43 protein-coding genes are annotated in these 43,615 nt (G+C 72.0%); 12 read left to right on the top strand and 31 right to left on the bottom strand.

Annotation, left to right across the window (positions count from 1 at the left end):
* Nucleotides 1-148 precede the first annotated feature (148 nt).
* From trpA to hisI, 9 genes are all read right to left on the bottom strand, one after another.
* Nucleotides 149-964 carry a tryptophan synthase subunit alpha gene (trpA, locus tag ACFWR9_RS06855; protein WP_383836615.1) on the bottom strand — a complete coding sequence of 272 codons (816 nt, stop codon included), beginning with the start codon at nucleotides 962-964 and terminating at the stop codon, nucleotides 149-151.
* Nucleotides 961-2,247: a tryptophan synthase subunit beta gene (trpB, locus tag ACFWR9_RS06850; protein WP_383836612.1), complete on the bottom strand. Its 1,287-nt coding sequence runs from the start codon at nucleotides 2,245-2,247 to the stop codon at nucleotides 961-963. The genes trpA and trpB overlap by 4 nt, the downstream gene beginning before the upstream one ends.
* 113 nt (nucleotides 2,248-2,360) lie before the next feature.
* Complete coding sequence (gene trpM / locus ACFWR9_RS06845) at nucleotides 2,361-2,555, bottom strand: tryptophan biosynthesis modulator TrpM (RefSeq protein ID WP_383836609.1); 195 nt, start codon at nucleotides 2,553-2,555, stop codon at nucleotides 2,361-2,363.
* 21 nt (nucleotides 2,556-2,576) lie between these two features.
* Nucleotides 2,577-3,386, bottom strand: a complete 810-nt coding sequence (gene trpC, locus ACFWR9_RS06840; protein ID WP_383836606.1) for an indole-3-glycerol phosphate synthase TrpC — start codon at nucleotides 3,384-3,386, stop codon at nucleotides 2,577-2,579.
* Between the two features lie 121 nt (nucleotides 3,387-3,507).
* Complete coding sequence (locus ACFWR9_RS06835; RefSeq protein WP_383836603.1) at nucleotides 3,508-3,960, bottom strand: DUF2752 domain-containing protein; 453 nt, start codon at nucleotides 3,958-3,960, stop codon at nucleotides 3,508-3,510.
* 94 nt (nucleotides 3,961-4,054) lie between these two features.
* Nucleotides 4,055-4,306, bottom strand: a complete 252-nt coding sequence (locus ACFWR9_RS06830) for an HGxxPAAW family protein (RefSeq protein WP_383836600.1) — start codon at nucleotides 4,304-4,306, stop codon at nucleotides 4,055-4,057.
* Nucleotides 4,307-4,416: 110 nt separating this feature from the next.
* Complete coding sequence (locus ACFWR9_RS06825) at nucleotides 4,417-5,058, bottom strand: TIGR02234 family membrane protein (protein WP_383836597.1); 642 nt, start codon at nucleotides 5,056-5,058, stop codon at nucleotides 4,417-4,419.
* 84 nt (nucleotides 5,059-5,142) lie between these two features.
* Entirely contained in the window at nucleotides 5,143-6,642 is a 1,500-nt protein-coding gene (locus ACFWR9_RS06820) for an anthranilate synthase component I (protein ID WP_383836860.1), read from the bottom strand.
* 20 nt (nucleotides 6,643-6,662) lie between these two features.
* A complete protein-coding gene (hisI, locus tag ACFWR9_RS06815; protein WP_383836595.1) occupies nucleotides 6,663-7,145 on the bottom strand; it encodes a phosphoribosyl-AMP cyclohydrolase in 483 nt (160 codons plus the stop codon).
* Between the two features lie 81 nt (nucleotides 7,146-7,226).
* On the opposite strand from hisI, the gene ACFWR9_RS06810 reads away from it, so the two are divergent.
* Complete coding sequence (locus tag ACFWR9_RS06810; RefSeq protein WP_383836592.1) at nucleotides 7,227-7,862, top strand: TIGR03085 family metal-binding protein; 636 nt, start codon at nucleotides 7,227-7,229, stop codon at nucleotides 7,860-7,862.
* A gap of 9 nt (nucleotides 7,863-7,871) precedes the next feature.
* Here ACFWR9_RS06810 and ACFWR9_RS06805 read toward each other — a convergent pair whose 3' ends face one another.
* The 11 genes from ACFWR9_RS06805 to hisD all read right to left on the bottom strand — a co-directional run bounded on the left by ACFWR9_RS06805 (nucleotide 7,872) and on the right by hisD (nucleotide 15,551).
* On the bottom strand, nucleotides 7,872-9,089 hold the full coding sequence (locus tag ACFWR9_RS06805) for an MFS transporter (protein ID WP_383836857.1): 1,218 nt from the start codon (nucleotides 9,087-9,089) through the stop codon (nucleotides 7,872-7,874).
* 49 nt (nucleotides 9,090-9,138) lie between these two features.
* Nucleotides 9,139-9,513, bottom strand: coding sequence for a hypothetical protein (locus ACFWR9_RS06800; protein WP_383836589.1), 375 nt, complete (start codon nucleotides 9,511-9,513; stop codon nucleotides 9,139-9,141).
* Complete coding sequence (locus ACFWR9_RS06795) at nucleotides 9,510-9,728, bottom strand: hypothetical protein (RefSeq protein ID WP_125491024.1); 219 nt, start codon at nucleotides 9,726-9,728, stop codon at nucleotides 9,510-9,512. The genes ACFWR9_RS06800 and ACFWR9_RS06795 overlap by 4 nt, the downstream gene beginning before the upstream one ends.
* A 67-nt stretch (nucleotides 9,729-9,795) precedes the next feature.
* Nucleotides 9,796-10,551 carry an imidazole glycerol phosphate synthase subunit HisF gene (hisF, locus tag ACFWR9_RS06790; RefSeq protein WP_383836584.1) on the bottom strand — a complete coding sequence of 252 codons (756 nt, stop codon included), beginning with the start codon at nucleotides 10,549-10,551 and terminating at the stop codon, nucleotides 9,796-9,798.
* A gap of 16 nt (nucleotides 10,552-10,567) precedes the next feature.
* Nucleotides 10,568-10,963, bottom strand: a complete 396-nt coding sequence (locus tag ACFWR9_RS06785) for a RidA family protein (protein ID WP_376356464.1) — start codon at nucleotides 10,961-10,963, stop codon at nucleotides 10,568-10,570.
* A complete protein-coding gene (gene priA, locus ACFWR9_RS06780) occupies nucleotides 10,960-11,685 on the bottom strand; it encodes a bifunctional 1-(5-phosphoribosyl)-5-((5-phosphoribosylamino)methylideneamino)imidazole-4-carboxamide isomerase/phosphoribosylanthranilate isomerase PriA (RefSeq protein WP_383836853.1) in 726 nt (241 codons plus the stop codon). Before priA ends, ACFWR9_RS06785 begins: the two co-directional genes overlap by 4 nt.
* 17 nt (nucleotides 11,686-11,702) lie before the next feature.
* The gene (gene hisH, locus ACFWR9_RS06775) at nucleotides 11,703-12,353 is read right to left on the bottom strand and encodes an imidazole glycerol phosphate synthase subunit HisH (protein ID WP_383836581.1); all 651 of its coding nucleotides are present in this window, start codon (nucleotides 12,351-12,353) and stop codon (nucleotides 11,703-11,705) included.
* Nucleotides 12,344-12,508, bottom strand: coding sequence for a hypothetical protein (locus tag ACFWR9_RS06770; RefSeq protein ID WP_031031034.1), 165 nt, complete (start codon nucleotides 12,506-12,508; stop codon nucleotides 12,344-12,346). Before ACFWR9_RS06770 ends, hisH begins: the two co-directional genes overlap by 10 nt.
* A 3-nt stretch (nucleotides 12,509-12,511) precedes the next feature.
* Nucleotides 12,512-13,105 carry an imidazoleglycerol-phosphate dehydratase HisB gene (gene hisB, locus ACFWR9_RS06765; protein ID WP_383836578.1) on the bottom strand — a complete coding sequence of 198 codons (594 nt, stop codon included), beginning with the start codon at nucleotides 13,103-13,105 and terminating at the stop codon, nucleotides 12,512-12,514.
* Entirely contained in the window at nucleotides 13,102-14,211 is a 1,110-nt protein-coding gene (locus ACFWR9_RS06760) for a histidinol-phosphate transaminase (RefSeq protein ID WP_383836575.1), read from the bottom strand. Before ACFWR9_RS06760 ends, hisB begins: the two co-directional genes overlap by 4 nt.
* Nucleotides 14,208-15,551 (bottom strand): histidinol dehydrogenase, encoded by a 1,344-nt coding sequence (hisD, locus tag ACFWR9_RS06755; RefSeq protein WP_383836572.1) that lies wholly within the window; start codon nucleotides 15,549-15,551, stop codon nucleotides 14,208-14,210. The genes ACFWR9_RS06760 and hisD overlap by 4 nt, the downstream gene beginning before the upstream one ends.
* 201 nt (nucleotides 15,552-15,752) lie before the next feature.
* On the opposite strand from hisD, the gene ACFWR9_RS06750 reads away from it, so the two are divergent.
* The 4 genes from ACFWR9_RS06750 (at nucleotide 15,753) to ybaK (ending at nucleotide 19,829) form a co-directional block, all read left to right on the top strand.
* Nucleotides 15,753-17,330, top strand: coding sequence for an oxidoreductase (locus ACFWR9_RS06750; protein WP_383836569.1), 1,578 nt, complete (start codon nucleotides 15,753-15,755; stop codon nucleotides 17,328-17,330).
* Nucleotides 17,331-17,504: 174 nt separating this feature from the next.
* A complete protein-coding gene (locus ACFWR9_RS06745) occupies nucleotides 17,505-18,563 on the top strand; it encodes a hypothetical protein (RefSeq protein ID WP_383836850.1) in 1,059 nt (352 codons plus the stop codon).
* 11 nt (nucleotides 18,564-18,574) lie between these two features.
* On the top strand, nucleotides 18,575-19,315 hold the full coding sequence (locus ACFWR9_RS06740) for an LON peptidase substrate-binding domain-containing protein (protein ID WP_383836566.1): 741 nt from the start codon (nucleotides 18,575-18,577) through the stop codon (nucleotides 19,313-19,315).
* A 13-nt stretch (nucleotides 19,316-19,328) separates the two neighbouring features.
* Nucleotides 19,329-19,829: a Cys-tRNA(Pro) deacylase gene (ybaK, locus tag ACFWR9_RS06735; RefSeq protein ID WP_383836563.1), complete on the top strand. Its 501-nt coding sequence runs from the start codon at nucleotides 19,329-19,331 to the stop codon at nucleotides 19,827-19,829.
* Between the two features lie 156 nt (nucleotides 19,830-19,985).
* Here ybaK and ACFWR9_RS06730 read toward each other — a convergent pair whose 3' ends face one another.
* The 4 genes from ACFWR9_RS06730 to ACFWR9_RS06715 form a co-directional block, all read right to left on the bottom strand.
* Entirely contained in the window at nucleotides 19,986-20,672 is a 687-nt protein-coding gene (locus ACFWR9_RS06730) for an AAA family ATPase (protein ID WP_383836560.1), read from the bottom strand.
* 34 nt (nucleotides 20,673-20,706) lie between these two features.
* Nucleotides 20,707-21,522, bottom strand: coding sequence for an ABC transporter permease (locus ACFWR9_RS06725; RefSeq protein ID WP_383836847.1), 816 nt, complete (start codon nucleotides 21,520-21,522; stop codon nucleotides 20,707-20,709).
* A gap of 89 nt (nucleotides 21,523-21,611) precedes the next feature.
* Nucleotides 21,612-22,586: an ABC transporter ATP-binding protein gene (locus ACFWR9_RS06720; RefSeq protein ID WP_383836844.1), complete on the bottom strand. Its 975-nt coding sequence runs from the start codon at nucleotides 22,584-22,586 to the stop codon at nucleotides 21,612-21,614.
* A 133-nt stretch (nucleotides 22,587-22,719) separates the two neighbouring features.
* Entirely contained in the window at nucleotides 22,720-23,934 is a 1,215-nt protein-coding gene (locus ACFWR9_RS06715) for an NYN domain-containing protein (RefSeq protein WP_383836557.1), read from the bottom strand.
* Between the two features lie 224 nt (nucleotides 23,935-24,158).
* Between ACFWR9_RS06715 and ACFWR9_RS06710 the strand changes: the two genes are divergently transcribed.
* Nucleotides 24,159-24,326, top strand: coding sequence for a hypothetical protein (locus tag ACFWR9_RS06710; protein ID WP_383836554.1), 168 nt, complete (start codon nucleotides 24,159-24,161; stop codon nucleotides 24,324-24,326).
* A gap of 109 nt (nucleotides 24,327-24,435) precedes the next feature.
* Here the strand turns inward: ACFWR9_RS06710 and dnaE are convergent, their stop codons facing one another.
* The gene (gene dnaE / locus ACFWR9_RS06705) at nucleotides 24,436-27,975 is read right to left on the bottom strand and encodes a DNA polymerase III subunit alpha (RefSeq protein ID WP_383836551.1); all 3,540 of its coding nucleotides are present in this window, start codon (nucleotides 27,973-27,975) and stop codon (nucleotides 24,436-24,438) included.
* Between the two features lie 255 nt (nucleotides 27,976-28,230).
* On the opposite strand from dnaE, the gene ACFWR9_RS06700 reads away from it, so the two are divergent.
* The 4 genes from ACFWR9_RS06700 to ACFWR9_RS06685 all read left to right on the top strand — a co-directional run bounded on the left by ACFWR9_RS06700 (nucleotide 28,231) and on the right by ACFWR9_RS06685 (nucleotide 33,069).
* A complete protein-coding gene (locus tag ACFWR9_RS06700) occupies nucleotides 28,231-29,571 on the top strand; it encodes a DUF2252 domain-containing protein (RefSeq protein ID WP_383836548.1) in 1,341 nt (446 codons plus the stop codon).
* Nucleotides 29,572-29,640: 69 nt separating this feature from the next.
* Nucleotides 29,641-30,348 (top strand): hypothetical protein, encoded by a 708-nt coding sequence (locus tag ACFWR9_RS06695; RefSeq protein ID WP_383836545.1) that lies wholly within the window; start codon nucleotides 29,641-29,643, stop codon nucleotides 30,346-30,348.
* 87 nt (nucleotides 30,349-30,435) lie between these two features.
* Complete coding sequence (locus ACFWR9_RS06690) at nucleotides 30,436-31,236, top strand: DsbA family protein (protein WP_383836542.1); 801 nt, start codon at nucleotides 30,436-30,438, stop codon at nucleotides 31,234-31,236.
* 147 nt (nucleotides 31,237-31,383) lie between these two features.
* A complete protein-coding gene (locus ACFWR9_RS06685; RefSeq protein WP_383836539.1) occupies nucleotides 31,384-33,069 on the top strand; it encodes an alkaline phosphatase D family protein in 1,686 nt (561 codons plus the stop codon).
* On the opposite strand, the gene ACFWR9_RS06680 is transcribed toward ACFWR9_RS06685, so the two are convergent.
* Nucleotides 33,054-33,695, bottom strand: coding sequence for a dienelactone hydrolase family protein (locus ACFWR9_RS06680; RefSeq protein WP_383836841.1), 642 nt, complete (start codon nucleotides 33,693-33,695; stop codon nucleotides 33,054-33,056). The two genes, ACFWR9_RS06685 and ACFWR9_RS06680, sit on opposite strands and share 16 nt — an antisense overlap.
* Nucleotides 33,696-33,756: 61 nt before the next feature.
* Between ACFWR9_RS06680 and ACFWR9_RS06675 the strand changes: the two genes are divergently transcribed.
* On the top strand, nucleotides 33,757-34,881 hold the full coding sequence (locus ACFWR9_RS06675) for a mechanosensitive ion channel family protein (RefSeq protein WP_383836536.1): 1,125 nt from the start codon (nucleotides 33,757-33,759) through the stop codon (nucleotides 34,879-34,881).
* A 22-nt stretch (nucleotides 34,882-34,903) separates the two neighbouring features.
* Here the strand turns inward: ACFWR9_RS06675 and ACFWR9_RS06670 are convergent, their stop codons facing one another.
* The 5 genes from ACFWR9_RS06670 to ACFWR9_RS06650 form a co-directional block, all read right to left on the bottom strand.
* A complete protein-coding gene (locus tag ACFWR9_RS06670) occupies nucleotides 34,904-36,490 on the bottom strand; it encodes a Na+/H+ antiporter (RefSeq protein ID WP_383836533.1) in 1,587 nt (528 codons plus the stop codon).
* Between the two features lie 90 nt (nucleotides 36,491-36,580).
* The gene (locus ACFWR9_RS06665; RefSeq protein WP_383836530.1) at nucleotides 36,581-37,066 is read right to left on the bottom strand and encodes a GNAT family N-acetyltransferase; all 486 of its coding nucleotides are present in this window, start codon (nucleotides 37,064-37,066) and stop codon (nucleotides 36,581-36,583) included.
* Nucleotides 37,063-38,007: an RluA family pseudouridine synthase gene (locus ACFWR9_RS06660; RefSeq protein WP_383836527.1), complete on the bottom strand. Its 945-nt coding sequence runs from the start codon at nucleotides 38,005-38,007 to the stop codon at nucleotides 37,063-37,065. Before ACFWR9_RS06660 ends, ACFWR9_RS06665 begins: the two co-directional genes overlap by 4 nt.
* Nucleotides 38,008-38,084: 77 nt before the next feature.
* Nucleotides 38,085-38,696, bottom strand: a complete 612-nt coding sequence (gene lspA, locus ACFWR9_RS06655) for a signal peptidase II (protein WP_383836524.1) — start codon at nucleotides 38,694-38,696, stop codon at nucleotides 38,085-38,087.
* Between the two features lie 100 nt (nucleotides 38,697-38,796).
* Nucleotides 38,797-39,567 carry a TraR/DksA C4-type zinc finger protein gene (locus tag ACFWR9_RS06650; RefSeq protein WP_383836521.1) on the bottom strand — a complete coding sequence of 257 codons (771 nt, stop codon included), beginning with the start codon at nucleotides 39,565-39,567 and terminating at the stop codon, nucleotides 38,797-38,799.
* A 596-nt stretch (nucleotides 39,568-40,163) separates the two neighbouring features.
* Here ACFWR9_RS06650 and ileS point away from each other — a divergent pair.
* The gene (gene ileS, locus ACFWR9_RS06645; RefSeq protein ID WP_383836518.1) at nucleotides 40,164-43,343 is read left to right on the top strand and encodes an isoleucine--tRNA ligase; all 3,180 of its coding nucleotides are present in this window, start codon (nucleotides 40,164-40,166) and stop codon (nucleotides 43,341-43,343) included.
* Nucleotides 43,344-43,615 lie beyond the last annotated feature (272 nt).

The following is a 43,615-nucleotide window of genomic DNA, read 5'->3' as shown; positions in this document are numbered from 1 at the left end:
CGGTCTGCCCGGCCGGGGCGGGGGGTGTTGGTTTGTGTAGGTTGGTCCCACACACCCCCCCCCCCCCCCCCCGCCGGCGGGGGCCCCCCCCCCCCCCCCCCCGGTCCGAGGTCCACCCGTACGAGGGACCCTTGTCACGTGCCCGTCGTCACGCCTGGCCGCGCACGCCCTGCGCGAGGTCGGCGGCGAGGGCGCGGACGCCTTCCAGGCCGGCCGCGTCGTCGGGGGCGTCCAGCATGCGCTTGACGAACGCCGAGCCGACGATCACGCCGTCGGCGAAGCCGGCCACCTCGGCGGCCTGCGCGGCGTTGGAGACGCCCAGTCCGACGCAGACGGGGATGTCGGTGGTGGCGCGGGTGCGCCGCACCAGGTCCTCGGCCTGCGCGCCGACCGACTCACGGGTGCCGGTGACGCCCATGAGGGAGGCGGCGTAGACGAAGCCGCTGCCGGCCGCGGTGATCTCGGCGAGCCGCGCGTCCTTGCTGCTGGGCGCGACCACGAAGACGGTGGCGAGCCCGTGCTTCTCCGCGTGCTCCCTCCACAGCCCCGCCTCCTGGACCGGCAGGTCGGGCAGGATGCACCCGGCGCCGCCGGCTTCGGCCAGCTCGGCGGTGAACCGCTCGACGCCGTAGCGGTCGATGGGGTTCCAGTACGTCATGACGAGGATCGGCTTGCCGGTGGCCGCGTGGGCCTCCCGGACCGTGCGCATCACGTCGGCGATGCGGACGCCGCCCTTGAGGGCGATGTCGTCGGCGGTCTGGATGACCGGGCCGTCGAGCACCGGGTCGCTGTGCGGCAGACCCACCTCGACGACGTCGGCGCCGCCGTCGAGCGCGGCCTTGATCGCCTCGATGCCGCCGTCGACGGTCGGGAACCCGGCCGGGAGGTAGGCGATGAGGGCGGCGCGGCCCTCGGACCTGGCCGCGGCGAGGGTGTCGTTCAGCAGCTGTACGTTCCCGCTCACTTGGCGTCCCCCTCGATCTCCGCGGCGGTGCCGGCCTCGTCGGCGGCGACCTCGGCGTCGGTGTCGTACAGCCCGAAGTAGCGGGCGGCGGTGTCCATGTCCTTGTCGCCGCGGCCGGACAGGTTGACCACGATCAGCCCGTCCTTGCCCAGCTCCCTGCCGACCTCCAGGGCGCCGGCCAGCGCGTGGGCGCTCTCGATGGCCGGGATGATGCCCTCGGTGCGCGACAGCAGGCGCAGCGCCTGCATGGCGGCGTCGTCGGTGACCGCGCGGTACTCGCCGCGGCCGGAGTCCTTGAGGTAGGAGTGCTCGGGGCCGATGCCCGGGTAGTCCAGACCGGCCGAGATCGAGTACGGCTCGGTGATCTGGCCCTCGTCGTCCTGGAGGACGTAGGAGCGGGAGCCGTGCAGGATGCCGGGTTCGCCCGCGGTCAGGGTGGCCGCGTGCTCGCCGGTCTCCACGCCGTGCCCGGCGGGCTCGCAGCCGATGAGGCGGACGTCCGCGTCGGGGATGAAGGCGTGGAAGAGGCCGATGGCGTTGGAGCCGCCGCCGACGCAGGCGATCGCGGCGTCGGGGAGGCGTCCGGCCTGCTCAAGGAGCTGGCGGCGGGCCTCGACGCCGATGACGCGGTGGAAGTCGCGCACCATCGCCGGGAAGGGGTGCGGTCCGGCGACGGTGCCGAAGAGGTAGTGCGTCTGGTCGACGTTGGCGACCCAGTCGCGGAACGCCTCGTTGATGGCGTCCTTCAGGGTGCGGCTGCCGGACTTCACGGCGATGACCTCGGCGCCGAGCATGCGCATACGGGCCACGTTCAGGGCCTGGCGCTGGGTGTCGATCTCGCCCATGTAGATGGTGCAGTCGAGGCCGAAGAGGGCGCAGGCCGTCGCCGTCGCCACGCCGTGCTGGCCGGCGCCGGTCTCGGCGATCACGCGGGTCTTGCCCATGCGCTTGGTGAGCAGGGCCTGGCCCAGCACGTTGTTGATCTTGTGCGAGCCGGTGTGGTTCAGGTCCTCGCGCTTGAGGAAGACGCGGGCGCCTCCGGCGTGCTCGGCGAAGCGGGGTACTCCGGTGAGGGAGCTGGGGCGGCCGGTGTAGTGGACCAGCAGGTCGTCGAGTTCTCGGGCGAACTCGGGGTCGTGCTTGGCCTTGTCGTACTCGACGGCGACCTCGTCCACGGCGGCTACGAGGGCCTCCGGGATGAACTTGCCGCCGAACGCGCCGAAGTAGCCTTCGGTGGTGGGGACTTGACCCTCCGGGTCGGGGATGAAGAAGTTGCTGGGCATGCGGAAGCCTCACGGTGAGTGTCGTTTGGGACTAATCGCCGTGGGGGCGGGGTGTTTTCTGTCGGCTGCGGCCCGTGTGTGGCTGGTCGCGCCCACGCGACGGAGTCGCAGATTCAGTACAGCCCCGCGCCCCTAAAGAAGGGGCGTTGCCATCGCCGTCCGTTGACTTGGCCCGGCTCGTCTCCGATGACGTACCGCACGCGGCGGCCGTGGATCCGGCGCGCGGGGGCGCGGCAGCCGCGGGGGCGGCAGCCTCGCGCCAGGCGCGCGTACGGATCCCTGGCGGCCAGGGTGAGTGGGAGCGTCATCGTCGGTCAGCCTACCGGGGGTCAGCCCCGGCCGTGGCGCAATGCCGGGTGTTCGCCGGCGGCGACCAGGTCGGAGACCGCCGTCTTCGGGTCGCGGCCGGTGACCAGGGACTCGCCGACCAGGACGGCGTCGGCGCCCTCGTTGGCGTAGGCGATGAGGTCGTGCGGGCCGCGGACGCCGGACTCGGCGACCTTGACGATGTGCGCGGGGATCTCCGGGGCGACCCGTTCGAAGGTGCCGCGGTCGACCTCCAGAGTCTTCAGGTCGCGCGCGTTGACGCCGATGACCTTGGCGCCCGCGTCCACCGCGCGTTCGACCTCGTCCTCGTCGTGCACCTCGACGAGCGGGGTGAGGCCGATGGACTCGGCGCGCTCGATCAGGGACTCCAGCGCCGGCTGGTCGAGCGCCGCGACGATCAGCAGCACGAGGTCGGCGCCGTGCGCGCGGGCCTCCCACAGCTGGTACGAGGTGACGACGAAGTCCTTGCGCAGCACGGGGATGTCCACGCGGGCGCGGACCGAGTCCAGGTCGGCCAGTGAGCCGCCGAAGCGGCGCTCCTCGGTGAGGACGGAGATGACGGCCGCGCCGCCCGCCTCGTAGTCCGCGGCGAGTCCGGCCGGGTCGGCGATGGCCGCCAGCGCGCCCTTGGACGGGCTGGAGCGCTTGACCTCGCAGATGACCTTGACGCCGTCGCCGCGCAGGGCGGCCACACCGTCCTTGGCGGGACGGGCCTTGGCCGCGCGCTCCTTGAGCTCGTCGAGGCTGACGCGCGCCTGCCGCTCCGCGAGGTCGGCACGGACTCCGTCGATGATCTCGTCGAGCACACTCACGCGAGCGGCCCCCTTTCAGACGGCGAAACCGGTGGTCACTCCGATGGTATCCGGAGCGGAGCACGGGGCCCGAATCCGGCCGCCGCCGGTCCCTCCCCCATCCTGGACATTCATCGGATGATCAAGGGCGGAGCCAGCCACCGAACGACAGGTTCCGGACAACCGTGAAGACCAGCACCAACGTCCCCAGGGCCCACAGGTGGACCGGTCCCAGCTCGACCCGCAGCGGCCGGCCGCGGGCCGCGCGGATCACCCAGACGGTCCACAGGACGGCGAACCCCAGATAGCCCAGGACCGCCGGAGCGTTGGCGTGCAGCGCGGCGAGCAGGTCCCCGTGGACGAAGGCGTGAGCGCTGCGCAGGCCGCCGCAGCCGGGGCAGAGGACCCCCGTGAAGCGGAGCAGGGGACAGACGGGGTAGTGCCCGGGTTCGTTGGGGTCCACGGCGCCCACGTACGCGAAGGCCCCGGCGACCGCCGCGAGCACCGCGGCCGGGACGGCGAGGCGCGCGGCCCGGCCCTTCGGTACGGCGTTGGTCGGGGTCGGCTGTGCGGTCTCGGCGTCCACGCACCGCATTCTGCCTCCGGCGCTCTCCACGCGCACGTGAGGGGCGGTCCCGGCACCTGTGTGCCGCTCCGCCCCTCGGGTGGGTCCGTGACCGCCGTGCGGGTCAGCCCTTGGCGTCGGCCGGGGCGCGCTCGCCGGCGACCTGGTGCACGGGGTGGTTCTGCTTCGGCTGGCCGAGGCCCATCATGCGCATGATGTAGCCCACCACACCACCGAGGACGACGACCACGAGGCCGGCCCAGAAGCCCAGCGGCTGGTCCGCCACCATGAACATGCCCGCGATGCAGAAACCGATGAAGGCGATGATGACACCGGTCCAGGCGGCCGGGGTGTGACCGTGGCTGCTGCCCGCCATTGCTTGCTCCTCGTTGCTGTGTGCCATGTCTGAGCAGGACGCTCGTACCCATTGTCCCGCACGGCCGCACGCGCGGTGAGCGGGGGTGCTCCGGCGGGGGAAGGGCCGCGTCAGGCGCTGGTGGGGTCCTCGCCGCGGTCGATGGCCTTCCAGAGGTCCTCGGGGCGGTCCGGGTCCACGGTCTGCGGCTTGCGGCGCGGGCGCGGGGTGCCGTCGCGCTCGTAGCGGCCGGACATCGCGGGCCACTGGCGGCCGTAGCGCAGCGCGAGCAGCCCCGCGAGCAGCAGCAGGGCGCCGCCCACGGCCGCGACGTACGGCCACGCGGTGTGCGAGAGGACGTCCACGGTGGCCGAGGTGTCGCCGGCGGCCTTCGCGGCCTGGTCGTCCAGCGCGGAGCTGTCGGAGGCGCCGGCCAGGGCGGCCGCGACGGTGCCCGCGCCGCTCAGCGCGAGCAGGCCGGCCACCGCGAAGCGGCCCGCGCGGCGGACGGCGAACACGGCGACGAGCGCGGCGAGGCCCACTATGGCGAGCGCCGCGGGGACGCCCGTGACGTCGCTGCCCGTGGCGGTCAGGGGGAACGCGCCGCCGGCCACCGTCGCGGTGCCCTCCGCCCACTCCTGCCGGGTGGCGAGCAGGGCGACGGCGGCGCCGAGTGCACCGCACAGCAGGGCGACGGCGAGGCTCCGCCGGCCGGCCCGGGCGGGTCCTGCGGCTGGGGTACGGGGGTGAGGAACGGCTGTCACGTACTCCACTATCACCCGAACCCCGGGCGAACCGTCACCCGGGGTTCGGATTGGCCGGCGTGAGAATCGCCCCACCACTCCGGCCGGTTGGCCCTATTGCGCCAGCCGGTTGGCCGTGTGTACGGCGCGCAGCACCGCCGCCGCCTTGTTGCGGCACTCGGTGTCCTCGGCGACGGGGTCGGAGTCGGCGACGATGCCGGCGCCCGCCTGGACGTAGGCGGTGCCGTCGCGCAGCAGCGCCGTGCGGATGGCGATGGCGGTGTCGGAGTCGCCCGCGAAGTCGAGGTAGCCGACGCAGCCGCCGTACACGCCGCGCCGGGAGGGTTCGAGTTCGTCGATGATCTGGAGGGCGCGCGGCTTGGGGGCGCCGGAGAGGGTGCCGGCCGGGAAGCAGGCGGTGAGGACGTCGAAGGCGGTGCGGCCCGGGGCGACGCGTCCGGTGACCGTCGAGACGATGTGCATGACGTGCGAGTACCGCTCGACGGACATGAAGTCGACGACCTCGACGGAGCCGGGTTCGCAGACCCGGCCGAGGTCGTTGCGGCCGAGGTCGACCAGCATCAGGTGCTCGGCGCGCTCCTTGGGGTCGGCGAGCAGTTCGTCGGCGAGGACCTGGTCCTCCTGCGGGGTGGCGCCGCGGGGCCGGGTGCCGGCGATGGGGTGCACCATGGCCCGCCCGTCCTCGACCTTGACCAGGGCCTCGGGCGACGATCCGACGACGTCGAAGCCGTCGAGGCGGAGCAGGTACATGTACGGGGAGGGGTTGGTGGCCCGCAGCACCCGGTACACGTCCAGCGCGCTCGCCGTGCACGGCGTCTCGAACCGCTGGGAGGGGACGACCTGGAAGGCCTCCCCCGCGCGGATGCGCTCCTTGATGTCCTCGACGGCCTCCCGGAAGTCGGGGCCACCCCACAGGGCGGTGTACTCGGGCAGCTCTGACGGCGGCAGGGCGGCCGGGGGCTGGGCGACCGCGCGCGTGAGGTCGGCCTCCATGACGTCCAGGCGGGCGATCGCGTCGGCGTAGGCCTCGTCGACGCCGGTCTCCAGGTCGTTGTGGTTGATCGCGTTGGCGATCAGCAGGACCGAGCCCTCCCAGTGGTCCATGACGGCGAGGTCGCTGGTGAGCAGCATGGTCAGCTCGGGGAGCTTCAGGTCGTCCCGCTCCCCCGGGCCGACCTTCTCCAGACGGCGGACGATGTCGTAGCCGAGGTAGCCGACCATGCCGCCGGTGAAGGGCGGCAGGCCCAGGTCGTGGGCGAGGTCGCGGGGGGTGTGCAGGGCCTCGACGGTGGCGCGCAGGGCGGTGAGGGGATCGCCGTCGGTGGGGACGCCGACGGGCGGGGTGCCCTGCCAGTGGGTCTCGCCGTCCCGCTCGGTGAGGGTGGCGGCGCTGCGGACGCCGATGAAGGAGTAACGGGACCATTGGAACGCCGCGCGGCCGTTCTCCGCGGACTCCAGCAGGAAGGTGTTGGGGCGCTCGGCGGCGAGCTTGCGGTACAGCGCCACGGGGGTGTCGCCGTCGGCGAGGAGCTTGCGGCTCACCGGGATCACCCGGCGGTCGGCGGCCAGCTTGCGGAAGGTCGGGAGGTCCATGTCGTCCATGGCGGCAGACCCTACTGACCCGCGCCGGGCGCGTCGGCACCCGCGCCGTCCGTGCCCTCGGCGGCCTCGGCGCCCTCGGCGCCCTCGGCGGCCTCGGCGCCCTCGGCGCCCTCGGCGCCCTCGGCGCCCTCGGCGAGGAGCACATCGGCGTCGAAGCAGGTGCGGGCGCCGGTGTGGCAGGCGGCGCCGACCTGGTCGACCTTGACCAGGACTGTGTCGGCGTCGCAGTCCAGGGCGACGGACTTCACCCACTGGAAGTGCCCGGAGGTGTCGCCCTTGATCCAGTACTCCTGCCTGCTGCGCGACCAGTAGGTGCAGCGTCCCGTGGTCAGCGTGCGGTGCAGTGCCTCGTCGTCCATCCAGCCGAGCATCAGCACCTCTCCGGTGTCGTACTGCTGGGCGATGGCGGGCAGGAGGCCGTCGGCGCTGCGCTTGAGGCGGGCCGCGATCTCCGGGGCGAGCGGGCTGGGCGGCCGGGGGGAGCTGCTGGTCATGCGCCCATTGTGCCGCGCGGGCCGGACACACCCCGGCGCCGTCCATTGGGCGGACCCGGCCGGGCGCCGTAGGCTGGCCGCATGTCGACTTTCGCCAAGCGTGAACGACTTCTGCTCGCGGACCTGTTGGAGACGGCGGGCCCGGACGCACCGACCCTGTGCGAGGGCTGGCGGACCCGCGACCTCGCCGCGCACGTGGTGGTGCGCGAGCGCCGGCCGGACGCCGCCGGGGGCACCCTGATCAAGCAGCTGGCGTCCCGGCTCGACCGGGTGATGGAGGAGTACGGCGAGAAGCCGTACGAGGAGCTGCTCCAGCTGATCCGTACCGGCCCGCCCCGGTTCTCGCCGTTCCAGCTCAAGCAGGTGGACGAGGCGGCGAACACGGTGGAGTTCTACGTCCACACCGAGGACGTCCGCCGGGCCCGGCCCGACTGGTCCCCGCGCGAGCTGGACCCGGTCTTCCAGGACGCCCTGTGGTCCCGCCTGGAGCGCGCCGCCCGGCTGATGGGCCGGGGCATCCCGACGGGCCTCGTCCTGCGCCGCCCGAACGGCCAGACGACCGTCGCCCACCGGGGCACACCGGTGGTGACGGCCACTGGCGAGCCGTCCGAGCTGCTGCTGTTCGCGTACGGCCGGCAGGACGCCGCCGACGTGGAACTGGAGGGCGAGAAGGCCGCGATCGCCAGGCTGCGGGAGACGAAGCAGCTCGGGCTCTGAGTCCGCCGCTCACTTCGGCAGTTCGGCCCGCCGCAGGCCCGGCGCGCACAGGGCGACGACCCCGCCGAGCGCGCAGACCACCGCGCTGACGACGAAGACCGGACCGGTGCCCCAGACGCCGATGGCGGCGGCGGACAGCGGCATGCTCAGGGGCGCGATCCCCAGGCTGACGATCCCGGCCACCGCCGTGACGCGCCCCAGGTAGGCGGTGTCGGTCTGGGTCTGCAGCAGGGCTCCGCACACGGCGCCGCTGAGCCCCGTGAGCAGCCCCACGAGGACCGCGGTGCCGACGGCCACGGGGAGGCCGGGCGCGTACGCCAGGGCGGCGATGGCGGCGGCGCCGGGGATGATGGCTCCGGCGGCGACCAGACCGGCGTGCGGGACGCGTCCGCGCACGGTCAGCAGCAGCGCCGCCGCGCCGGCCCCCGCTCCGAAGCCGCCGAGCACCCAGCCCATGCCGGAGGCGCCCCAGCCGCGTTCGTCCGCGAGCAGGGTGAGGCCGACGTTGAGCGGACCGACGAAGCCTAGGTCGCCAAGGGCGATGGTGATCATCAGCGGGCCGAGGACGCGGTGCCGGCGGACGTGGCGGAGGCCGGCCCGCAGGTCGCGCCAGGCGGTGGTGTCCGTGGCGGCGGTGGCCTCATCGGGGGGCAGCTCGCGGACCCGTACGGAGATCAGCAGCGGCACGGACACGGCGATCAGCAGCCCCGCGCACGCGAAGGCGGCGGCCGAACCGCCCACCGCCACGCCGAGCCCGCCGAGCGGGGCGCCCACGACGGCGGCGAAACGGATGCCGAGGCCGCGCATGCCCTGGACGCGGGCGAGCTGGTCCTTGGTGGTGATCCGCGCGGGGAGCGCGCCGACGGCGGGCAGGAACACGGCGTCGACGGTGCCGAAGACGACGGCGAGCAGCGCGAGCAGCCACAGCCCGGGGTCGGTCACGAAGAGCACGGCGGCCACCGCGAGGACCGTGCCGCACCGTACGGCGTCACTGCCGATGACGACCCTGCGCGGCCCGAACCGGTCGGCGACCACGCCGCCGCCCAGCATCAGCAGCGCACGCGGCACCGCGCTCACGGCGGTGACGATCCCGGCCTGCGCGGCAGTGCCGTTCTGCACGGCGGCCCAGGACAAGGCCAGGTAGAACACCATGTCGCCGACCATGGAGGCCGTGTAGGCGGCCACCCAGCGCAGGACGTTGGGGTCGCGGTGGGCGGGGCGTTCCATGGCGAGGGACGCCCCGCGAGCGGGTATGTCCGTGCGGTCGGTCACCGGTTCATTCAGCCCAGTCGCGGAGCAGGCGGGCGGTTTCGGGGAGGTCGGCCTCGTCGCTTCGGATGTCGGCGACGAGCTTGGCCCAGTCGCCGGGCCTTGGATCGAGCGGCGTCCCCGAGGCCTCCATGTACGCGCGGATGCAGCCGATACCGATCGACGCGTTGTAGTCCGTGAACGGCCTGAGTCTCAGCGCGGTGTGCAGGAACGTCGCAGCTCGGCTCGGGATCTCCTCGTAATAAGGCTCTCCCGCCACCCGCTCGTACCTGTGCCTCTCGGCCATGCAGTACAGCGCGCCCCAGTCCCGGATGGGCGTGTTCGGCGGTGAGACCTCCACCTGGACGCAGAGGACCCACCCTGCGTCGACGTAGAGCGTCACCGGAGTCCCACCGGGAAGCGCTCCTCGAAGTCGGCCATGATCTCGCGGGCGTACTTCGAGGCGCCCTCCACGAACCGCTGCTTCTGCCGTCGGCGCACCACGTCCTCGGTCAGTATGTCGTGCGCCAGCCGCTTGATCGCGACGCCCTGCTCCTTGGCCTCCGCGCGCAGCTCGGCCAGCTCTTCCTCGGTGAACTCAATCGTGATCCCAGGCATATGAGCACGTTAGCCAACCTGGAACCATGATCACTACCGCGCTCACTACCAAGAGCGACACCTCGAACTAGCGAACGGGGTGTCCCGCCTCGCGCAGCGTGCCCTTGACCTGGCCGATTCGCAGGTCGCCGAAGTGGAAGACGGACGCCGCCAGTACCGCGTCCGCGCCCGCCGCCACGGCGGGCGGGAAGTCGGTGAGGCGGCCCGCGCCGCCGGAGGCGATCACCGGGACGGTCACGTGGCGCCGGACCGCCTCGATCATCTCCAGGTCGTAGCCGTCCTTCGTGCCGTCCGCGTCCATCGAGTTGAGCAGGATCTCCCCCGCGCCCAGCTCCGCGGCCCGGTGCGCCCACTCCACCGCGTCGATGCCGGTGCCGCGCCGACCGCCGTGGGTGGTCACCTCGAAGGTGCCCGCCTCGGTGCGCCGCGCGTCCACGGACAGCACGAGGACCTGACGGCCGAACCGCTCGGCGATCTCGCGGATCAGGTCGGGCCGGGCGATGGCGGCCGTGTTCACGCCCACCTTGTCCGCGCCGGCCCGCAGCAGCTTGTCGACGTCCTCGGTGGTACGCACGCCGCCGCCGACGGTCAGCGGGATGAACACCTGCTCGGCGGTGCGCCGCACCACGTCGTAGGTCGTCTCGCGGTTGCCCGACGAGGCGGTGATGTCCAGGAACGTCAGCTCGTCGGCGCCCTCGGCGTCGTACACCTTGGCCATCTCGACGGGGTCGCCCGCGTCGCGCAGGTTCTGGAAGTTGACGCCCTTGACGACCCGGCCGTCGTCCACGTCCAGGCAGGGGATGACTCGGACCGCCAGGGTCATGAATCCACGGCTCCTCTTACTGTCCTCTGAATGCTTCCACTTCCACCGACACCAGGACCCGCGAGTCGATGAAGCCCTCCACGACCAGCAGGGTCGTCACCGGGCGTACGGCGTCGAACAGCTCTTTGTGGGCGCGGCCCACCGCATCGACATCGCGTGAATGTGCCAGGCACACACGCGTCCGGATCACGGACTCGATGCCGAGCCCGAACTCACCGATCGCCTCGACCGCGGTGGCGAAGGCCACCTTGGTCTGTTCGTACGGGTCGCCGTCGCCGTACAGCACGTCGCCCTTGAAGGCGGTCGTTCCGGCCACGATGACATGATCACCCGCCGCCACGGCCCGTGCGAAACCGAAGGACTCTTCCCAGGGACTTCCGCTCTGCACACGCCGTACGGCTTCGGATGTCATGACGCCACAGCCTCCAAGGCTTCTTCCAGGGTGAACGCCTTCGCGTACAGGGCCTTCCCTACGATGGCCCCCTCGACACCGGCCGGGACGAGACCGGCGATGGCGCGCAGGTCGCCCAGGGAGGAGACGCCGCCGGAGGCGACGACCGGGCGGTCGGTGGCCGCGCAGACGTTCTTCAGGAGTTCCAGGTTGGGGCCCTGGAGGGTGCCGTCCTTGGCAATGTCGGTGACGACGTACCGGGCGCAGCCCTCCTTGTCGAGGCGGGCCAGCGTCTCGTAGAGGTCGCCGCCGTCGCGAGTCCAGCCGCGGCCGCGGAGCGTGGTGCCGCGTACGTCGAGACCGACGGCGATCTTGTCGCCGTGCTCCGCGATGATCCCGGCGACCCACTCGGGGGTCTCCAGGGCGGCCGTGCCCAGGTTCACCCGCGTGCAGCCGGTGGCGAGCGCGGCGGCGAGGGTGTCGTCGTCGCGGATGCCGCCGGACAGCTCGACCTTGATGTCCATGGCCTGCGCGACCTCGGCGATCAGCGCACGGTTGTCCCCGGTGCCGAACGCGGCGTCCAGGTCGACGAGGTGCAGCCACTCGGCGCCGGAGCGCTGCCAGGCGAGGGCGGCCTCCAGCGGGGAGCCGTAGGAGGTCTCGGTGCCGGACTCGCCGTGCACGAGGCGGACGGCCTGGCCGTCGCGGACGTCGACGGCGGGGAGGAGTTCGAGCTTGCTCATCTCTACCGGGCTCATCTCTACAGGGTCTCGATCCAGTTGGTGAGGAGCTGGGCTCCCGCGTCACCGGACTTCTCGGGGTGGAACTGCGTGGCCCACAGGGCGCCGTTCTCCACCGCGGCCACGAAGGGCTTGCCGTGCGTGGACCAGGTGACCTTGGGCGGGGCGATCAGCGCGTTGAGCGACTCCTGGGTCCAGTCGTGGACGGCGTAGGAGTGCACGAAGTAGAAGCGGGCGTCCGCGTCCAGGCCGGCGAAGAGCTGGGAGTCGGCCGGCGCGTCGACGGTGTTCCAGCCCATGTGGGGCACGATGTCGGCCTGGAGCGGGCCGACCGTGCCGGGCCACTCGTCCAGGCCCTCGGCTTCCACGCCGTGCTCGATGCCGCGCGCGAACAGGATCTGCATGCCCACGCAGATGCCCATCACCGGGCGGCCGCCCGACAGCCTGCGGTCGACGACCCAGTCGCCGCGGACCGCCTTGAGGCCGTCCATGCAGGCGGCGAAGGCGCCGACGCCGGGGACCAGCAGCCCGTCGGCGTTCATGGCCTTGTCGTAGTCACGGGTGATCTCGACGTCGGCTCCCGCGCGCGCGAGGGCGCGCTCGGCGGAACGGATGTTGCCGAAGCCGTAGTCGAAGACGACGACCCGCTTGGCGGGGGAGGTCAATTCCACACCTCCAGGCGCAGGACGCCCGCGAACAGACACATCGCGGCACCGATGGAGAGCAGCACGATCAGGCCCTTGGGCATCTGCTGCTTGGCGAAGGAGTAGATGCCGCCGAGGAAGAACAGGCCGACGACGATCAGTGCGGTGGACGTACCGTTCATGGGTTACAGCGCGCCCTTCGTGGAAGGCAGGATGCCGGCCGCGCGCGTATCGCGCTCCGAGGCGTAGCGCAGGGCCCGGGCCAGCGCCTTGAACTGGCACTCCACGATGTGGTGCGCGTTGCGCCCGTACGGCACGTGTACGTGCAGCGCGACCTGGGCCTGGGCGACGAAGGACTCCAGGATGTGCCGGGTCATCGTGGTGTCGTACTCGCCGATCATCGGCGCCATCTTCTCGGGCTCGGTGTGCACGAGGTAGGGGCGGCCGGACAGGTCGACGGTGACCTGGGCGAGGGACTCGTCCAGCGGGACCGTGCAGTTTCCGAAGCGGTAGATGCCCACCTTGTCGCCGAGGGCCTGCTTGAAGGCGGCGCCCAGCGCGAGGGCGGTGTCCTCGATGGTGTGGTGGGAGTCGATGTGCAGGTCGCCGTCGGTCTTCACGGTCAGGTCGAACAGACCGTGCCGGCCGAGCTGGTCGAGCATGTGGTCGTAGAAGCCGACGCCGGTGGCGATGTCGGTCTTCCCGGTGCCGTCGAGGTCGATCTCGACGAGGACCGATGTCTCCTTGGTCGTACGCTCCACGCGTCCCACGCGGCTCATGTGTTCTGCTCCTTCTTGACTTCACGTACCGCGTCGAGGAACGCGTCGTTCTCCTCCGGGGTTCCGGCGGTGACCCGCAGCCACCCCGGTACGCCGTTGTCCCGGACCAGCACGCCCCGGTCGAGGATCTCCCGCCAGGCCTCGTGGGAGTCCGCGAACCGCCCGAACTGGACGAAGTTCGCGTCGGACTCGGTCACCTCGTAGCCGATGGCGCGCAGTTCGGCGACCAGCCGGTCCCGCTCGGTCTTCAGCTGCTCGACGTACTTCAGCAGCGTGTCCGTGTGCTCCAGGGCGGCCAGCGCGGTCGCCTGGGTCACGGCCGAGAGGTGGTACGGCAGTCGTACGAGCTGTACGGCGTCGACGACGGCCGGGTGCGCGGCGAGGTAGCCGAGGCGCAGGCCCGCCGCGCCGAACGCCTTCGACATGGTGCGGGAGACCACGAGGCGCGGCCGGCCGTCCAGCAGCGGCAGCAGCGAGGCGCCGTGGCTGAACTCGACGTAGGCCTCGTCCACGACGACCATCGAGGGCTTCGCCGCCTGGGCTGCCTCGTACAGGGCGAGGACGGTCTCGGCCGGGACGGCGTTGCCGGTGGGGTTGTTGGGGGTGGTGATGAAGACGACGTCCGGGCGGTGCTCGGCGAGGGCGCGCTCGGCGGCGGGCACGTCGATGGTGAAGTCCTCGTGGCGCGGACCGGAGATCCAGCCCGTGCCGGTGCCGCGCGCGATGAGGCCGTGCATCGAGTACGAGGGCTCGAAGCCGATCGCGGTGCGGCCCGGGCCGCCGAAGGTCTGGAGCAGCTGCTGGATGACCTCGTTGGACCCGTTGGCCGCCCAGACGTTGCCCGTGTCCAGCGGGTGGCCGGAGGTCTTCGTCAGGTACTCGGCGAGCCTGGTGCGCAGCTCGACCGCGTCCCGGTCCGGGTAGCGGTTGAGGTCGCGGGCGGCCTCGCGGACCCGCTCGGTGATCCGCTCGACCAGCGCCTCGGGCAGCGGGTAGGGGTTCTCGTTGGTGTTCAGCCGTACGGGCACGTCCAGTTGGGGCGCGCCGTAGGGGGACTTGCCGCGCAGCTCGTCCCGTACGGGGAGATCGTCGATTCCGAACGTCACTTGCTTTCCGGGACCTTCCACTCGAACCTCGCCTTGATCGCCGCCCCGTGCGCGGGCAGGTCCTCGGCCTCCGCGAGCGTCACCACGTGGTGCGCGACCTCGGCGAGCGCGTCGCGCGTGTAGTCGACGATGTGGATGCCGCGCAGGAAGGACTGCACGGACAGGCCCGAGGAGTGGCAGGCGCAGCCGCCGGTGGGCAGGACGTGGTTGGACCCGGCCGCGTAGTCACCGAGGGAGACGGGCGCCCAGGGGCCGACGAAGACGGCGCCCGCGTTCTTCACCCGGTCGGCGAGGGCGGCGGCGTCGGCGGTCTGGATCTCCAGGTGCTCGGCGCCGTAGGCGTCCACGACGCGCAGGCCCTCGTCCATGCCGTCGACCAGGACGATCGCGGACTGGCGGCCCTTCAGCGCCGGGACGATCCGGTCCTCGATGTGCTTGGTGGCCTCGACCTGCGGCTGGAGTTCCTTCTCGACCGCGTCCGCGAGGTCGACGGAGTCGGTGACCAGGACGGCGGCGGCCAGCGGGTCGTGCTCGGCCTGGCTGATCAGGTCGGAGGCGACGTGCACCGGGTCGGCGGTGGCGTCGGCGAGGACCGCGATCTCGGTCGGGCCGGCCTCGGCGTCGATGCCGATCTTTCCGGTGAAGTAGCGCTTGGCCGCGGCGACCCAGATGTTGCCGGGGCCGGTGACCATGTTGGCGGGCGGGCAGGACTCGGTGCCGTACGCGAACATCGCGACGGCGGTGGCGCCGCCCGCCGCGTACACCTCGTCGACGCCGAGCAGGGCGCAGGCGGCGAGGATGGTGGGGTGCGGGAGACCGTCGGCTGGGTCATTCTCAAAAGCGGAGGCCTGGGCCGGGGAGGCGAGCGCGATCGACTCGACGCCGGCCTCCTGCGCGGGCACCACGTTCATGATCACGGACGACGGGTAGACCGACCGGCCGCCGGGCGCGTACAGCCCGACCCGTTCGACCGGCACCCACTTCTCGGTGACCGAGCCGCCGGGCACGACCTGCGTGGTGTGGGTGGTGCGGCGCTGCTCGCGGTGGACGAGACGGGCGCGGCGGATGGACTCCTCCAGGGCCGCGCGCACGGCCGGGTCCAGCTCCTCCAGCGCGCGCGTGAGCGCGGCGGCCGGGACCCGGACCTGGGCCAGCTTGACCCCGTCGAACTGCTCGGCGAAGTCGATCAGCGCCGCGTCGCCCCGATGATGCACGGCCTCGCAGATCGGACGCACCTTCTCCAGGGCGGCCGAGACGTCGAAGTCGGCTCGGGGCAGCAGGTCGCGCAGGGCGGGGCCCTCGGGGAGGGCGTCGCCGCGCAGATCGATTCGGGAGATCACGGAACCAATTCTCTCAGACCCGCGTCGGGCACGGTTCGCGCGTATCAATGGCTGATACAGAACGCGACGGCCCCGCGCGGCCCACGGGTGACTCACCCGAATCAGTGCTCACTTTGAGTGTTCGGAGTGTCACCCGGTGGGCATGAACGGTTGTACGAAGAGTGAGCGACCGACGAGTAGTTGGGGAGGGAGTGAAGTGCTGTGACCGTAGTGGTGGGTCCCCGTGACGGAGAGCTGCCGGACGACCTGACCGCCGCCGAGGCCGGCATGTGGCAGGCCTTCCGCAACGGCAGCGTGTACGACCTCAGCAGCGGCGACGCGCTCGTCGACGACCCGCACGGCGGGCATCCGTGGGGACCGGAGCGGAGCGTGCGGGCCCGCATCGTGTGCTGGCTGCTGCTCGACGGTCCGCCCGCGCTCGCGGGCCGGGTGGCCTCACTGCAGCTGACCGGCGTGCGGATCAGCGGCACGATGGACCTCGCCGGCGGCACCGTGGAGCCGTACGTCGAGCTGCGCGGCTGCCGGTTCGAGCGGGAGGTGCTGCTGCCGGAGACCCGGTTCACGACCGTGCGCCTGGTGGACTGCTGGGTGCCGCGCCTTGAGGCGGCCCGGCTGCACACCGAGGGCGACCTGCACCTGCCCCGCTCCCGCTTCCCCGGCGGCATACGCCTGACGGACGCGCGGATAGGCACCGACCTGCTGCTCAACCAGGCGATCGTGCACCGGGACCGCCACGGCCGTTCCATCGCCGCGGACGGCATGACGGTCGGGCAGGACCTCCAGGCCGAGATGCTGGAGTCGCACGGCGAGGTGAGTCTGCGCAGCGCCCAGGTCGGCGTGTCGCTGAGCCTGCGCGGCGCCCGGCTCCTCAACCCGTACACGCGGCACGCGCTCAACGCCCCGCAACTGACGGTGGAGCGCACGCTGTACCTGACCCCGGCCGGTCTTGGCAGCCCACTGCTGCGCGGCACCACCCCTGCCCAGGGCACACGCATCCAGCGCTTCGAGTGCGAGGGCGGGGTGCGGCTGGACGACGGGCGGTTCGGCGACGCGCTCGACTTCGAACACGCCCGGTTCGCCTTCACCGACGACCAGGAGCTGTCGCTGCGCCGGGTGCAGACGCCCGAGCTGCGGTTCCTGGGCGAGCGGCCGGCGCGCGGCCGGGTGGTGCTGTCGGGGGCGCGGGTGGTCAACCTGATGGACCGGGCGGACAGCTGGCCCGGTCCCGGCCGGCTGCACATGGGCGGCTTCACCTACGAGAACCTGGTGCCGCGGGGGCCGTTCCCGCTGGAGAAGCGGCTGCGCTGGGTGGGCGCCGCGACCGCCGAGTACAACCCGGAGCCGTACGAGCGCCTCGCCGCCGTGCTGCGGGCCGGCGGCGAGGACGAGGTCGCCCGCGAGGTGCTGCTCGCCAAGCACCGCCGGCGCCGCGAGAGCCTTCCGATCGCCGCGAAGCTCGTCGGGTACGCCCAGGACTGGACGGTCGCCTACGGCTACCGGCCGGGCCGGGCCGCGGTGTGGATGGCGGTGCTGTGGGCGGCGGGCTCGCTCGCCTTCGCCCGTACCGAACCGCCGCCGCTGAAGACGGGCGAGCACCCGGACTGGAACCCGGCCCTCTTCGCCCTCGACCTGCTCCTGCCGGTCATCGACCTGGGCCAGGCCGGCTTCTGGCAACTCCACGACGCCTGGCAGTGGCTGGCAACGGCCCTGGTATTGCTGGGCTGGATCCTGGCGACGACGGTGGCGGCGGGCGCGACCCGCCTGCTGCGCAGAAGCTGAGCCGGACGACCGGCAGCCGCCGACGGCGGGAAGCCAGACGGGGGCCACCCGCACCCGACGACGAAAGCCGCACGGGTGGTGCGGGTGGGAACACAATCGGCCGAAGGCGAAGCCGAGGCCGAATCCGGACCCGACCCGCACAACCATCCCGCCCGGTCGACCGTCGTAGACACCATGCTGCGCGCGTTCCTAAGGACCGCGGCCGCCCGGGCCCGCGCCCGGACCACCCGGCCCGCCCAAGACGACGACGTGCTCCTCGACGCGCCCGACGACCGCCTCGCCCCCGCCCTCCTCGCCGCGGCCCGCGGCGAGCACACCCCCGCGGCCGGCCTCCTCGCCGGCACCCGCGAGGACGCGGAGTGGGAGCACCGCGACCGGTACACCACGCGGCTCGCCGCCTTCTCCCGCTCCCGCTCGGAGTGGCTCGACGCCTGGCGGTCGGCCTCCCCGGAGGACCCCGGCGCCCCGCTGGTCGCGGCGCGACTGGCGGTGGCCCGCCACTGGGACTCACCGGACCGTGCCGATCTGCTGCGCCAGATCGTGCCCGCGGTCACCGCGGCGGCAGAGGCGGCCGGACCCGACCCGGTGCCGTGGCGGACGGCGCTCGACGCGGCGCGGGGCGCCGGCGCCGCACACGCCGAGTTCGAGCGGCTGTGGGCGCAGGCGGTCCGCCGCTCCCCGCACCACTACGGCTGCCACGTCGCCGCCCTGGAGTACCTGGCCGCCGCCTCGCCCGGCGCCCACCGCGAATGCCTGGACTTCGCCGAGACGGCCGCGCAGGACGCCCCCGAGGACGCCCTCGTCCGGGCGCTGCCGCTGCGGGCGGCCTTCACCTGCCTGACCACGGCCGGCGACGGCGCCGCGACCGGCGTACCCGCGCCGGCCGGCGTACCCGCGCGCCACCTCCGTGTCCGCCTGGACGCGGCGGCCGACCGCGCGATCGCCCTGTCGGCGGCCCACCCGGCGGCCGACCCGTGGGCGGCCGGGCTGCGGAACCTGCTGGCGTACGTCCTCCTGCGGCTGGACCGGCTCGCGGACGCGGCGGAACAACTGCGGCTGACCGGCCCGTACGTCACGTCCTTCCCCTGGGACCGGGAGACGGACGACCCGCTCGGCCGCTTCCTCCAGGTGCGCGCGGACGTCCGCGCGGCCGTGGCCTCCGCGCCCCCGACGACGGGTTCGGGCCATCCACGATGTAGGCGGGGCGGACGCGTCCGTCCCGGCGACCATTAGGCTTCTGCGTCGTGACCACCGTCCGGCTCCCCCTCTTCCCCCTGAACTCCGTCCTCTTCCCGGGGCTGGTGCTCCCCCTCAACATCTTCGAGGAGCGCTATCGCGCCATGATGCGCGAACTGCTGAAGACCTCCGAGGACGAACCCCGCCGGTTCGCCGTCGTGGCGATCCGCGACGGCTACGAGGTGGCCCAGAGCGCTCCCGGCCTGCCCGACCCGACGGCCACGCTGGAACGCGGGCCGACGGCCGGGTTCGGCGCCGACCCGCTCAAGGCGTTCCACAAGGTGGGCTGCATCGCGGACGCGGCGACGATCCGCGAGCGGGCCGACGGCACCTTCGAGGTGCTGGCGACCGGCACGAACCGGGTGCGCCTGGTCTCGGTGGATACTTCGGGCCCCTTCCTGACGGCGGAGCTGGAACCGCTGTCCGAGGAACTGGGCGACGAGGCCGGCGCGCTGGCCGAGGGCGTCCTGCGGTCCTTCCGGCAGTACCAGAAGCGGCTGGCGGGGGCGCGCGAGCGGTCGCTGGCGACCGGCGCCGAGCTGCCGGACGAACCGGGTGTGGTCTCCTACCTGGTCGCCGCCGCGATGATGCTCGACACGCCGACGAAGCAGCGCCTGCTCCAGGCTCCGGACACCGCGTCCCGCCTGAGGGACGAGCTGAAACTCCTTCGCTCCGAGACCGCCGTCATCCGGTCGCTGCCGTCCCTGCCCGCGTCGGAACTGACGCGCGGCCCGACGAGTCTCAACTGAGGTACCGGCCCGCATGGCGAAGAAGGCGAAGAAGCAGCAGTCCGGCGGCACGCCCGCGACGGTGGCACTCACGGCGGCCGGGGTGACGTACACCGTCCACGCCTACGAGCACGACCCCGCCCACCCGTCCTACGGCGAGGAGGCGGCCGAGGCGATGGGCGTCTCGCCGGAGCGGGTCTTCAAGACGCTGGTGGCGGACGTCGACGGCGCCCTGACGGTCGCGGTGGTGCCGGTGGCGGGCCGGCTGGACCTGAAGGCCCTGGCGGCCGCGGTGGGCGGCAAGCGCGCGACGATGGCCGACCCGGCGATGGCCGAGCGCACCACGGGCTATGTGCGGGGCGGCATCTCGCCCCTGGGCCAGCGCAAGCGGCTCGCGACGGTCCTGGACGCGTCGGCCTCGGAGCACGCCACGATCTGCGTCTCGGCGGGCCGCCGCGGCCTGGAGGTCGAGCTGTCCCCCGACGACCTGGCCAAGCTGACGGACGCGGTCCTCGCGCCGATCGGCCGCGCGTAACCCCTCGACGAAAGCGCCGTTCTCGGCTAATCAGACAGAACATGTCGAAGAGAACCCGCAAACGCAGGTGGCGCACCAGGAAGGGGCGGGCGAACCACGGCCGCCGGCCCGCATAGACCGGGCGGCGGCGCGAGAGCCGCGCCGGCTCGGCCAGAGCTACGCCGGCTTGTCCCCGTACGGCGCGGGCCAGGGGTCCGGCTCGGGGTCCCTGGGGCCGAACAGTCCCGTCAGCCCCAGGTGGACGACGAGTGCCGACAGCGACCAGGCCAGCAGCGCGCCCTTCGCGCCCAGCTTCAGCGGCGCGTCGAACGTCACGCCCTTGCCCACGTCCTTCGCGTGGGCGATCACGTCCTGTGCGGGGCCGAGCCACACCCCGACCCGCCACGCCAGGAGTGAGCCGAGCAGTCCGCCGACGCCCAGCGCCACCACCAGCGGCACGCCGCCGCGCCGCCGGAGCAGGAAGGCCACGACCGCACTGAGCACCCCGAACGCCAGTGCGAGCAGCGTGAACGTTCCGTCGACGCCGATCGCCTGCTCGCCCTCGGACTCCTTGAGGAAGACCACCCAGCGCTCGTCGACCACGTCGCCGACCAGCGGCACGGTCGGGGCCAGCTTCCACCACAGCACGCCCAGCAGGGCACCGGAGAGCGCGATCGCCAGCACGGCCGTGGCGGCCTGCCGCACTTCGGTCAGCATCCCGGGGCCGTCCTGTTCGCCGTGGTGGTCGTACGGTGCGCCGGGCGCGGTCCCCACCGCGTGCGCGCCGACGGGCGGCGGCACCAGCCCGCCCTGGTACGACGGGCGTTCGTTCGGTGGGGGTGGCGGATTCAGAGGAGCGGTCACCGTGCCATCGTGCCAAACCCGCCCGTGCGGCACATCACCGGACGGCCGCCCTGCGGTACGCCCAGGTGGCGACGGCCAGGGAGATCACACCGACCCCGGCGCAGACCGCGAGGTCACCGAGGACGAAGACCCAGTCGGGCCGCTCCCCGAAGGTACGCGCGAACGCCTCCACGCCGTACGTCGAGGGCAGCAGGTCCCGGACCAGCCGGACCGCCTCCGGCATCCGCTCGGCCGGCAGCACACCCAGCAGCAGCGCCGCCGACATGCCCAGCTGGCCCAGCAGCGTGGCGAACTCGGGCCGCGGCGCGAGCAGGCCGAGGGCCGCGCCCAGTCCGGCGAGCGCGGCGCCCGCCAGCGGGATCACCGCCACCAGCACCCACAGATGCGTCATCGGCAGCCCGTACAGCAGACAGCCGAACACCGCCGTCACGACGGTCCCGGGCACCGTGAAGGACGCGTACGCGCCCGCCGCGCCCAGCACCACGGCGGCCGGCGGCACCGGCAGCGTCGCGTAGTGGTCGAGGCCGCCGCTGGCGCGCAGCTGCCCGAAGTACTGGGCGAGCAGGTTCAGCGCCACGAAGGCCACGACGAGCACCGCCGAACCGGCGACCACGGCCCGGGCCTCGCCGCCGCCGTCCACCACGCCGCGCATCAGGATCATGATGCCGACCGACTGGAAGGTGGCCACGAAGAGCAGCGGGATGCGCGCGACCCGCGCCCGGGACAGCTGCGCCCGGTACACAGCCACCAGGGAGGGCCACAGCCGCGCCCTGGGTCCCAGCTCGGCCGCGTCCTGCTCCTCGACGGCCAGGACGCCGCCCGGCAGGACATCGGCGGATACGACACTCACGTCGCGCTGCTCCCCTTCGTTGGGGTCGTTGGAGACGGTCGCCCTGACGGGTACGGATGCGGCGGCCGATGTGCTCACCGTGCGTGCGCTCAAGCCCTCACCAGCCCCTGCCGCGCCGCGCCGCCCAGCGCCAGGTATACGTCCTCCAGGCTGGGCGTGGCCAGGGTGAAGTCGTCGAGCGCGGCGAAGGCGGCACCGCCGGTGACGGTGGCGACGACCGCGCGGGCCTCCTCGGGGGCCAGCCGCAGCGTCCAGCGCCGCCCCGACTCGACTACGCGGTCGCGCAGGGCGGCGACCTCCGGGACGTGCAGGGGGGCCGTCTCGCGCCACACCAGGTCGACACGGACCTCTCCGGCGACCTTCTCCTTGAGCCCGGAGGGCGTGTCGCAGGCGATGACGCGCCCCCGGTCGAGAACGGCGACCCGGTCGAGGACGGTCTCGGCCTCGATGACGTTGTGGGTGACGAGCAGGACGGTGGTGCCGCGCTCGGCACGCCGCCGGTCCACGGCCGCCCACACCGCGCGCCGGGCCACCGGGTCCATGCCGGTGGTCGGCTCGTCGAGCACGAGCAGCGGGCGCTCCCCCACCAGCGCGGCGGCGAGGCAGGCGAGGCGGCGCTGGCCACCGGAGAGCTTCTTGATCGGGCGGGCGGCGAGGGGGGCCAGGCCCAGCTCGTCCAGGACCGCGTCCCGCTCGGCGCGCGCCCGCCGCACCTCCAGGCCGCGCAGCCGCCCGGTGGTCTCGGCGGCGAGCGACACGGTCAGCTCGTCCAGGGCGCTGGACTCCTGGCCGAGGTAGGCGAGGATCCGCGCGGCCCGCTCGGGGTGGCGCACGACGTCGTGCCCGAGGATCTCCACGCTGCCGCGGTCGGGCCGCATCAGGCCGGTGAGCTGGCGTACGAGGGTGGACTTGCCGGCGCCGTTGGGCCCGAGCAGGCCGAAGATCTCACCGCGGCGGATGTCCAGGCACACGTCGTCGGTGGCCCGTACCTCGGGAGTGGCGGGAACGCCGCGCCTGCCGCGCACCGCCGGATAGGTCTTGGTCAGTCCGCGCACCGCGCACACGGCACCGCCACCGGGTCGTAGTGCCTGTGCCGCGCGCGTACTCACAAGGGACGAGACTACGGGGTCCGTCCCCCCGGCCCGCTCCCGGGTCCGCCCATAAGTGTCGATTCAGCCGGGGAGACGCCGGAGCGCCTCACTCCGCCGCGGGGGTGCGTTCGGTCGCCGTCCGCACGTCGATCTCCCGCCAGAACCCGGCCCGGATCGCGTACCGGTCGTGCTCGTCGATCTGGTCGTCCTTGTGGGCCAGCAGCCCGAAGCGGGCCGCGTAGCGCAGCAGCTCCCCGTCGACGCGGTGCGGGATGCGCGGGTACATCCCGGACAGCTTCTGGAGGTGGCCGTGGTCGCCGAGGCGCTCCAGCCAGCGGCGGGCGAAGACCTGACCGACCTCGGACGGGTCGCCGCCGACCGTGGTGATGTCCTCCTCGCGGTCGGCCCAGCGCTGCTCGGCGGTGGTGAGCTGGGCCAGCGTCGGCATGGAGGCGGCCTCGGACGGCTCGGCGGCGGGCCGGTCGACCCAGCCCTTGTCGGAGGACCAGCGCAGGGTGGCCGTGGTCGGGTGCGGGGCGGAAGGGGCCGCGCCGGGGGCGCGCAGGGCGGCCAGGTCCTTGGGGGTGGGCACGCCCTTGGCGGGCGGTACACGCTCCTCGGCGCCATTGCGCCCGGCGGCCTCCGTGGGGTGCTCGGGCTCCTGTACGGGACGCTCGGCGGTCGTCGAGAGGGCCGATTCGGGCAGCGGCGCGGAGAGGATCGCGGCGATCTCGGGGCGGGGCACGGGCGGCGGCGCGCAGATGCCGCCGAGTTCCTTGGCGCGTACCGCCTTGGTGATCCACGTACGGTCCAGGACGCGTCGTTCGTCGGCCTCGGCGACCAGGTCCTCGGACTGGTTGTAGTCGCCGTCGGCGGCCTGTACGGCCCACAGGTGGACGGCGACGCCGTGTTCCTTGGCGGCCATCATGCCGGGCAGCAGATCGCCGTCGCCGGTCACCAGGACGACGTCGGAGCAGGCGCGGTTGCGGGCCAGCTCGGTCAGCTCGGCGTGCATGGCGGCGTCGACGCCCTTCTGCGCCCAGCGGCCGTCACTGCGCGTGAGGGCGCCGAGCCGGACGGTGACCCGGGGCATCACGCGCAGCCGGCGGTGCTCGGGCTGCGGGACACGGTCGGGGGCGCCGTCGAACCAGTAGATGCGCAGCAGGGGCCGCCCGGTGTCGGACTCGGCGCGGTCGCGCAGCCCCTGGATGAGGGCGGCGTGGTCGACGGTGATGCGCGAGCGTGAGGGCTCCCCGGCGAGCAGACTCGCGGCGGCCCCCAGCAGATACCCGGCGTCCACCAGGACGATGCAGCGGTCCACGCGATCCACCCTCTTTCCGGGAGGTTTGCTTCGGGCTTCCTTCGAGTCTGCCCGACGGCGCGGAGGTTAACGGCCCGAACTCGATCTTCGGCGTGGCGTTTCGGCGGGCCGGGCCCCGACCAGCCGTATCACGCACGGTAATTGCCCGATATGCGTTCTTTGTCAGCCTATGTGAATCTGGTCCCGTCGTTGGCCCCTAGATCCCCCTCAGGAGGTAGATCACCATGGCCAAGAACAAGAACAACCGTGATCGTAAGCAGCCCCACGCCGAGCGCGCCCCGCGGGCCGCCGAGTCGAACGTGCTGGACCGCGAGGAGCAGCACTCCCCGCAGCTGACGACGCCCGGCGACGCCGCGTCCCGCAAGCGCCAGAAGCGCTTCGGCCACAACTGACATCCGCGGTACGGGCCGTTGCGGCCCGCACGACGAGGGGCGCGCCCGGCAGACCGGGAGCGCCCCTCGCTCACTTTCGTGCCGAGACCGCAGAGCCCTCAGCGCCCGGTCAGCCCGCCAGGCAGGACGGCCCGAGCAGCACCTTCAGATCGCCGAAGAGCGCCGGATCGGGCTTGACCCGGTGCCGGTCCAGCCGGAGCACCGTCGTCTTCGTCGGCCCCTGGAGCTTGATCCGCACCTCGCTGTCGCCCCGGTGGTGGGTGAGGATCTCGCCGAGGCGGCTGACCATCGGCGGCGTGATGCGGGTGGCCGGGATGGTGAGGACCACGGGCGCGTTGGTGCCCGCGTTGGACAGGTCGGGGACCTGGAGCTCCATCGCGACCAGCCGCGGCACGTCCTCCCGCTTGTCCAGCCTGCCCTTGACGAAGACCACGGCGTCCTCGATGAGTTGGGTGGACACCAGCTGGTAGGTCGCCGGGAAGAACATGCACTCCAGGGAGCCGGCCAGGTCCTCGACGGTGGCGATGGCCCAGGCGTTGCCCTGCTTGGTCATCTTGCGCTGGAGGCCGGAGATGATGCCGCCGATGGTGACGACCGCGCCGTCCCCGAAGTCACCGCCGGTGAGCTGGGAGATGCCCGCGTCGGCCTTGTCGGACAGCACGTGCTCCAGGCCGAAGAGCGGGTGGTCGGAGACGTAGAGACCGAGCATCTCCCGCTCCTGGGCGAGCAGATAGGTCTTGTCCCACTCGTCCTCGCCGAAGACGACGTCGAGTCCGAACCCCGGCTCGTCGCTCTGCTCGTCGCTCATGCCGCCGAAGAGGTCGAACTGCCCCTCGGCCTCCTTGCGCTTGACCGCGACCACGTTGTCGATCATCGGCTCGTACTGCGCGGTGAGGCCCTTGCGGGTGTGTCCCATCTCGTCGAAGGCGCCGGCCTTGATCAGCGACTCGGTGGTCCGCTTGTTGCAGACGACTGCCTCGACCTTGTCCAGGTAGTCGGGGAAGGAGGCGTACTTCCCCTTCGCCTTGCGGCACCTGATGATCGACTCGACGACGTTGGTGCCGACGTTGCGGACGGCGGAGAGGCCGAAGAGGATCACGTCGTCGCCCTGGGCGGCGAAGTTCGACATGGACTCGTTGACGTTGGGCGGCAGGACCTTGATGCCCATGCGCCGGCACTCGTTGAGGTAGACGGCCGACTTGTCCTTGTCGTCCTTGACCGAGGTGAGCAGGGCCGCCATGTACTCGGCGGGGTAGTTGGCCTTGAGGTACGCCGTCCAGTACGACACCAGTCCGTACGCGGCGGAGTGCGCCTTGTTGAAGGCGTAGCCGGCGAAGGGGACCAGCACGTCCCACAGGGCCTGGATGGCCTCGTCGCTGTAGTCCTTCCTGCGGGCGCCCTCCTGGAAGAGGACGAAGTTCTTCGCCAGTTCGTCGGGCTTCTTCTTGCCCATCACGCGGCGCAGGATGTCGGCCTCGCCGAGCGAGTAGCCCGCGATGATCTGGGCGGCCTTCTGCACCTGCTCCTGGTAGACGATCAGGCCGTAGGTGACCGAGAGGACCTCCTGGAGGGGCTCCTCCAGCTCCTTGTGGATCGGCGTGATCTCCTGGAGGTTGTTCTTGCGCAGCGCGTAGTTGGTGTGCGAGTCCATGCCCATGGGGCCGGGGCGGTAGAGCGCGGAGACGGCGGAGATGTCCTCGAAGTTGTCGGGCTTCATCAGCCGCAGCAGCGAGCGCATCGGTCCGCCGTCGAACTGGAAGACGCCGAGCGTGTCGCCGCGCTGGAGCAGGTCGAAGGTCGTCGGGTCGTCCAGCGGCAGCGACAGCAGGTCGAGGTCGATGCCCTTGTTGGACTTCACCATCTTGACGGCGTCGTCCATGATCGTGAGGTTGCGCAGGCCGAGGAAGTCCATCTTCAGCAGGCCGAGCGACTCGCACTGCGGGTAGTCCCACTGCGTGATGGTCACGCCGTCCGTGTGCCGCACCCAGATGGGGGCGTGGTCGACGATGGGCTCGCTGGACATGATCACGCCGGCCGCGTGCACGCCCATCTGCCGGACCAGGCCCTCGACGCCCTTGGCGGTGTCGATGACCTTCTTCACGTCCGGCTCGTTCTCGTACATCGAGCGGATCTCGCCGGCCTCGCTGTAGCGGGGGTGGGTCGAGTCCGTGATGCCGTTGAGGTCGATGCCCTTGCCGAGGACGTCGGCTGGCATCGCCTTGGTGAGCCGGTCGCCCATCGCGTACGGGTAGCCCAGCACGCGCGCGGAGTCCTTGATGGCGTTCTTCGCCTTGATCTTGCCGTACGTGCCGATCATGGCGACCTTGTCGGCGCCGTATTTCTCCGTCACGTACCTGATCACCTCGACGCGCCTGCGCTCGTCGAAGTCGATGTCGACGTCGGGCATGGAGACGCGCTCGGGGTTGAGGAACCGCTCGAAGATCAGGCCGTGCGGGATGGGGTCGAGGTCGGTGATGCCCATCGCGTAGGCCACGATCGAACCGGCCGCGGAGCCTCGGCCGGGGCCGACCGCGATGCCCTGGTTCTTGGCCCACATGATGAAGTCGGCGACCACGAGGAAGTAGCCCGGGAACCCCATCTGGATGATGACGTCCATCTCGTACTCGGCCTGCTTCTGGCGGTCCTCGGGGACGACGCCGGAGAACCGGCGCTCCATGCCCAGGCGGACCTCCTCCTGGAACCAGGTGACCTCGGTGAAGCCGTCGGGGATGTCGAACTTCGGCATGAGGTCGCGCTTCTCGAACATGCCGTCGGTGTCGATCATCTCGGCGATCAGGCGCGTGTTGGCGCAGCCCTCCTGCCAGGCGTCGGAGGAGTCGATGGCGTACATCTCGTCCGTCGACTTCAGGTAGTAGCCGGTGCCGTCGAAGCGGAAGCGGTCGGGGTCGGAGAGGTTCTTGCCGGTCTGGATGCACAGCAGCGCGTCGTGGGCGGTCGCCTCGTGCGCGTAGGTGTAGTGCGAGTCGTTGGTGACCAGGGGCGGGATGCCGAGCTTCCGGCCGATCTCCAGCAGGCCGTCGCGGACCCGGCGCTCGATCTCGATGCCGTGGTCCATCAGCTCCAGGAAGTAGCGGTCCTTGCCGAAGATGTCCTGGTAGTCGGCGGCCGCCTGGAGGGCCTCGTCGAAGTGGCCGAGGCGCAGCCGGGTCTGCACCTCGCCGGAGGGGCAGCCGGTGGAGGCGACGATGCCCTCGGACCACTGGGAGATGGTCTCCTTGTCCATCCGGGGCCACTTCTGCAGCCAGCCCTCGGCGTACGCGTCCGAGGACAGCCGGAAGAGGTTGTGCAGGCCCGTACGGTTGGTCGCCCACATCGTCTTGTGGGTGTAACCACCGGAACCGGAGACGTCGTCCCGCTTCTGGTGCGGCTGGCCCCACTGGATCTTGCGCTTGTTCCGCCGCGACTCGGGGGCGACGTACGCCTCGATGCCGATGATCGGGGTGACTCCGGCCTTCTTCGCGGAGTGGAAGAAGTCGTACGCCCCGTGCAGGTTGCCGTGGTCGGACATGGCGATGTGCGACATGCCCATCTCGTTGCAGGCGTCGAACATGTCCTTGAGCCGCGCGGCACCGTCCAGCAGCGAGTACTGGGTGTGGACGTGCAGGTGCGTGAACGGCGGCTTGGACACGTGCGGCCTCCATAGGTCAAACGCTGTGGCGCGTAGCGCCTCGATGAGGGGCGGTGGTCGGGCGACGGGTGGGCGGGCGACGGGCTGCGTTCAGTCCGGGGGGTCAGCGTCGAAGTCTATGCCTCGGCACTGACACTCCGAGGGCCACCACGCGTACCTTCTGGGGCGGGCACTCCCGCACCCCTTCGGACGTTGGCCCGGGTGGAGATCCGCTCCACTCGGTCAGGCACCACCCGCACCAGGAGGCACCAAGGCATGTCGGTCCCGCAGCTCAACGAGGAGCACCGCGGCGAGGAGATCCTCGCCGTCTTCGACACCGCCTTCGGCCAGCTGCTGGCCGCGGACCCGGCGGCGTTCCGCGTGAAGTTCCGGAAGATGGCGGCCTCGGCCTTCGCGTTCTACCGGGGCACGGCATGCCTCTTTTACCATGATTTGACCGAGGACCGGGAGTTCGGTTCGCAGGACGGCGGCCCGTACCTGGACGAGCGGACCTCCCGGGTGTGGATCCACGGCGACCTGCACGCCGAGAACTTCGGCACGTACATGGACTCCACCGGCCGGCTGATCTTCAACGTCAACGACTTCGACGAGGCCTACGTCGGCCCCTTCACCTGGGACCTCAAGCGCTTCGCCGCCTCCATCGCGCTGATCGGCTACGCGAAGGCGCTCAGCGACGAGCAGATCACCGAGCTGGTGCGGGTGTACGCGGGCGCGTACCGCGAGCGCATCCACGCCCTGGCCACCGGCGCCAAGAGCGACGAGGTGCCGCCCTTCACGCTGGACACCGCGGAGGGGCCGCTGCTGGGCGCGCTGCGGGTGGCCCGCTCCCTGACCCGCTTCGGGCTGCTGGACTCGATGACCGAGATCCGTGACTTCGAGCGCCGCTTCGCCCCCGGCGGCGGCTCCATCGAGCTGGACGCCGCCACCCGCTACAAGGTGCTCGCGGCCTTCGACGGCTACCTGGAGACGCTTCCGGAGTCCTCCCTGGCCCGCCCCGACTCCTACCGCGTGAAGGACGTCGTGGGCCGCCGGGGCATCGGCATCGGCTCGGCCGGCCTGCCCTCGTACAACATCCTCCTGGAGGGCAACAGCGACGCCCTGGAGAACGACGTCGTGATCTACATCAAGCAGGCCCAGACCCCGGCGGTCTCCCGGCACATCACCGACCCGGCGATCCGGGACTACTTCCAGCACGAGGGCCACCGCACGGTGATCTCCCAGCGTGCCCTCCAGGCGCACGCCGACCCGTGGCTGGGCTGGACCGAGCTGGACGGCTCCGGTCAGCTCGTCGCCGAGGTCTCGCCGTACGCCGTCGACCTGGACTGGGGCGACATCGACGACCCGGAGGAGATCGCCGAGGTCGTCTCCGACCTGGGCCGGGCGACGGCCACCATGCACGCGGCGGCCGACGACCAGTCCGGCGAGTCGCTGGTGCCGTTCTCCACCGAGCGGGCCATCGACGCGGCGATCGCGGCCGACGAGGAGAGTTTCGCCCCCCTGCTGACCGACTTCGCGCACCGGTACGGCGCACGCGCGCGTGCCGACCACCAGACCTTCGTCGACCTGTTCCGCAACGGCCGCATTCCGGGTCTGTAACCGTCGGCACTCTCACAGGAACCCTTTAGGGGTCCCTTACCGGGCCCCGTGACACACTCTTCTACTGCTATGGACATATCCGGAACCCCGCTCAGAGCCGTACGCGCGGCGCTGTTCACGGCACTCGTCGTGACCCTCAGCACCGCGTCGCACGTGCTGCTGTCCGGGGTTCCGCTGCCGCTGCCCACAGTGGCCGCCGTCGCCGCCGCCGTGTTCCTGATCGCGTACGCCCTGGCCGGGCGGCGCGAGCGCGGCTTCGGGCGGATCGCCGCCCTGCTGATCCCGCTGGAACTGGCCGCCGACACGGTCTTCACCACCGGCCAGCACGTCTGCTACGGCCGGGCGGGCGGCCCCGTCGCGGGCCCGCTGCGCTCCGTCGGCTTCGACGTCCTGTGCGGCGACGGGACCGGCGTCCACGCGGGCGTGACCGCGCCGCTGACCCGGGTGACCGGCGCCGAGACCGACCGGATGGCGGCGCTGCTCGCCGACGCCGATCCCGGCACCGCCTGGCTGCTGCTCGGCGCGCACGTCGGGGTCGGACTGCTCGCCGCGGCCTGGCTGCGGCGGGGCGAGAAGGCGCTGGCCCAGCTGCTCGGCGCGGTGGCCGCGACCACCTTCCGGCCGCTGCTGCTCGCGGTCGCGGCCGTGAGCGTCCGCCGGGCCCCGGCCGTGCGCCGCCCGGTGGTCCCGGCCGGCCGCACCACCGGCGCCCGCGAGCGGATCCTCACGCACTCCCTGGGACGTCGCGGACCGCCGTGCGCGGTCGCCCTCGTGTGACCCGTTCACCGAGCATCACCGAGCACAGCAGCCCCCGTACGAGTTTCCGCACACCCCTGTGTGCACGTCCCCGGAGAGATCACCATCATGAGCAAGCGGAACAGCCAGGCGGCGAAGACGGCGGCCCGTGAGCGCCTGCGCCAGGAGCGCGAGCGTCAGGCCAAGCGCGACAAGGTCAAGCGGCAGGGCATCGTGGCCGCCGCCATCGTCGGCGTGCTGGCGATAGCCGGCGGCATCAGCTACGCCGTCGTCCAGGGCAACCAGCCCTCGAAGTGGGAGGAGGCCGCCGACGCCAAGGTGGTGGCCCCGGCCAACACCTCGGGCAAGGACGGCACCACGGTCACCATCGGCAAGTCCAAGACCGACAACACCGTCCACCTCTACGAGGACCCGCGCTGCCCGGCCTGCGCCTCCTTCGAGCAGAACATCGGCGAGAGCGTCAACAAGGGCATGGAGGACGGCGACTACAAGCTCTCCTTCACCATCGGCACCTTCCTCGACGGCAACCTGAGCGGCGAGGGTTCGAAGAACGCGCTGAGCGCGCTCGGGGCCGCGCTGAACGTCAGCCCGGAGGCGTTCCTCGACTACAAGACCGCCCTGTTCTCCTCCGAGTACCACCCGGAGGAGTCCAGCGACGAGTTCGCCAAGGACGACTACCTGATCAAGGTGGCGAACTCGGTCGACGCCCTGAAGAACAACAAGAAGTTCCAGGGCGCCGTGGAGAAGGGCACCTACGACGCCTGGGCGATGCGGATGAGCAAGTCCTTCGACACCGCCGAGGGCGTCCAGTCGACCCCGACCATCAAGATCAACGACAAGGTGATCGAGAACCCCAGCTCGGTCGCCGACTGGGAGAAGGCGCTCAAGGACGCCAAGGTCACCAAGTGACCCGCGCGTGACCCCCGCACGGGGGTGACGCCGCACGGGGGTGACGCCGCACGGGGGTGACGCCGCACCGACGCACGGCGAACGAGCGGGCGAACTTTTTACGAGTTCGCCCGCTCGCGCGCATACCGATCAGTAACCTGATCGTCCGTGACCAGTCGACACAGATCGTCCGAGAAATCCGTCCCGTCGCCCGCCGAGCCCGCGGGCGCCCGAACTCCGAGCCGCCGTACGGTCGTCAAGGCCGCGGCGGCCGGCGCCGTCCTGGCCGCCCCGCTCGCCGCCGCCCTGCCCGCGGGCGCCGCCGACACGGCCCCCGCCTTCCTGCACGGCGTCGCCTCCGGGGACCCGCTGCCCGACGGGGTTCTGCTGTGGACCCGGGTGACGCCGGTGCCCGAGGCCATACCGGGCTCCGGAGCCGGTCCGGACACCGCGGTGAGCTGGGTCGTCGCCACCGACAAGGCCCTCACGAACATCGTCGCCAAGGGCTCCGTCACCGCGACCGCCGGCTCCGACCACACCGTCAAGGCGGACATCCGCGGTCTCGCGCCCGCCACGGACTACTGGTTCCGCTTCTCCGCGGGCCCCACCGACTCCCCCGTCGCCCGCACCCGCACCGCGCCGGCGGCCGACGCGGCCGTCTCCGGGCTGCGGTTCGGCGTGGTCTCCTGCGCCAACTGGGAGGCCGGGTACTTCTCGTCGTACCGCCATCTCGCGGCCCGCGGCGACCTGGACGCCTGGCTGCACCTGGGCGACTACATCTACGAGTACGGCACCGGCGAGTACGGCACCCGGGACACCGTCGTACGGCCGCACGCCCCGGCCCACGAGATCCTCACCCTCGCCGACTACCGCGTACGGCACGGCCGTTACAAGACCGACCCCGACCTCCAGGCGCTGCACGCCACGGCGCCGGTCGTGGCCATCTGGGACGACCACGAGATCGCCAACGACACCTGGTCGGGCGGCGCCGAGAACCACACCGAGGGCGCCGAGGGGCCCTGGGCGGCGCGTCAGACCGCCGCCAAGCAGGCCTACTTCGAGTGGATGCCGGTGCGCCCGGCGATCGCCGGCACCACCTACCGGCGGCTGCGCTTCGGCAAGCTGGCCGACCTGTCGCTGCTGGACCTGCGCACCTACCGCTCGCAGCAGGTGGGCATCGGCGAGGGCGAGGTCGACGACCCGGACCGCACCATGACCGGCCGCGCCCAGCTGGACTGGCTCAAGTCCGGCCTCGCCGCCTCGGACACCGCCTGGCGGCTGGTCGGCAACCCGGTGATGATGTCGCCGTTCGCGATCGGCTCGCTCTCCGCCGAGCTGCTCAAGCCGCTCGCCGAGCTGCTCGGCCTGCCCAGGGAGGGCCTCGCCCTCAACACCGACCAGTGGGACGGCTACACCGACGACCGCCGGGAACTGCTGGCCCACCTGCGCGCGAACGCCGTCCGCAACACCGTGTTCCTCACCGGCGACATCCACATGGCGTGGGCCAACGACGTGCCGTACAACGCCGGCACGTACCCGCTGTCCGCCTCCGCCGCCACGGAGTTCGTCGTCACCTCGGTGACCTCCGACAACCTCGACGACATCGTGAAGGTCCCCGAGGGCACCGTCTCGGCGATCGCGGCACCGGTCATCCGGGCCGCGAACCGGCACGTCCACTGGGTCGACACCGACCGGCACGGCTACGGCGTGCTGGACATCACGGCGGAGCGGACGCAGATGGACTACTACGCCGTCTCCGACCGCACCGACCCGGACGCCACGTCCCGGTGGGTCCGCTCCTACCGCACCCGCAGCGGCACCCAGCGGGTGGAACGCGTCTACTCCCCCGCCTGATCCGCCTCCTCCCCGAGCGAGTCGAGGAAGCCGAGCGCCACCCGCCAGGTGGCCTCGGCCGCCTCCTCGTCGTAGTCCGGCAGCTCGGGGTCGGTGTAGATGTGGCCCGCCCCCGCGTACCGGTGCACCTCCACGTCGGCGCCGATCCGGCCCATCTGGAGATACCAGGCGCTGAGCCAGTCGTCCGTCTCGAAGGCGTCCGGCTCGGCCACGTGCAGCTGGACCGACAGGTCGTCGACCGAGGCGTTGGCCGCGATGTCCGAGGTGCCGTGCAGCAGGAGCAGTCCGCGCGCCCGGTGGTCGCCGAGCGCGAGGGTCTGGGCGATGGACGCGCCGAGCGAGAACCCGGCGTACACCAGCCCCCGCTCCGAATAGGGGGCGGCGGCCAGCACGGCCCGCTTGAGCAGCTCCTCCCGGCCGATCCCGTCCTGGTGGGCCATGCCCTCCTCGACCGTGTCGAAGGTCCGGCCCTCGAAGAGGTCCGGGGTCCAGACCTGGTGCCCGGCGTCGCGCAGCCGGTCGGCGGCCTGCCGCACCGCGGGCCTCGGGCCGAGGGACGAGTGAAAGAGCACGATGTTCATGAGGCCATGGTGCCAGCCGGGTGTGACAACGCGATGCGCGGCGATACCCCGGGCGGGACGTAAGTCACAGGTTCACAGCGCGCCGTGGGCGGTTACGTTCGAGGGCATGGAGACGATACTCCGCCCGCTGATCGTGGTCGGCGGCTCCATCCTGCTGACCCTGGTCATCGGATGGGCCACTGACCTGCTGCTGCGCAAGGCCGACGGACGGCATCCCGAGACGCCGCTGTGGGGGCTGCTGCGCCGGGCCCGCATCCCGTACCAGGTCATGCTGTGCGCGGCGCTGCTGAGAGGGTCGTACGTCGAGGCCCAGGTGTTCCCGGAGCACCGGTCGGCGGTCGGCAGGCTGCTGACGCTGCTGCTGATCGGCTCGGTGGCCTGGCTGGTGATCCGGATCGCCGCCGCGGTCGTCGAGACGTCGTACTCCCGATACGCCCACGCCCACGCCGAGCGCGCCCCGGCCCGGGTCCGCCGGGTGCGCACCCAGGTGTCGCTGATCATGCGGGTGGTCTCGGCGATCGTCGGCGTGGTCGCCGTGTCGTCGATGCTCCTGACCTTCCCGGCGATGCGCGCCGCGGGTGCCTCGCTGCTGGCCTCGGCCGGTCTGCTCGGCATCGTGGCCGGCATCGCCGCGCAGTCCACGCTCAGCAACATGTTCGCCGGGTTCCAGATCGCCTTCGGCGACATGGTGCGCATGGGCGACACGGTCGTGGTGGACGGCGAGTGGGGCACCGTCGAGGAGATCACGCTGACGTACCTGACCGTGCGCACCTGGGACGAGCGCCGGATCACCATGCCGGTGTCGTACTTCACCTCCAAGCCGTTCGAGAACTGGTCGCGCGGCACCCCGCAGATGACCGGGACCGTCTTCTGGCACCTCGACCACACGGCACCGCTGGACCGGATGCGCGAGCGGCTGCGCGACCTGCTGCGGGAGTGCCCGGCCTGGGACGGGCGGGACTACAACCTGACGGTCACGGAGACGACGCAGAACACCATGCAGGTGCGGGCCCTGGTGACGGCGAAGGACGCGGACGACATCTGGACGGTGCGGGTCACGGTCCGCGAGGGGATGATCCGCTGGCTGGCCGAGGAGCACCCCTACGCCCTGCCGCGGATCAACACGGCGGACGCGGCCCTGCGGCCGCCCCGCGACGGCGTCCACCGGCCCCGCCGCTCGCCCGACGGGGGCGCCCGCCGCTTCCCGGAGCACCCCACGAAGAGTCTGTGACCGCGGCGCGGCTGGGCAGGGCTCAGCGCAGGCTGCGCACGTCCAGGTGGCGCAGCACCCGGTCCACGATCTCCGGGTCGGAGCCGGGTTCGCTGCGCGCCGCGAGGATCTCGTGCCGGGCGGCGCTGAGCATCTCGCCCTGGATGCGCCGGACCCGCTTGATCCGCCGCGCCCGCTGCTCCTGCGCCTCCCGGCGCTCCTCGTCCCCGAGGTCCGGACTGATCCGCACCCCGATGTCGTAGGCGCGCCGCAGCATCTGCTCGGACAGCTCGTCCGGCAGTTCCTCCACCGACTCGATCTCCTTCAGCCGCTGCTTGGCCGCCTTGGCCGCCCGCAGGCCCAGCTCCTTCTCGTAGGCCTGCTCCCGCTCGGTGTCGGCCCGTACGCCGAGCCGGCCCACCAGCCAGGGCAGCGTCAGCCCCTGGACCAGCAGCGTGACCATGATCACCCCGAAGGCGATGAAGACGATCTCGTCCCGGTTGGGGAAGGCGGCTCCCGCCTCCGTCTCCAGCGGGATCGCGAGGGCCAGCGCGACCGAGGCCACGCCGCGCATCCCGGCCCACCACATGACCACGGTCTCCCGCCAGCTCGTCGGGATGTCCTCGTCCTGGTCGCGTCTGGCGTGCAGCCGCTGGGTCAGCCAGGTGGCGGGCAGCAGCCACAGCAGCCGGACCAGGATGACGACGGCGCTGACCGCCGCCGCCCAGCCGAGCAGCTCCGCCCACCGGCCGGAGGCCGTGCGGATCGCGTTGTGCAGTTCGAGACCGATCAGCCCGAAGGCCACGCCGGTGACCAGGGTGTCGACGACGTCCCACACCGTGTGCCCGGCGAGCCTGGTCATCACGTCGTCCGCGTCCGAGGCGTACTCGGCGAGGAACATCGCGGTGGTGAGCACGGCGAGCACCCCCGAGCCGTGCAGTTCGTCGGCGGCGACGTAGCTCACGAACGGCACCAGCAGGGTCAGGCCGATCTGCAGCGTCGGGTCTTCCAGGATGCTCATCAGCTTGTTGGAGCCCCAGCCCAGCGCGAGCCCCACGGCGACGGCGACGACGGCGGACAGCACCAGGTCGAGCCCCGCCTCCCAGGCCGAGAAGGTGCCGCTGACGGCCGCGGCGATGGCCACGTGGTACAGGACGATCGCCGTGACGTCGTTGAACAGCCCCTCGCCCTCCAGGATGGACACCAGGCGGCGCGGCAGCCCCAGCTGCCCGGCGACGGCGGTCGCCGCGACCGGGTCGGGCGGTGCCACCAGGGCGCCCAGCGCGAAGGCGGCGGCGATCGGCAGCCCCGGGACGATCGCGTGGGCCACGGTGGCCACGCAGGCCATGGTGACGAAGACCAGCGCGACCGCCAGCAGGAAGATCGGGCGCTTGTTGGCCGCGAACTGCCGCCAGGAAGTGCGCCGCACGGCCGCGTACAGCAGCGGCGGCAGCAGTGCGGGCAGGATGAGTTCGGGCGGGATGTCGACGTTGGGCACGAAGTCGAGCAGGGCGAGGACGATCCCGAGGACCGTCATCAGGACCGGTGCCGGCAGCCCGAGCCGGGCTCCGAGGGGGACGCTCAGCAGGGCCCCGAGCAACAGCATGAACAACAGGGCCAACTGATCCACGGTCACCGCTCCGGTGGGGTCTCGGTATGCACACGGCGGACCTCAAGCCTGCCACGCCACCCGCCCCACCAGCCCGTTCGGCGCCTCTGGTTACAGGGCGCGCCGCATCGCGCGGTGGGGTATCCCGGCGTCGGGGAACTCGGGTCCGTACGCCACGTACCCCAGCCGCTCGTAGAAACCCAGGGCGTGGGTCTGCGCGTGCAGGTCCACCGCGGTGAGTCCACGCGCGCGTGCCGCGTCCTCCACGGCCCGCACCAGCGCCGCGCCGACGCCCAGCCCGCGGGCCGCCGCGGTCACCGCGAGCCGGCCCAGCGAGCCGACGGCCGGGTCGCCGTCGCCGTTCTTCGCGGCGGCGGCCGGGCCGTGCAGCAGCCGGCCGGTGCCCAGGGCCTCGCCGTCCGCCCGGACCGCGAGGACGTGCACGGCGTCCGCGTCGTGGGCGTCGTACTCGATGTCCTCGGGGACCTGCTGCTCGGCGACGAAGACGTCCTTGCGCACCGCGAAGCAGGCCTCCCGGTCGGCCGGGTCCTCGGCGACGCGCACCTCGTAGGCCGGGGCCGGGTGAGGGGCACTCATCCGTAGGTCTCCTCGCGGACCAGGTCGAGGGCCTGCTGAAGGTCCTCGGGGTAGTCGCTGGCGAACTCGGCCCACTCGCCGGTGCCGGGGTGCTCGAAGCCGAGCCGGACCGCGTGCAGCCACTGGCGGGTCAGGCGCAGCCGCTTGGCGAGGGTGGGGTCGGCGCCGTACGTCAGGTCGCCGACGCAGGGGTGGCGGTGGGCGGCCATGTGGACGCGGATCTGGTGGGTGCGGCCGGTCTCCAGCTTCACGTCGAGCAGGGAGGCGGCGCGGAAGGCCTCGATGAGGTCGTAGTGCGTGACGGAGGGCTTGCCCTCGGCGGTGACGGCCCACTTGTAGTCGTGCTGCGGGTGGCGGCCGATGGGGGCGTCGATGGTGCCGCTGGTCGGGTCGGGGTGGCCCTGCACGAGCGTGTGGTAGCGCTTGTCGACCGTGCGCTCCTTGAACTGGCGCTTGAGCGAGGTGTACGCGCGCTCCGACTTGGCCACCGCCATCAGGCCGGAGGTGCCGACGTCGAGGCGGTGCACGATGCCCTGCCGCTCGGCGGCGCCGGAGGTGGAGATGCGGTACCCGGCGGCGGCCAGTCCGCCGATGACGGTCGGCCCGCTCCAGCCCGGGGACGGATGGGCGGCGACGCCGACGGGCTTGACGATCACGAGCACGTCCTCGTCGTCGTGGACGATCTCCATGCCCTCGACGGGCTCGGCGACCACCTGCACGGGAGCGGGTGCCTGCGGCATCTCGACCTCCAGCCAGGCGCCGCCGTGCACCCGCTCGGACTTGCCGACCACCGATCCGTCGACCTGCACCTTGCCCGCCGCGGCGAGTTCCGCGGCCTTGGTACGGGAGAAGCCGAACATGCGGGAGATGGCGGCGTCGACGCGCTCGCCCTCCAGGCCGTCGGGCACGGGCAGGGTGCGGATCTCGGGAATCGTGCTCACCCGTCGAGTATGCCGGACGGGTCGGACACTCCCGAACACGCGATCAGTCCTTGTGGACGGTCAGCCCCTGTGGACACTCAGTCCTTGTGGACGGTCCCGTCCGGGTCAAGACCCCGGAAGGAGAGGATCACGATCAGGATGCCGCCGCAGACGATCGCCGAGTCGGCGAGGTTGAAGACGGCGAAGTGCTTGGGCGCGATGAAGTCCACGACCGCGCCCTTGAAGACGCCGGGCGAGCGGAAGATCCGGTCGGTGAGGTTGCCCAGGGCACCGCCGAGCAGCAGACCGAGCGCGATCGCCCACGGCAGGCTGTAGAGCTTGCGCGCGAGGCGGGCGATCACGACGATCACGGCCGCCGCGATCACCGTGAAGATCACCGTGAACGCCTCGCCGAAGCCGAAGGCCGCGCCCGCGTTGCGGATGGCCGCGAACCTCAGCCAGTCCCCGATGATCTCGATCGGTGCGTTGTGCTCCAGCTTGGCGACCACGATCATCTTGCTGACCAGGTCGATCAGGTACGCGAACATGGCGACCGCGAACAGCACGGCGATCCGCCGCCTGCCCCGGGGGCGCTCCGGACCGCGCTCCTGCTCGGCGTCGGGGCGTTCCTGCCCGTCCCCCGTCGCGTCCGGGGTGTCCGGGGTGTCCGGGGTGTCCGGCGTACCGATGATGCGCTCCGCCTCTGCCACGTGAGTCCCTCAGCCTAGGTACCTGACTGAGGACGAGGGTACGGCACACTTTCCGTCCCGTACGTGCTCAGGACCCATACCGGCGCGCGATCGCGGCGGATCAGTACCGGCGCTCCTGCTTCTGCTTGCACTCGACGCACAGGGTGGCCCTGGGGAAGGCCTGCATGCGCGCCTTGCCGATGGGGTTCCCGCAGTTCTCGCACAGGCCGTAGGTGCCCGCGTCCAGACGTTCCAGGGCGCGCTCGGTCTGGGTGAGCACCTCCCGCGCGGTGGCGGCCAGCGCCAGCTCGTGCTCGCGCGTGATGTTCTTGCTGCCGGTGTCCGCCTCGTCGTCGCCCGCGCCGTCGCCGGAGTCCCGCATCATGCCCTGGAGCGACCGCTCGGAGGAGTCGATCTCGGTGCGCAGCCGGTCGGCCTCGGACTGCAGCCCTCCGCGCGCCTCCTCCACCTCTTCCGGGGTCCAGGGTTCCTCGCCGGGGCGTACCGCCAGGTCGCCGGGGTCCGCAGCGGCGCCGCGGGCCTTGGGAACGGCGGTCTTGGCCGCCGTGGCCGTGCCAGGAGTCTTCTTCGCAACCACCGTCGTGGCTCCCGTCTGCTCCGCGGCCCGCGCCGCGCCCACCTTCTTGGCCGTGCTCTTCTTCGCCGTGCTCTTCTTGGCGGTGCTCTTCTTGGCCGCGGTCTTCTTCGCCGGGCCGTGCTCCGTGGTGCTCGTCTCCGCGGCGCTCTTCTTCGCGGCGGTCGTCTTCTTCGCTGCCGTGGTCTTCTTCGCAGCCGTCTTCTTGGCGGCTGTCTTCCTGGCCGTCGTCTTCTTGGCGGCGGTCTTCTCCGCAGCCGCCTCCGACTGCTCTTCGGCGGTCTTCTTCGCCACCATGGCCGCGGCCCCTTCACATATTGTGATCTTGCGCGCGAATCGTGCTGGGACGATAAATCGACTCGGGTCCCGCGGCAACGGGGCACGCCGCCCGATTCGCCGACCCGCCGTGCGCCACGCGGGCGAGCATGCATCCGTTGTGCCCAGCTCCCCGCCCGGTAATCCGCCCGGAGGGCGTCCGGCCGGGGCCGCCCGGACGCCGTATGCGCGCCGGCGGCATTCGGGTCACACCGGGCCCTGCCGGGGCCGTGCGGCGCCCACCGCCCCGGCCCCTGCGAAAACGGGTCGGCCGCTGTCCGCGCGGCGCCGTACACTGGGCGGAGCGAAAAGCGTGGATGGGGACGAGTAGCGGCGTCAGCAGCCCAGAGCGACCCGGGGACGGTGTGAGCCCGGGGGCGAGCGCGATGTGAAGATCACCCCGGAGCCGCCGGAAGAAAGCCGTGGCCGACAGCCGCGGCGAGTAGAACCGGCTCGCGACCCCAATGAGGGGGCTGACCGGCGCACACGACGCACCGGGGAGCCAAGGAGGGTGGTACCGCGGGAGCACGGCTCTCGTCCCTCCGACGGAAGGCAGCACGTCCGCCGGAGGAAGCTCGTTGAATACGCAGCCGCAGTACCGCCAGGTGCCCGCCCAGGTCGACCTGCCCGCGCTCGAACACGCGGTGCTCGACTTCTGGCGTGAGCAGAAGATCTTCGCCAAGAGCCTGGAGCAGTCCGAGGGCCGCCCCGAGTGGGTGTTCTACGAGGGCCCGCCCACCGCCAACGGCATGCCCGGCGCCCACCACATCGAGGCGCGCGTCTTCAAGGACGTCTTCCCCCGCTTCCGCACCATGCGCGGCTACCACGTGGGCCGCAAGGCCGGCTGGGACTGCCACGGCCTCCCGGTGGAGCTGGCGGTGGAGAAGGAGCTGGGCTTCTCCGGCAAGCAGGACATCGAGGCGTACGGCATCGCCGAGTTCAACGCGAGGTGCCGCGAGTCGGTGACCCGCCACACCGACGCCTTCGAGGAGCTCACGACCCGCATGGGTTACTGGGCCGACCTCCAGGACCCGTACCGCACCATGGACCCCGAGTACATCGAGTCCGTCTGGTGGTCGCTGAAGGAGATCTTCAACAAGGGCCTGCTGGTCCAGGACCACCGCGTCGCCCCGTGGTGCCCCCGCTGCGGCACCGGCCTGTCCGACCACGAGCTGGCACAGGGCTACGAGACGGTCGTCGACCCGTCCGTCTACGTCCGCTTCCCGCTCACCTCCGGCCCGCTGGCCGGCGAGGCCGCGCTCCTGGTGTGGACGACCACGCCCTGGACGCTGGTCTCCAACACGGCGGTCGCCGCGCACCCCGAGGTCACCTATGTCGTCGCCACGAACGGCGACGAGAAGGCCGTCGTCGCCGAGCCCCTGGTCGCCAAGGCCCTCGGCGAGGGCTGGGAGACCACCGGGCAGTCCTTCACCGGCGCCGAGATGGAGCGCTGGACGTACCAGCGCCCGTTCGAGCTGGTGGAATTCCCGAGCGCCGGCGAGGGAACCAATGGGCACAGCCCGGAGCCGGCGCACTACGTCGTCAACGCCGACTACGTCACCACCGAGGACGGCACCGGTCTCGTCCACCAGTCCCCCGCCTTCGGTGAGGACGACCTCAAGGTCTGCCGCGCGTACGGACTGCCGGTGGTCAACCCGGTCCGCCCGGACGGCACCTTCGAGGAGGATGTCCCGCTGGTCGGCGGCGTCTTCTTCAAGAAGGCCGACGAGAAGCTGACCGAGGACCTGGACGCCCGGGGCCTGCTCTTCCGGCACATCCCGTACGAGCACAGCTACCCGCACTGCTGGCGCTGCCACACCGCGCTGCTGTACTACGCGCAGCCGTCCTGGTACATCCGCACCACGGAGATCAAGGACCGGCTCCTGGAGGAGAACGAGCGGACCAACTGGTTCCCGGACGCCGTCAAGCACGGCCGGTACGGCGACTGGCTGAACAACAACATCGACTGGGCGCTCTCCCGCAACCGCTACTGGGGCACCCCGCTGCCGATCTGGCGCTGCGAGGACGACCACCTCACGGTCGCCGGCTCCCGCGCGGAGCTGACCGAGCTGTCCGGCACCGACCAGTCGGCCCTGGACCCGCACCGCCCCTACATCGACGACGTCACCTTCGCGTGCCCGCAGGACGGCTGCGGCAAGACGGCCACGCGCGTGCCGGAGGTCATCGACGCCTGGTACGACTCGGGTTCCATGCCGTTCGCACAGTGGGGCTACCCGCACAAGAACAAGGAACTGTTCGAGAGCCGGTACCCGGCGCAGTTCATCTGCGAGGCCATCGACCAGACCCGCGGCTGGTTCTACACGCTGATGGCGGTCGGCACCCTGGTCTTCGACAAGTCGTCGTACGAGAACGTCGTCTGCCTCGGCCACATCCTCGCCGAGGACGGCCGCAAGATGTCCAAGCACCTGGGCAACACCCTGGACCCGGTCCCGCTGATGGACCGGCACGGCGCGGACGCGGTCCGCTGGTTCATGGCGGCCGGCGGCTCCCCGTGGGCGGCCCGCCGCGTCGGCCACGGCACCATCCAGGAGGTCGTCCGCAAGACGCTCCTCACCTACTGGAACACGGTCGCCTTCCAGGCCCTGTACGCCCGCACCTCGGGCTGGGCGCCGAGCGAGGCCGACCCGGCCCCGGCGGACCGCCCGGTCCTGGACCGCTGGCTGCTCTCCGAGCTGCACGCGCTGACCGACCAGGTCACCCAGGCCCTGGACGCGTACGACACCCAGCGCGCCGGCAAGCTCCTCTCGGCGTTCGTCGACGACCTGTCGAACTGGTACGTGCGCCGCTCCCGCCGCCGCTTCTGGCAGGGCGACAAGGCCGCGCTGCGCACCCTGCACGAGGTCGTCGAGACGGTCACCAAGCTGATGGCGCCGCTGACCCCGTTCATCACCGAGCGGGTCTGGCAGGACCTGGTCGTGCCGGTCGCACCGGGCGCCCCGGAGTCGGTCCACCTGTCGTCCTGGCCGGAGGCCGACCTCTCGGCGATCGACCCGGAGCTGTCCAGGCAGATGGTCCTGGTCCGCCGCCTGGTCGAGCTGGGCCGCGCCACCCGCGCGGAGTCGGGCGTCAAGACCCGTCAGCCGCTCAGCCGCGCGCTGATCGCGGTGGCGGGCTTCGGCGCGCTCTCGCCCGAACTGCACACGCAGATCACGGAGGAGCTGAACGTCGAGTCGCTCGCGTCGCTGAGCGAGGTCGGCGGCTCCCTGGTCGACACGACCGCCAAGGCCAACTTCCGGGCGCTGGGCAAGCGGTTCGGCAAGCGGGTCCAGGACGTGGCGAAGGCCGTCTCGGCGGCGGACGCGGCCGCCCTGTCCCTCGCCCTGCGCGAGGGCACGGCCTCGGTCGAGATCGACGGCGAGACCGTCACCCTCGCCCCCGACGAGGTGATCATCACCGAGACGCCCCGCGAGGGCTGGTCGGTCGCCTCCGACGCGGGCGCGACGGTGGCGCTGGACCTGGAGATCACGGAGGAGCTGCGCCGCGCGGGCCTCGCCCGGGACGCCATCCGCCTGATCCAGGAGGCCCGCAAGAACAGCGGCCTCGACGTCGCCGACCGGATCGCCCTGCGCTGGACGGCCACCGACCCGGCGACGATCGCCGCCCTGACCGGCCACTCGGGTCTGATCGCCGACGAGGTCCTCGCCACGGACTTCGCCCAGGGCGAGGCGGACGACACGTATGGGGAGCCGTTCACGGACGAGCCCCTGACGCTGACATTCCGCTTGCGCAAGCAGTAGCCGCCTGCAAGTACCTGGGCCCGGCCTCCCTCATGCGAGGGGCGCCGGGCCCAGTGCTGTCCGTCTGTGCGGGCCAAGAGGCGGGTTCGCCTACCGGCGCCGGCCGGGTGCCGCTCTCTGTGGGTCGGGAGCCGCCCCAGCGGCACGACTGCCCGCAGCTGGGTAACACACAAGGGCGGGGCCCCGGGACAAAACACCAGGACCCCCCCAAACACAGCCCCCAAAAAAGCCCAACAAACACCGAATAGGAAAAACACACAAAACAGGCCCCC

The sequence above is a fragment of the Streptomyces sp. NPDC058534 genome (genome assembly GCF_042717365.1).
In the GTDB taxonomy this organism is placed as follows: Bacteria; Actinomycetota; Actinomycetes; order Streptomycetales; family Streptomycetaceae; genus Streptomyces.
Note: the sequence above shows the minus strand (reverse complement) of the source record. Positions and strands in the feature narration are given on the sequence as shown.

What these genes read in the sequence shown, in the direction of transcription:
- trpB (WP_383836612.1), bottom strand. Translation starts at nt 2,247, where the DNA reads ATGCCCAGCAACTTCTTCATCCCCGACCCGGAGGGTCAAGTCCCCACC.
- ACFWR9_RS06695 (WP_383836545.1), top strand. Translation starts at nt 29,641, where the DNA reads ATGGACATATCCGGAACCCCGCTCAGAGCCGTACGCGCGGCGCTGTTC.
- ACFWR9_RS06810 (WP_383836592.1), top strand. Translation starts at nt 7,227, where the DNA reads ATGTCGACTTTCGCCAAGCGTGAACGACTTCTGCTCGCGGACCTGTTG.
- ACFWR9_RS06820 (WP_383836860.1), bottom strand. Translation starts at nt 6,642, where the DNA reads ATGGACCTCCCGACCTTCCGCAAGCTGGCCGCCGACCGCCGGGTGATC.
- ACFWR9_RS06700 (WP_383836548.1), top strand. Translation starts at nt 28,231, where the DNA reads ATGTCGGTCCCGCAGCTCAACGAGGAGCACCGCGGCGAGGAGATCCTC.
- hisB (WP_383836578.1), bottom strand. Translation starts at nt 13,105, where the DNA reads ATGAGCCGCGTGGGACGCGTGGAGCGTACGACCAAGGAGACATCGGTC.
- ACFWR9_RS06650 (WP_383836521.1), bottom strand. Translation starts at nt 39,567, where the DNA reads ATGGTGGCGAAGAAGACCGCCGAAGAGCAGTCGGAGGCGGCTGCGGAG.
- ACFWR9_RS06830 (WP_383836600.1), bottom strand. Translation starts at nt 4,306, where the DNA reads ATGGCGGGCAGCAGCCACGGTCACACCCCGGCCGCCTGGACCGGTGTC.
- ACFWR9_RS06675 (WP_383836536.1), top strand. Translation starts at nt 33,757, where the DNA reads ATGGAGACGATACTCCGCCCGCTGATCGTGGTCGGCGGCTCCATCCTG.
- ACFWR9_RS06805 (WP_383836857.1), bottom strand. Translation starts at nt 9,089, where the DNA reads ATGGAACGCCCCGCCCACCGCGACCCCAACGTCCTGCGCTGGGTGGCC.
- ACFWR9_RS06770 (WP_031031034.1), bottom strand. Translation starts at nt 12,508, where the DNA reads ATGAACGGTACGTCCACCGCACTGATCGTCGTCGGCCTGTTCTTCCTC.
- ACFWR9_RS06835 (WP_383836603.1), bottom strand. Translation starts at nt 3,960, where the DNA reads ATGCGGTGCGTGGACGCCGAGACCGCACAGCCGACCCCGACCAACGCC.
- ACFWR9_RS06795 (WP_125491024.1), bottom strand. Translation starts at nt 9,728, where the DNA reads ATGCCTGGGATCACGATTGAGTTCACCGAGGAAGAGCTGGCCGAGCTG.
- ACFWR9_RS06710 (WP_383836554.1), top strand. Translation starts at nt 24,159, where the DNA reads ATGGCCAAGAACAAGAACAACCGTGATCGTAAGCAGCCCCACGCCGAG.
- ACFWR9_RS06690 (WP_383836542.1), top strand. Translation starts at nt 30,436, where the DNA reads ATGAGCAAGCGGAACAGCCAGGCGGCGAAGACGGCGGCCCGTGAGCGC.
- priA (WP_383836853.1), bottom strand. Translation starts at nt 11,685, where the DNA reads ATGAGCAAGCTCGAACTCCTCCCCGCCGTCGACGTCCGCGACGGCCAG.
- ybaK (WP_383836563.1), top strand. Translation starts at nt 19,329, where the DNA reads ATGGCGAAGAAGGCGAAGAAGCAGCAGTCCGGCGGCACGCCCGCGACG.
- ACFWR9_RS06785 (WP_376356464.1), bottom strand. Translation starts at nt 10,963, where the DNA reads ATGACATCCGAAGCCGTACGGCGTGTGCAGAGCGGAAGTCCCTGGGAA.
- ACFWR9_RS06745 (WP_383836850.1), top strand. Translation starts at nt 17,505, where the DNA reads ATGCTGCGCGCGTTCCTAAGGACCGCGGCCGCCCGGGCCCGCGCCCGG.
- hisF (WP_383836584.1), bottom strand. Translation starts at nt 10,551, where the DNA reads ATGACCCTGGCGGTCCGAGTCATCCCCTGCCTGGACGTGGACGACGGC.
- trpM (WP_383836609.1), bottom strand. Translation starts at nt 2,555, where the DNA reads ATGACGCTCCCACTCACCCTGGCCGCCAGGGATCCGTACGCGCGCCTG.
- hisI (WP_383836595.1), bottom strand. Translation starts at nt 7,145, where the DNA reads ATGACCAGCAGCTCCCCCCGGCCGCCCAGCCCGCTCGCCCCGGAGATC.
- ACFWR9_RS06665 (WP_383836530.1), bottom strand. Translation starts at nt 37,066, where the DNA reads ATGAGTGCCCCTCACCCGGCCCCGGCCTACGAGGTGCGCGTCGCCGAG.